This is a genomic window from Litorisediminicola beolgyonensis (assembly GCF_042679605.1).
GTDB lineage: Bacteria > Pseudomonadota > Alphaproteobacteria > Rhodobacterales > Rhodobacteraceae > Litorisediminicola > Litorisediminicola beolgyonensis.
The window spans coordinates 1-55,785 of sequence record NZ_JBHTMU010000005.1 but is presented as its reverse complement, the minus strand read 5'-3'; the positions used below and the strand labels follow the sequence as shown (position 1 = coordinate 55,785).

Sequence of the window (55,785 nt, the reverse complement as noted above, 5' to 3'; positions counted from 1 at the left end):
TGGCGACCGCCGTCAGCGTGGCCGAGGTCTCGCCTGCCGGAAGCTCGGAGGCGGCGAAGCTCACCGACCAGCTGCCCGAAGCGGACACGGTCGCGGCATGGCTGACGCCCGCCAGGGTGACCATCACCGTCGAGCCGGGCTCGACCGTTCCGGTGAGGATGAGGCCTTCCGCCGCTTCGGCGAAGTTCACCACGCCGTCGGCGCCGCCGGGCGTTCCGAGCATCTGGAAGTTGCGAACGATGGTGTCGACGTCAAAGGCGGTCTGGGCAGACGATGCGTTCCCCGCGCCGTCGACGGTCGAGACCGCCAGCGTCGCGCCGTATTCCCCGGCCTCGAAGACCGAGGAGGGCACCGTCACTGACCAGCTTCCACCCGCGCCGGTCACCACCTGCGTGGTGAAGGCGCCATAGCTGAACGAGATTACCGCGCCCGGCGTCGAGCTGCCGGTCACGAGGATCCCGGCCCCGGCTTCGGCGGCGTTGACGATATTGTCGCTCGTCACCGGGTCGATGGTCAGCGGATGCGGATCGGTGTCGACGACGATGGTGTCGCCGATCACGGTCGCATTGCCGAACGCGTCGGTCGATATGACGGATATTTCGCGGGTATACGTGCCCATCTCGAGGATCGAGGTGGTCGCCAGGAACTGCCAGCTGCCGGTCTCGGACACGGTCGCGGTGTAGCTTGCGCCGTCGATGGTGATGGTCACGGTCGCGCCGGGCTCGGTGGTGCCGGTCAGGATCTGGCCGCCCTCGTAGCCCGCGAGGTTCAGCAGCCCGCCGGTGCCACCGGTGCCGGAGAGGATCGTGAGCTCCGGTGCGATGGTGTCGATCTCGATGGTCGGGCCGTCGAGCTGCGAGGTGGTGCCATCATCCTCGTTGACGACGACGTCGACCTCGTAGGTGCCGTCCTCGGGGAAGTTCTCGCCGTCGAAAACCGCCTCCCAGGTGTCGTCATCCTTGGCGATCACGGTCACCTGCTCGTCGCCGATGGTGACGACCACTTCCGAGCCGCCCTCGGCAGTGCCGGTGATCGCGATGAACTCGTCATCCTCGCCGTTGAGCGAGATGCCGCCATCGGCATTGTTGACAGTCGGATCGACGCGCTCGTCCCCGCCGTTGCCGCTGGAATTGCTGCCGCCGCCATCGCCGTCGCCGCCGGCCGAGCCAAGAAGCGCCGCGCCGCCGACGGCCGCGCCGCCTGCGCCGAGCGTCGTGAGCAGGCCCGAGCCGCCCAGAAGGCCGGTCGCCAGCATGCTGACATCCTCTTCAGAGGCCGCGTCGCCGTCGAGATAGGTCGCCGCAACCACCTGCGGCTCGTCGAGGAAGATCAGGCTCTCCGACGGGGTCCACTTGCCCCAGGCTTCCGCCGGGGCGTAGCTCGCCAGGAGAACGCCGCCGCCCCCGTCGACCAGCATCACTTCGCTGAGCTGCCCGCTGGCGCTCAGGAACAGGCGCTGCTCGGCGCCCGGGGCGAAGTATCCGTCCAGGACGACGACCCGGCCATCGGCCAGCGTCATCTGCAGGTCGTTCCCGACGCGGTCATAGCCGCGCACGTCGGACGCATTCAAATGGACGGAAATCTCACTGCCCGGTTGGGCCGTGATCGCGAAAGTCTCACCGGTTTCGGAGATCTTGCCACGCTGGACCGCACCCATGGGGGTGCGAGTCACGAAATCGATCGTGCTCATACTTTTCACCGCTCTGCCTCAAACAGCGGTCTTTTTTGCGACCGCCCACTTATTGCCATCTGGGTTACAGAGTTTCGCCTCATTCGCCAAAAGAAAAATTTCCAGCGCCGTGAGAAAATCCCCCTGCCCCGCATGCGGTGTGTCTTTGAGACATCGAAATCAATGACATCGGTGCCGCGACGGGTGCCGGTCACGCCACCTTTTATGGAAAATTGCGCGACGCCGTCCTATCTGGCAGAGGGGCCGGGACCGAAGACGCGGACAGGACGCCCGCGACAGCAGGAGACGGAATGACCGCATCGAGCCAGAGTTTCGAGCCCGCGAGCTGCGACGATCGCCCTCTGCGCGCCGCGCTCGGACGGTTCGCGACGGGCGTGACGGTGGTGACCTGCCAGACCGAGGACGGCCCTCTCGGGATCACGGCGAACAGCTTCGCCAGCGTCTCCCTCGATCCGCCGCTGGTGCTCTGGTCCCCGGCAAAGGGATCGGCGCGCTTTCCCTTCTTCGCCGCTGCGGACCGCTACGCGATCCACGTGCTCGGGGCCGAGCAGGCCGAGCTGTGCCGCGCCTTCGCCCGGAACGGAGACTCCTTCGGACGCTTCGCATGGCGCGAAAGCGCGGGTGGCGTGCCGCTGCTGGAGAACTGCCTGGCGCGGTTCGAATGTGACAAGGTCGCCGAGCATGAGGGCGGCGATCATGTCATCGTCGTCGGGCGGGTCACCCGCGTCACGACACGGCCGGGCGCCCCGCTGCTGTTTTTCGGCGGCGCCTATGGGGCCTTCTCTGCCGAGGACTGACCGATCACGCCGCCTGACGCTCGACCCGCTCGGCCGTGCGCCCGAAGGCCGCTTCGAACCACGACCGTGAGACCGCAGGCGAGAGCCCCGCACTGGCCGCGACCCGCGCCCGCGCCTCGGCGCTGAACTCCCAGAGACCCACGGAGATGCGCGCGCGGCCCTCGCCGGTGCTGCCGAGCACATCCGGAGACGCCCCGATGCGGCTGTAGATCCGCACCATCCGCGCATCGAACACACCGACATAGTGTTTCACGCCAAACCCCTGCATGACCTCGCCGCCCGCCAGCATGAGTGCCGCCGCCGTGCCCGCGCAGGTCTCGCGCGCCAGGCAGAACCGCGTGCATTCCCAGATCAGCGGGCTCTCGATCAGGACGCCGCCGGTGAGATCCCCGAAATGATCGTTAACCATGGTCCGCCCCGTGGTCGGCAGAAGCCGCATCGAGCCGCCATGGCTGCCATCGGGCCGTTCCCAGATCACGTAGAGCGGGTTCAGCGCGTCATACTCGTCCCGCTCTTCGCCATTCCCGTCGACCGCGACCTCCCATCCGAGCCGGGTGTGGAACTGATCGGCCCGATCGCGGAACATGGTGTCCCGGAGGCGCGGAAACCGGTCGAGATCGGCGGCGTAGACGTAACGGATCATGGCGTGCTCCCTGCTGATGACGGGAACGATCCTGCACAGACCAGAATTAAGACCGGATTGACGCCGCGCTCTTACCGGTCACACGACGATAAGACCGCGCTGGAGAGCACGGGCGACCGCGTGGGTCGTGTTCATCGCGCCGAGCTTGTAGCGGGCGCTTTCGACATAGACCCGCAGCGTGTGCTCCGAGATCGAGAGCGTGTCCGCCACCTGGGCCCGGCTGTAGCCGACGGCAAGAAGCGTCATCGCCTCGATCTCGCGCGGGCTGAGCGGCTGCGCGGCCTCGGGCTGCCGCCCCGGTTCCATCTCCAGCGCCTTCTGGTTGAAGAAATGCGCAAGGAGAATGAGATCGCGGCGATTGGTCCCGGTGAAATCCTCCCACTCCGCGCCGGTGCAGTTGTGGCTCACGGTGAAGAGCGCGAATTGTCCGTTCGGGCCGCGGATCGGGATCGAGAAGCCCTGGTTGCCGACTCCGTGGGCGATCGCGTCCTTCTGGAACTGCCGCTGCGCCCTGCCCGTCCAGTCGAGACGCTTCCAGTCCACGGGATGAAACCGCTGGTAGCACCCTTGCACGACCGGATCGATCCGCAGGTAACCCTGCTCCAGGTAGCGCGACACCCACTTTGCGTCGTAGGTGCCGCAGCCGAATTGATCCCCGTTCGAATTGACCCAGTGATAGACGATATGATCGACGCGGTAGAGATCCCTCAGCGCCTCGATCGCGTCCTGCAGATCCTGTGGCCGGTCAGCGCATTCCAGCCGCCCCAGCGTGTCGTCGAGTAAAGGCGTTATCCCCAACGCGCCCATGTCCCGCTCCCCTCATGGCCGACGCAATCTCGGCATGCGCGACAAGCCGGGTCTCTTCCAGCTGCCGTGCAAGCACCTCGAGCTCATTCGCATGAGCGAAGGTTTTCAGGTCCGAAATGACGTCGATGATCCAGTCATGTCCCACGGGGAGTTTCTCCTCTAAATGGTTAACGATCCATTAACTCAACTATAACACGACAGATCGGGCACCTTCCATTCACGGATTTCAACTCCCCACAAACTGCGAGGGACGGCCCGGGTAGCACACTGATCTCTTTGGAGGCGCCCACACCGGACGGCAAAAACCCGCCGCGTCGTTGGACGCGGCGGGTCATCAGGCGCGATTCGGAAACGCTGTGTTTCTCAGCCGTTGGCGAGCACGTCCTCGAGCGTGCGCAGCCCGGTCTTCGGCGACTGCACGAGAACCGACATGTTGCCCGGCTTATGCTCGTTGCGCATCATCTTCATATGCGCCTCGGGGATCTCGGCCCAGGGGAAGACCTCGGACATGCAGGGATCGAGACGGCGCTCCAGCATCAGCTTGTTGGCCGCGGCGGCCTGCTTGAGATGCGCGAAATGCGAGCCCTGCAGGCGCTTCTGGTGCATCCACATGTAGCGCACGTCGAAGGTGGTGTTGAAGCCGGAGGTGCCTGCGCAGATCACGACCATGCCGCCCTTCTTCACCACCAGCGTGGAGACCGGGAAGGTCGCCTCGCCCGGGTGCTCGAAGACCATGTCCACGTTCACGCCCTTGCCGGTGATCTCCCAGATCGCTTTGCCGAACTTGCGCGCTTCCTTCAGCCACTCGTTATATTCGGGCGTGTTGACGGTCGGGAGCTGACCCCAGCAGTTGAAGTCGCGACGGTTGATCACGCCCTTCGCGCCCATCGACATGACGAAATCCCGCTTGCTCTCGTCTGAGATCACCGCGATGGCGTTGGCGCCGGTCGTGTTCGCCAGCTGGATCGCGTAAGAGCCGAGACCGCCCGACGCGCCCCAGACCAGGACGTTCTGACCCGGCTTCAGCTCATGCGGATGGTGGCCGAAGAGCATCCGGTAGGCGGTGGCCAGCGTGAGCGTGTAGCAGGCGGCCTCTTCCCAGGTCAGGTGCTTCGGACGCGGCATGAGCTGCTGGGCCTGCACATTGGTGAACTGCGCGAAAGAGCCGTCCGGCGTCTCGTAGCCCCAGATCCGCTGGCTCGGCGACAGCATCGGGTCGCCGCCGTTGCACTCTTCGTCGTCACCGTCGTCCTGGTTGCAGTGGATGACGACCTCGTCGCCCACCTTCCAGTTCTTCACCTTGTCACCGACCGCCCAGACGATGCCCGACGCGTCCGAGCCCGCGATGTGGAACTCGGCACCATGCACGTCGAAGGGAGAGATCGGAACGCCCTTGCCCGCCCAGACGCCATTGTAGTTCACACCGGCGGCCATCACGAGCACCAGCACTTCGTGGCTGTCGAGCTTCGGGACGTCGACCACTTCCTGCTGGAAGCTCTTGTCGGGATCGCCATGGCGCTCGCGACGGATCGCCCACGCATACATCTTCTTGGGCACGTAGCCCATCGGGGGCATCTCGCCGACCTCGTACAGGTCTTTCTCCGGTGCGTCGTAGTGCACGATGTCGGTCTGCGTATCGAGAGCCATGTCTGCCTCCTTCTTGAGTCTGACGATCTGGCCCGACCCGCGGAGCGCATCCTGCGCCGCGCCGCAGAATCGAGCGGTTCCGAGCCGGAATACAGTCCGGCGAGCAACAATTCAACAAGACTTAGGCCGTTTTTGTAATTTTATGACCCCGCAGGCGCAGAAACTTATGCTGCGCCCGCATCATCCCGCCAGAAATGCTGGATCGAGCGGGCATAATATTCAGCGATCTGGCGCTGCTCCGGGACCAGCGACACCTGCCCCTCCGCCTCGACCGCAAGGCCCCGGCGCAGCAGGATGCGCAGCCCGTGCTCAGCAATGAGTGCCCGCTGCCCGCGCGGGACATGCACGCGGTCGGAGGGAAGCAAGCGCAGGACCTCGGTGACACGTCGCTCCAGCGCGACCCGATCCTGCGGACCTTCGGTCAGAAGGAGGTGGCACATAAGGGGAACCGGCAGAACCGGGACCGCATCCGCGATCCGCGCCACGAGATGGTTGGCCAGGGCTTCGGGGTCCTCGGCGAGTTCGCGATGATCCCTGAGCGACATCGGCACGCCGTAGCCGACCGCGGCATGCCCGAAGCGATGGTAGCGCCCGGTGACGCGGAGCCACAGGAGCCGGATCGCCTTGAGCATGACCACCGAGATCGAGGCGTTGAAGCGCCGCTCGCCCGATTGTCCGGCGGCGACAAGAATGCGATCCTCGAGCACGCGGTCGTAATTCAGAGCGACGGGAACGAAGACGACGTCCCGCGCTTCGAGATCCAGATCCTCGATGATGTATTTCAGAAGCCCGAGCTTCGGCGTCGCGATCGCACCATCGAGGCTGAGCCCTCCTTCGGGAAAGATCGCCTGCGACACGCCCCCGACCGTCGCCAGCTGCACGTAGCGTTGCAGGACCTTGCGATAAAGCGCGTTGCGCGACTTGCGACGGATGAAATAGGCGCCCATCGCGCGGATCAGCGAGGACAGCGGCCAGACCCGCGCCCATTCGCCCACCGCGTAGCTCAGCGCCTGCCGCTCGGCCGCGAGATAGGTGACGAGAACGTAATCCATGTTCGAGCGGTGGTTCATCACGTAGATCACCGTCGCGTCGCGGGGGATCTCTGCCATGGCCGCGCTGTTGGGAGAGATCACCGCGATCCGGTAGAGCGCGTTGGACAAGAGCCGCGCCAACCGGATGGCGACGCCGAAATAGATCAGGGCGGAGAAGGCGGGAACGATCTCGCGGGCGTAGCGCTGCGCGATCTCGAAAGCCACGTCCTCGCGGGTCCCGGTCTCCTGGGCATGCTCGGCGACGGCGCGGGTCACCTCGGGATCGTAGACCAGCCGGAGGATCATGTCCGAGCGTCGCGCGAGTTTGAACGGCTCGATCGGGCGCTCCAGCCGGGTGTTGAGCCGGGCGACAAGACGTTCGGCCCGCCGGCGGAAGAACCAGCGCACCGACGGAAAGAGAAAATGCGACGCGAAGGTCACCGCTGCAAAAAGCACGATGAGGACAAAAAGCCAGATCGGGAGCGTCACGGTGCCGGTCATGGCCCGACAGTCGCAGCGGATCGCAGATCCGACAAGTCTGGAGACGCAGGGCGCAACGCTCGCCGTTTGCGGGGGCCGAAATCCGAACCGGATTTCGCGCGGTTTCCGGTTCGGAAACCGATCCCGGCGCAACCCTCTTCTCGCAACCGCAGCAACGCGCTATCCAGTGAGGGATGCCGCAGCGCGGCGAATTGACATCGCCATAATGTTTCGAATAAGCAAGCCCGAGCGAAATATTATTGCGACGCCATCTAACGACCCGGAGGTCCAAAATGTCCGACACCCAGACGCCCCAGCGCGACAAACCGTGGCTGATCCGGACCTATGCCGGACACTCGACCGCAGCGGCCTCGAACGCGCTCTATCGCGGCAATCTCGCCAAGGGGCAGACGGGTCTTTCGGTGGCCTTCGACCTGCCGACCCAGACCGGCTATGACAGCGACCATGTCCTTGCCCGCGGCGAGGTCGGCAAGGTCGGCGTCCCCGTCTGCCATCTTGGCGACATGCGCACCCTCTTCGACCAGATCCCGCTCGAGCAGATGAACACCTCGATGACGATCAACGCGACCGCGCCCTGGCTTCTGGCGCTCTACATCGCGGTGGCCGAGGAACAGGGCGCGGATATCTCGAAGCTTCAGGGAACGGTTCAGAACGACCTGATCAAGGAATACCTCAGCCGCGGCACCTATATCTGCCCGCCGAAACCCTCGCTCAAGATGATCGGCGACGTCGCGGAGTACTGCTACAAACACGTTCCCAAGTGGAACCCGATGAATGTCTGCTCCTACCACCTGCAAGAGGCCGGAGCGACGCCGGAACAGGAACTGGCCTTCGCGCTCGCAACGGCCATCGCGGTCCTCGACGAATTGAAACCCCGCGTTCCCGCCGAGGATTTCCCGACGCTCGCGGGCCGGATCTCCTTTTTCGTGAATGCCGGCATCCGTTTCGTGACCGAGATGTGCAAGATGCGCGCCTTCGTCGATCTCTGGGACGAGATCCTGCGCGACCGCTACGGCATCGAGTACGCGAAGTTCCGGCGCTTCCGCTACGGGGTGCAGGTGAACTCGCTCGGCCTGACCGAGCAGCAGCCCGAGAACAACGTCTACCGGATCCTGATCGAGATGCTGGCCGTCACATTGTCCAAGAAGGCCCGCGCCCGCGCGGTCCAGCTTCCGGCCTGGAACGAGGCGCTCGGCCTGCCGCGTCCCTGGGACCAGCAATGGTCAATGCGCATGCAGCAGATCATGGCCTACGAGACCGATCTCCTGGAATATGACGATCTCTTCGACGGCAACCCGGCGGTCGAGCGCAAGGTCGAAGAGCTGAAGGACGGCGCGCGGTCGGAACTGGCCAATCTCGGCGCCATGGGCGGCGCCATCGGCGCCATCGATTACATGAAGTCGCGCCTGGTCGAGAGCAACGCGGACCGCGTCAACCGCATCGAGCGCGAGGAAACCGTCGTCGTCGGCGTCAATCGCTGGACCCAGTCCGAGCCCTCCCCGCTTCTCGGAGAGGACGGCGGCATCATGGTCGTCGATCCCGCGGTCGAGCAGGACCAGGTCGCGCGGCTGAACGACTGGCGCGCGAGCCGCGACAGCGCGGCGGTCGAGGCCGCCCTTGCGGATCTCCGCTCCGCCGCCCGCGACGGGCGCAACGTGATGGAGGCGTCGATTGCCGCCGCGAAGGCCGGGGTCACGACCGGCGAATGGGCAGGCGAGATGCGCGCCGCCCATGGCGAATATCGCGGCCCGACCGGCGTGTCGAAATCAGTCTCGAACAAGACCGAAGGCCTGGATGACATTCGCGAGATGGTCGATGCGGTCTCCGACCGCCTCGGGCGGCGCCTGCGGTTCCTCGTCGGAAAGCCCGGCCTTGACGGCCATTCCAACGGTGCCGAGCAGATCGCCTTCCGCGCCCGCGATTGCGGCATGGAGATCGACTACGAAGGGATCCGCCTGACCCCGGAACAGATCGTCTCGGCTGCGCAGGAGAACGAGGTCCATGTCGTCGGCCTGTCGATCCTGTCAGGCAGCCACCTGCCCCTGGTCGAGGATCTCATGGAGCGCATGCGTGCCGCGGGCCTCAGCCATATCCCCGTGATCGTCGGCGGCATCATTCCCGACGAAGATGCAAAGCATCTTCGGGCGATGGGCGTGGCCAAGGTCTATACGCCGAAGGATTTTGTACTGAATACGATCATGAAAGATATCGTGACCCTCGCCGACCCCAAGGCGGTCGCCGCAGAATAACAACCGGAAGAATAGAAACACCCAATACGCACTCCCTTCGGATAGAAGAGAGTGCGTTTTTTATTATTTAATCGGGCTTCCAAGACTATTCCCTATTGCTTTTTAAAATGATCCGGCGCTGTATTCCTCCCGCACACACACGGGATAATAATAATGGCAATCGATCTTGAAAAAATGTCGAAGGACGAGCTGAAACAACTTCGCTCCGATGTCGATAAAGCGCTCAAAACTGTCGAAGCACGCCGTCGCGCTGAAGCAAAACGCGCTGCCGATGCGGTCGCAAAGGAATACGGCTTCTCTCTGGATGAGCTGATCACCGCCGACGGAAAAGGCGGCAAGGGCGTTCCGAAATACGCGAACCCCTCCGATCCGACGCAGACCTGGACCGGCCGCGGTCGCAAACCCAATTGGGTCAATGAATCGCTCGCTAATGGCGCCTCCCTGGACGATCTGAAGATCTGATCCGGTGACCATTCATATCGGCGCCGCCCCGGGCGAGATCGCGGAAACCGTTCTGATGCCCGGTGATCCGTACCGGGCGAAATGGGCGGCGGAGCGCTTTCTCGACAGTCCGAAACTGGTCAACGAGACGCGGGGCATGCTCGGCTATACCGGAACCTGGAAGGGACAGAAGGTCACCATCCAGGGCTCCGGCATGGGAATGCCATCGCTGTCGATTTACGCCAATGAACTGATCCACGATTACGGGGCGAAAACCCTGATCCGCATCGGGTCCTGCGGCGGGATGCAGCCCCAGATCGGGTTGCGCGACCTGATCCTCGCGATGACCGCCTCGACCCTGTCGACGCCTTCGCGCGGTATGTTCCGCGAGCTGAATTTCGCGCCTTGTGCTGATTGGGGCCTGTTGAAAGCCGCAGCGGACGCGGCTGCTGCGAGAGATCATAAAACCCATATCGGCGGCATTTATTCGTCGGACGTGTTCTATGACGAGCGCCCCGATCTCAACGAACAGATGACCCGGCACGGTATTCTCGGCGTCGAAATGGAGGCGGCCGAACTCTATATTCTCGCCGCGCGCCATGGCGTCCGGGCGCTTGCGGTTCTGACCGTCAGCGATCATCTCCAGACGCAGGAAGCCCTGCCCGCCTCGGAGCGGGAAACGAGTTTCGGCGACATGGTCGAAGTGGCCTTGGAAGCGGCGTTCGCCTGAGCGCGCCGCTTACACGCCGTGGCTCCGATCGTATCCGTTGGGCGCGGGCGGCATCCAACCTGACAGCGCATCGTCATCCGGCGTCAGGATATCGACCTCCAGCGGAAAACAGGGCGCCACGTCGCTCGTATGCTCGGCGCCGCAATCTCCTCCGGGACAGGCGCTGAGCGCGCCCAGAAGGTCGATCTCGGCAAAAAGCGTCAGATGATCGCCGGGCCGCACCGGGCTGGCCTTCATGATGTATTGCCCGGTATCGCGGCTGAAGCCGGTGCACATGAAGACGTTCAGCACATCGTGCACATGCGCCTCGGCAACATCAGGCGATAGTTCCCGCTCGGAGGCGAGCGCGCGGACGAGGTTCGAATGGCAGCAATTGTCATACTGCGTGCCCGAAAGCAGGTTCCCGGTATAGGGGTCGCAGCGCGTTCCGATCACGTCGTGCACGCGGCAGCCATAGGCGTCCTGCCCGTACCAGGACAGGCTGTCCTCGACGAGCGTGGCCATCGGCCGGAGTGTCGGGAAGCTTGACCAGAGCCGATCTCCGAGACCGACATGCGTGCCGTGGAGCGCGCGGGTCTTGCCGGAGTAGAACCGTTCGGACAGCTCCGCCGCCGACCAGAGGTTCAGATCACCGACCTGCGGCCCCTCGACGGACCGGATGCGGAAGAACGACCCGGCGGGCACGGTAAAACACCCGGCCTCCCGCGGCTCGACGCGGACCATGTCCGTCACCGTCGCGCCTGCCAGCGCAGAGGCATAGAGCGCCATGTCGGGCTGCGGCAGATCGTCGGTCGGATAGCAGATCACCGGCGCGATCTCGCGCCGGTCCGTGGCATCCCTTGGCTCTGATGTCATGGCGGGCCTCCTTTGCCCGCCATCTGATCCGAGAGCGGCGCCCGGGACAAGCTCAGCCCGCGCGCAACCCGGTCTCGACCAGCATCCCGCGCCGCTTGGCCTCGTAGTAATAGCCCCGGGCGTACCATTTCACCGCGGTGTCATAGTCGCCATCGGCCAAAAGCCAGGCCCCGCGCAGGTACTTGACCGCGTATTTCAGGTTGGTCTCCGCATCGAGGAGATCCGAGGCGTCCCCCCGGAAGCCCATCCCCCGCGCCGTCGCGGGCAGGATCTGCATCAGCCCGTAATAGGGACCGTTGCGCGCCCAGGGACGGTGCGTGCTCTCGCGGATGATGACCTTGTGCACCAGGGGCCGCGGCACGTCGTAGAGATCGGCATAGGTGTTGATGAGCTGGCGCAGCTCCGGCGTCTCGTTGGGATAGAGCGGCAGGGCCGGAGCGATGGCGACGAAGTTCGCCTGGTTGCCGCCCGTGGGCGCAGAGGTGCCGGCACAGGCGCCGAGAAACGGCAGGCCGAGCGCGATGAGAAGAACGGGAATGGAACGCATGACGCGGACTCACGATGTTTCGATGCCCGATGGCCTACACCCTTTCTCTCCCCGGCGCGCGCGTCAAAACCGGTCGCTCCCGCGCGCATAGGCAACTCCCCGCGCATCGCTCGGCGGTGCGCCGCGCTCTTGCAAAGCCCCGCTCCCGAGGACAACTTGGCCCCATGACCACCTCTCCCGGCACCCTCCTCTCCCTCGGCCACGGATATTCGGCGCGCGCCCTCGCCCGGCGGCTCCTGCCGCAAGGCTGGACGATCCTCGGCACAACCCGCTCTCCCGACAAGGCCGAGGCTCTGTCGGCGACGGGCATCACCCCGGTGCTCTGGGAGAGATCCGCGCTTCTCGAGGCGCTCGACCGCGCTGATTACCTACTCATGTCCGCCGCGCCCGGGGACGAGGGCGACCCGGCGCTGGCGGTTATCGGTGACGAGATCGCCGCACGGGCGTCGCGGATCCGCTGGATGGGCTATCTCTCGACCACCGGCGTCTATGGCGACCATGACGGCGGCTGGGTCGACGAGGACACGCCTGCCGATCCCGGCTCCGAGCGCGGACGCCTGCGCGTCGAGGCCGAGGCCGCCTGGCTCGCGATCCCGGACCTGCCCGTGCATGTCTTCCGGCTGGCCGGCATTTACGGCCCGGGCCGCGGCCCCTTCGCCAAGGTCCGCGCGGGCACCGCGCGGCGGATCATCAAGAAGAACCAGGTCTTCTCGCGCATCCATGTGGAAGACATCGCCCAGATCGTGGAGGCCTCGATCCGGCAGCCGGATCCCGGCCGGGTCTACAATCTCTGCGACGACGATCCCGCTCCCCCGCAGGACGTGCTCGCGCATGCCGCCGATCTTCTCGGCGTGCCCCGTCCGCCCGAGGTCCCGTTCGAAGAGGCCGAGATGTCGCCGATGGCGCGCAGCTTCTACGGCGACAGCAAGCGGGTGCGCAACGACCGCATCAAGGACGAGCTGGGCGTCACCCTGCTCTATCCCGATTACCGCAGCGGTCTCGCGTCCCTCCTCGACGAGGAAGAGCGGACCGCGCCGGCTTCATCTGTCGGATAAATATCCCGGAGAGCGCGAGAGGCAGCGCCTCTCGCCCGCCCGATGATCGGGACGATCAGCGGGCCAGACATGCCCGGGGCAGCTTGCTGCCCGGACCATCGGATCACGCCCGACGACTGACCTGCGCGACGCCCAGCGTGGCCAGCACCTTGGCCTCGATCTCCGCGCTGTTGAGGCCCGCGACCGCATACATGTCGCTCGGGCTCGCCTGGTCGATGAAGCTGTCCGGCAGAACCATGGAGCGGAATTTCAGACCGGTATCGAACACGCCCTCCTCCGCCAGGAGCTGCGCGACATGGCTTCCGAACCCGCCGATCGCCCCTTCTTCCAGCGTGATCAGCGCCTCGTGCTCGCGCGCGAGCCTGAGGATCAGGTCCCGGTCGAGCGGCTTTGCGAACCTCGCATCTGCCACCGTCGCCTCGATCCCCCGCGCCGCCAGCGCCTCTGCCGCGGTCAGCGCTTCCGCAAGCCGTGTTCCGAAGGACAGGAGCGCCACACGACCGCCCTCGCGCACCACCCGGCCGCGACCGATCTCCAGCGGCGTTCCGTGCTCGGGCATCTCGACGCCGACGCCCTCGCCGCGCGGGTAGCGGAACGCGATGGGGCCGTCGTCATGGGCGGCGGCGGTCGCCACCATGTGGCGCAGCTCGGCCTCGTCGGCGGCGGCCATCACCACCACGCCCGGCAGGCTCGCCATGTAGCCGATATCGAAACTCCCCGCATGGGTCGCGCCATCGGCGCCCACGAGACCGGCACGGTCGATGGCGAAGCGCACCGGCAGCCGCTGGATCGCCACGTCATGCACCACCTGGTCGTAACCGCGCTGCAAGAAGGTCGAATACATCGCGCAGAAGGGCCGCATCCCGCCGGCCGCGAGTCCCGCGGCGAAGGTCACGCCATGCTGCTCGGCGATGCCCACGTCGAAGACCCGCGACGGGAACCGCTCGGCCATCAGGTTCAGACCCGTCCCGTCCGGCATCGCCGCGGTCACCGCGCAGATGCGGCTGTCGGCCTCGGCCAGATCGACGAGGGTCTCGCCGAAGATCTTGGTGTAGGATGGCGCGTTCGACTTGGCCTTGACCTGCGTCCCCGAGACCACGTCGAACTTCGCGGTGGCATGGCCGCGGTCGGCGCGCTCTTCGGCGGGCCGGTATCCCTTGCCCTTCTTGGTCAGCACATGGATGAGGATCGGCCCCGTCGCCCGTGCCTTGACGGTGCGGAGGACCGGCAGAAGACTGTCGAGATCGTGCCCGTCGATGGGCCCGAGATATGAGAACCCCAGCGCCTCGAACAGCGTGCCGCCCACCGCCATGCCCTTGAGCAGGTCCTTGGCGCGCTTGGCGCCCTCGCGGAACGGCTCGGGCAGGAAGCTGACCGCGCCCTTGGCGGCGGCCTTGAGATCCTGGAACGGCGCCTCGGCATAAAGGCGCGAGAGGTAGGAGGACAGCGCGCCGACGGGTGGCGCGATCGACATCTCGTTGTCGTTCAGGATCACGATCAGCCGCTTCTTAAGGTGGCCCGCATTGTTCATCGCCTCGTAGGCCATGCCCGCCGACATCGCGCCGTCGCCGATCACCGCGATGGCATCGCCATGCCCGGTCTCGCAGGCGCCGCCCAGATCGCGCGCCACGGCAAAGCCCAGCGCCGCCGAGATCGAGGTCGAGCTATGCGCCGCGCCGAAGGGATCGTAGGGGCTTTCGGAACGCTTGGTGAAGCCAGAGAGTCCGTCCTTCTGCCGGAGCGTCCGGATGCGGTCGCGGCGGCCGGTGAGAATCTTGTGCGGATAGCACTGGTGGCTCACGTCCCAGATGATCTTGTCGCGCGGCGCGTCACAGACCGCGTGCAGCGCGACGGTCAGCTCCACCACGCCCAGGCCCGCGCCAAGATGCCCGCCCGTCTCGGAGACCGCCGAGATGGTCTCGGCGCGCAGCTCGTCGGCCACCTGATGCAGTTCGGCATCCGAAAAGCCCTTGAGATCGGCGGGCGTGCGAACGCGGTCGAGCAAGGGGGTGTCGGGTCGGTCGGACATGATGGCTCCTTTCGAGGGGCCGATTAACGCAAGATCAGCTCTGCCGCGAGACGACAAAACGCGCGGCGCCGCGCAAGGGCTCGGCCGCCGCTCCGAAGGGAGATAGGGCGTCGCAGGCGTCGTCCACAAGGGTTCGCGCGCGGCGCTTGGCCCCGTCGAGGCCCAGAAGCGAAACGAAGGTCGCTTTGCCACGGTCGGCATCCTTGCCCACCGCCTTGCCAACGGTCGCCGCATCGCCCTCGATATCGAGAATGTCGTCGGCGATCTGAAACGCGAGGCCGAGCGCGTCGGCGTAGCGGCAGAGCGGCTGGGTATCCTCTCCGGCCATCAGCGGCCCCGCTGCGCAGGACCAGACGATCAGCGCGCCGGTCTTGCAGGCCTGCAGCTCCTCGATGGCCGCCTGGTCCAGCGCCTGTCCCGCGCTCTCGGCGGCGATATCGAGCGCCTGCCCGCGCACCATGCCGCGCGCGCCCGCCCGCAGCGCCAGCGAGTGCGAGAGGTCGAGCTTGCGGGCCGCCGGAAGATCGCCTTGGGCGACGAGCTCGAAGGCCAGGCTCTGGAGCGCATCGCCCGTGAGGATCGCTGTCGCCTCGTCCCACTTCACGTGAACGGTCGGCTTGCCGCGCCGGGTGTCGTCATCATCCATCGCCGGCAGATCGTCATGGACGAGGCTGTAAGCATGCAGCGCCTCGATGGCTCCGGCGGCGGGCATCGCATGCGCCGACGGGATCCCGAAGATCGCGGCGCTTTCGATCACGAGGAAGCCGCGCAGGCGCTTGCCCCCGTCGAGCGAGTAGCGCATCGCCTCGGTGACCGGTCCCTCCGGCAGGTCGGCCAGCCGTTCCGAGAGAAAGCCCCCGATCTCGGCTGCGCGCGAGGCCAGCGCCGTTTCGAAATTCACAGGCCCTCGACCGGCGTCGTGCCCTTGGGCGCGCCGTTGGCATCGAGGGTGATCGCCGCGACCTTCTCCTCGGCGTCCTTGAGCTTCCTCTCGCAATGGGCCTTGAGCTTGGCGCCGCGTTCATAGAGCGCGATGGACTGCTCCAAGGGCACGTCGCCGCGTTCAAGCTGGCCCACGACCTGCTCGAGCGCCTTCATCGCCTCTTCGAAGCTCATCTCTTCGACCGGAGTTTCGTCGCTCATCCGGCTGCCTCCATCAATCCTTCCACATGCGCCCGCGCCGCGGCGCTGAGCGCTTCCAGATCATAGCCGCCCTCGAGTGTCGAGACCACGCGCCCGCCGCAGACCGTGCTGGCAATGGCGCAGAGCTCGCGGGTGATCCAGCGGAAATCGTCGACCGTCCATTCCAGCATGGCGAGCGGATCGTCCTGATGGGCGTCGAAGCCTGCCGAGATGATGATCAGCTTCGGCTCGAAGGTGCTCAGCCGCGGGAAGGCAAGCTCGGACCAGGCCTTCTTCATTTCCGCACCGCCCGACCGCGGCGGCAGCGGCAGGTTGATGACATTGTCATGCGCCCCGCGCTCCGAGGCCGCGCCGGTCCCGGGCCAGAGCGGCGACTGGTGGCTGGTGATCGTCAGCGCGCGCGGCTCGTTCCAAAGGAGATCCTGCGTGCCGTTGCCGTGATGCACGTCGAAATCGCAGACGGCGACGCGCTCGAGCCCGTGATGATCGAGCGCGTGCTTCGCGGCGATGGCGGCGGTGCCGAAGAGGCAGAAGCCCATCGCGGTCTGCGTCTCGGCATGGTGCCCCGGCGGGCGGGTGGCGCAGAACGCGTTCGCCGCCTCCCCCGCGACCACCATGTCGACCGCCCGCAGCGCCGCCCCGACCGCGCGCAAGGCCGCGTCCCATGATCCCGGCGACAGCCAGGTGTCGCCGTCGACCTGCGCGAAACCGCGGGCCGGAACCCCGTCGCGGATCGCGTCGATATGGTCCTGAGGGTGACAGCGCAGCAGGTCCTCCTCGGTCGCGAGGGGCGCGGTGACGCGGGCCAGGTCGAGGCCCTCGAGCGCGTGCAGGAGATGCTCCAGCCGCGCGACTCGTTCGGGATGCCCGTCCGGAGTGACATGGTGCAGGCAATCGGCATGGGTGATGAGGGCGGTCATGGTCTCTCCGGGGCAGCTCGTTGCGCCCCAATGGACGCCCCCGCGACAAAACCGCAAGCCCGCAGGACCCGCAACCCTTTGTCGCGCGCCTTATTCCCGAGCCTGGCCGATCCTCCGAACGCCGGAGCCGCAAAAGAAAAAGCCCGGGCGGTCGAGCCGCCCGGGCAGTGCATCCATGGCTGATTGGAAGGAGAGATCAGCCCTTGGAAAATTCGGGATAGGCCTCCATCCCCAGCTCGGCCATGTCGAGACCGTTGATCTCGTCTTCCTCGCTGACGCGGATGCCCATGGTGGCTTTGAGGATGAACCAGATCACCGAGGAGACCACGAAGACGAAGGCGCCGATCGCGACCACACCGATGATCTGGGTCACAAAGCTGGTTCCCTCGGTGTAGAACGGAACCGCGATGGTGCCCCAGATGCCTGCAAGCAGGTGGACCGGGATCGCGCCGACGACGTCGTCGATCTTCATCTTGTCGAGCATCGGGACGGTGAAGACCACGATCACGCCGCCGATGGCACCGATCCAGAGCGCGCCGAAGAGCGACGGATCGAGCGGGCCCGCGGTGATCGAGACGAGACCCGCGAGGGCGCCGTTCAGGATCATCGTGAGGTCGGGCTTCTTGTACATCACCTGGGTCAGGATCAGCGCCGCCACGGCACCCGAGGCTGCCGCCATGTTGGTGTTGGCGAAGATGCGCGACACGTCGGTGACGTCACCCACGGTGCCCATCGCAAGCTGCGAGCCGCCGTTGAAGCCGAACCAGCCGAGCCACAGGATGAACGTGCCGAGGGTTGCGAGCGCAAGGTTCGAGCCGGGCATCGGAATGGTGCGGCCGTCCTTGTACTTGCCGATCCGCGGTCCGAGGATCAGGGCGCCTGCAAGCGCCGCGAAGCCGCCCGCTGCGTGCACGAGGGTCGAGCCCGCGAAGTCCGAGAAGCCCATTTCCGACAGCCAGCCGCCGCCCCACTGCCAGGACGCTTCGATCGGGTAGATGAAGCCGGTCAGGACGATCACGAAGATCAGGAAGGGCCAGAGCTTGATGCGCTCGGCGAGGGTGCCGGAGACGATCGACGCGGTGGTCGCGCAGAACATCAGCTGGAAGAAGAAGTCCGACCCGACCGACGCGTAGTCGAGCGCGGCATCGGCGGCATCAAGACCGACGGGCTCTAGCGAGGTCGGCGCGAAGAGCGTGCCGACATAGCCCGCGATGGTCCAGCCATCGCCCGGGTACATCAGGTTGAAGCCCACGAGCCAGTACATGATCGCCGCGAGCGAGAAGAGCGCGATGTTCTTGGTCAGCTGCATCGTCACGTTCTTCGAGCGCACCAGGCCGGCCTCGAGCATCGCAAAGCCCGCCGCCATCCAGAACACGAGGAAGCCGCCGATCAGGAACAGCAGCGTCGTGAAGATATAGGGGTTGATGTCAGGCGCGGCCGCCGCTTCGGCCTCTTGCGCCAGGCCCATGACCGGAAGCGCGGAGAGCGCGACGGCCGGGGCGATGGTCTTGAGAAGTTTCATCATCCGTTTCCCTTGAAGTCGTTTGCCAGTTGCCCTTGGGGTCAGAGCGCGTCCGCGTCCGTCTCGCCGGTGCGCACCCGCACCGCGGATTCCACGTCGAGCACGAAGATCTTGCCGTCGCCGATCTTTCCGGTCTGCGCGGTCTTGGTGATCGTCTCGACGACCTGATCGGCCATCGCCGCCGCGGTCACGATCTCAAGCTTGATCTTGGGCACGAAATTCACCGCGTATTCAGCGCCGCGATAGATTTCGGTATGTCCGGACTGCGAGCCGAAGCCCTTGATTTCCGTCACCATCATGCCGCGCACGCCGATGGAGGTCAGAGCTTCGCGGACCTCCTCCAGCTTGAACGGCTTGATCGTCGCAATGATCAGTTTCACCTTGATCCCTTTCAGTTCGAGCCAGCCAGTGCCAGCATGTGACACCCGCAGAAACAGGAAGAGGCAGCCGTTTTGGAAGGCGACGGGGCCGAAACGATACTTTCGGACCAGGGTGTTTGCATAGTTTTTAGGCGACTATTCGATATCGCCCAAAAAGAGTGCAAAATAAAAACCCGTGCATTTCACACCAGACCGGTCCACATCCCGGCGCGCAGGCATTATCTTGACCGCAAACATCCCTCGGGCAGGTCCACATGAGTGAAAAAGGCAGCGGCAAGGGCCGTCTTGTTGCCGATCGGCGAACGTCAGGTCGCAAACCCGCCGCAGCGCGCAAGAGCGCGACCAAGAAGACACCCCGCAAGAGATCCTCGAAGACCGCGCGAAACCCGCTGGCCCGGGTGATCCTGTGGGTGTGGAGCAGCTTCTGGCGGCTGATCTGGGTCGTCACCTCGCGCCTCGCCCTCGTGGCCGCGCTCGTGCTCGCCGTGCTGGTGGGGGGCGTCTACGTCACGCTTCCGGATTACGCCAAGCTGACCGACGGCCGCGCGCAGGGCTCGGTGACGCTCTATGACCGCGACGGACGCGTCTTCGCCTGGCGCGGCGACCAGTTCGGTGGCGCGGTCACTGCGGACAGCGTCAGCCCCTACCTCAAGAACGCGGTGCTCGCGACCGAGGACAAGCGCTTCTATTCCCATTTCGGCCTGAGCCCCCGAGGCATCGCCTCGGCCGTCCGGATCAACCTGCGCGAAGGGCGCGGTCCGCTCTCGGGTCACGGCGGCTCCACAATCACCCAGCAGACCGCCAAGCTTCTCTGCCTCGGCGTCGAGTATGACCCCGAGGTCTGGGACACAGAAGCCGCGTATATCTCGGACTGCCGCCGCTCGAGCCTGTCGCGCAAGGCCAAGGAAGCGATCTACGCGCTCGCGATGGAGCTCAAATACTCCAAGGACGAGATCCTCTCGATCTATCTCAACCGGGCCTACATGGGCGCCGGCGCCTTCGGGGCCGAGGCGGCCGCCCAGCGCTATTTCGCCAAACCGGCCTCGGCCCTGAACCCATCCGAGGCGGCGATCATCGCGGGCCTTCTGACCGCGCCCTCGTCCCTTGCACCGACCAACGATCTCGACCGCAGCCATGCGCGCGCCGCCACCGTCCTGCGCCTGATGGAGGAACAGGGCTTTCTGACCGACACGCAGGCGGCAACGGCGCGGGCCCAGCCCGCCACCCTCTCCGAGGCCGCCGAACGGCGTACCGGCGGATATTTCGCCGATTGGGTGATGGATACGCTACCGCCCTTCGCCGATATCGGCTCGCGCCAGGACGTGTCGATCCGCACGACGCTCGATCCGCGCCTGCAACGTGCCGCCGAAGGCGCCATGCAGGAGATCTTCAACACCAAGGTCAAGGCGGGCTCCAAAGCGCAGGCCGCGATCGTGATCATGTCCGCCGATGGCGCGGTCCGGGCGATGGTCGGGGGCCGCAAGACCGGCGTCTCGGGCGTCTTCAACCGCGCCACCCAGGCGCGCCGCCAGACCGGCTCGGCCTTCAAGCCCTTCATCTACGCGACCGCGCTGGAGCTCGGCTATTCGCCCTATGACACCGTCGTCGACGAGCCGTTCTGCATGAACATCCCCGGCTCCGGCGAGTGGTGCCCCAAGAACTACACCCGCAATTTCTCGGGCCGGGTCACGCTGATCGACGCGCTGAAGCGATCGCTCAACATCCCCGCGATCAAGATCTCCGAGCAGGTGGGCCGCGACCTCGTGGCGCGCGTCGCCACGGATTTCGGCATCGACTCGACGCTGGTGGACACGCCCTCGCTGGCCCTCGGCGTCTCCGAGGCCTCGCTTCTCGAGATGACCGGCGCATTTGCGGGCATCCTGAACGGCGGCAGCTCGGTCGCGCCCTACGGCGTCGACAACCTGACCATCAAGGGCGATGACGAGCCGCTGATCGGCCGTCGCGGCGGTGTCGGCGAGCGGGTGATCCGCGAAGACGCCGCCCGCGAGCTGGTCTTCATGCTAGAAAAGGTCGTCTCGGAAGGCACCGGCACCCGCGCCCGCCTGCCGGACCGCGAGGCCGCGGGCAAGACCGGCACCTCGAACGAGCAGCGCGATGCCTGGTTCGTTGGCTTCACCGCCGATTACGTCGCCGGGGTCTGGATGGGCTATGACGACAACACGCCCTTGAGCGGCGTCACCGGCGGCGGTCTTCCAGCCGAGATCTGGCACGAAGCGATGGTCCGCGCCCACCAGGGCCTGCCGCCGAGACCCCTGCCGATGATCGTGCCGGACCGGCCGGTGGCCGAACCTGCGCCGCAACCCGTCCAGCGCCAGCAGCAACAGCCGCAACGGCGCCAGCAGCAGCGCGATCCGGTCGCGGGCTTCGTCGATCAGCTTCTGCGGGACATTTTCGGCAACTGACGCTCACACCAGCGCGCGGAAGAAATGCACGCGCGCGGGCAGCCGCAGCCCACGTGGTCCGAGATGCGGGGCGAAGGCCTGGATGGTCTCCTCGATCAGCGCATCGAGATCCTCGGGCGTGCCGCCCTGCTCGCGGACCACCGACTTGATCGGCCCGATGACCGGCAACAGCCGCCTGAGCCCCGGCGCGCCCTCGGAGAGTACGAGCTCGAGATCGACGGTCTCGCAGGCAGCCTCTCTGAACCCCGCCGCCTCCAGCAGACCCACGACACGCCCCGGATCGCGGAAGGCCATCGGCCCGGGCCCGTCGGGATCGCCCGGGGCGGGCTCGCCCAGACGCGCAACCGCCACCTGGCGCGGCGTCGCGAACCACGGGTTGTGGCGCGCCTCGTCCCAGGCCGCGAACACCAGACGCCCGTCCGCTGCCAGCGCGCGGCGCAGATTGGCAAAGGCCGCGACCGGATCGGCGAAGAACATGACACCGAAGCGTGAGGCGACGAGATCGGCAGCGCCGGGCTCGAAATCGGCATCCTGAGCGTCGGCGTGACGGAAGCTCAGGTGATCGTGGCCGCTTTGCCGCGCCAGTTTCTCGGCCCTCTCCAGAAGCGGGCCGGAAATGTCGATCCCCTCGACCCGCCCGTGCGGGCCGACGCGACCCGCAAACGCGAGGCTCGAGGTGCCCGCGCCGCAACCCACGTCGATGACCCTCTCTCCGCGCCGCGCGTCCGCGCGGGCGAGGAGTTCCGCGAGGACCGGCGCGTGGATCTCGTCGAGCTCGGGCTGGAGCCGCACCCAGGCCTGGCCCGGATCGCCTTCCCAGAAGGCGGCCTGCGCGGCATTCTCCTCGGTCATGTCATCTCCTTGACGCAGCGTTGACGCCCGCTCCGTGATCTTCCCGCCGCAGGCCCTTTCGCGCTTACGGTCCTCTCCGCAGCGCGCTATGGTCAAGCCGTTATTAGGCACCTTATTGATATTGACGATCGCATAGACCGCCGCGGCTGACAGGATGGGACCGGCCGCCGCACCGCCCCCGGGGAAGACCAATGGCAAACGACAGAGCACTCGAAGCGGGATACGCAGAACTTCGAAAGGCGCGCAGAGAAAGCCGCCCCTATTTCTGGTTCGTGGGAATCTTCAGCTTCTTCGTGAACATGCTGATGCTGACCGGCCCGCTCTACATGCTGCAGGTCTACGACCGCGTGCTCGGCTCGCGTTCCATCGCGACGCTGATCGCGCTGTCGGTGCTGGTGGTGTTCCTCTACGGGATGATGGGCATTCTCGATTACGTCCGGGGCCGGGTGATGAACCGGGTCGCGGCGCGGTTTCAGGCCCGGCTGGACCTGAGGGTCTTCGACGCCGTCGTGCGCCGCTCCGCGATCCAGCCCGACGAGATCGCGGCGACCGGGCTGCGGGATCTCGAATCGGTCCAGCGGCTGATGGCCTCTCCGGTCTTGATGGCGTTTTTCGACATGCCGTGGACGCCTGTGTTTCTCTTCGGGATCTTCCTCTTCCACCCGTGGCTCGGCATTCTCGCGATCTCGGGCGGCGTGGTCCTGATCGCGATCACGATCATCAACCAGGCCGTGACCCGCAATCCCTCGCTCGCCTCGAACCGCGCGACCTTCGAGGCCGAGAAGGTCTCCGATCAGATCCGCTCGGAGAGCGAGATGGTCCAGGCGATGGGCATGCGCGGCGACGCGTTCCGCCGCTGGCAGGTCTCGCGGGCGAAATCGCTCAAGGGCCAGATCGGGTCCTCGGACCTTGTCGGCAGCTTCTCGACGCTGACGAAGACGCTGCGCCTGATCCTCCAATCGGCGATGCTGGGCCTCGGCGCATATCTCGTGCTCCAGAACGAGCTGACCGCGGGCGCGATGATCGCGGGCTCCATCCTGATGGGCCGCGCGCTTGCGCCGATCGAGCTGGCCATCGGCCAGTGGCCGCTGGTCGAGCGCGCCCGCAAGGGCTGGCACAACCTTGCGCAGCTCCTGGGAGAGATGCCGCCCGAGCAGCCGCGCACCGACCTGCCGCGCCCCGAGGCCCGTCTCGACATCCAGCAGCTGACCGTGGTCCCGCCCGGCGAACAGCAGGCCGCGCTGCGCCTTGTCACATTCCAGGTGCGTCCCGGCCAGGCGATCGGCGTGATCGGTCCCTCAGGCGCGGGCAAGTCGACGCTCGCGCGCGCCCTGACCGGCGTCTGGCGGCCCGCGGGCGGCAAGGTCCGGCTCGACGGCGCCTCGCTCGAGCAATACGGCACCGACGTGCTCGGCAAGCATATCGGCTACCTGCCGCAGCGGGTGACGCTCTTCGACGGCACCATCGCCGAGAACATCGCACGCCTCTCCGCCGCACCCGACGACGCCAAGGTGGTCGAGGCCGCCAAGAAGGCCGCCGCGCACGAGATGATCCTGAAACTGCCCGAAGGCTACGACACCCGGGTCTCCTCGACCGGGGGGCGTCTCTCGGGCGGCCAGATGCAGCGGATCGGCCTTGCCCGCGCGATGTATGGCGACCCTGTGATCCTGGTGCTCGACGAGCCGAACTCGAACCTCGACAACGAGGGTTCCGAGGCGGTGAACGCCGCGATCCGGCAGATGAAGGACCAGGGCAAGGCGGTCCTCGTCATGGCCCACCGACCGGCCGCGATCAAGGAATGCGACATGCTCTTGATGCTCGAGAACGGATCGCGCTCCGCCTTCGGCACCAAGCAGGAAGTCCTGGAGTCGATGGTGCAGAACCATCGTGAAATCACGTCAGCCGTTACCCCGGGAGGTGTGCGATGAGCGATCCGATCACCAAGAACTTTCCGATCCGCACGCCGATGATCGTCGGCATCCTCGCGGTCGGGCTGCTGGTCGGCGGCTTCGGCACCTGGGCTTGGCGGACCAATATCGCGGGCGCCATCGTCGCGCAGGGCAATATCGAGGTCGACCAGAACCGCCAGATCGTCCAGCACCCCGATGGCGGCGTCGTGAACGAGATCCTCGTCGATGAGGGGGACGTGGTCGAGGCAGGGCAGGTGCTGATCCGGCTCGACCCGACGCTTCTGCGCTCGGAACTCGCGATCACAGAAGGCCAGTATTTCGAGCTCATGGCCCGTCGCGCCCGCCTTCAGGCCGAGCGCGACGATCAGGACAAGATCGTATTTCCCGAAGAGCTTCTCGCGCGGGCCGAGACCGATGAGGAGGTCGGCGAACTGGTCGAAGGCCAGCGCAACCTCTTCCAGGCGCGGCGGGATTCCGTCGATCGCGAAATCGAACAGCTCGCCAAGCGTGCCGAGCAGATCACCGATCAGATCTCGGGGATCGAGTCGCAGCAGACTGCGCTGTCCGAGCAGTTGGAGCTCATCGAAAGCGAGCTGGCCGACCAGCAATCGCTGCTGGATCGGGGGCTTGCGCAGGCCAGCCGCGTGACCGCGCTGAAGCGCGAACGCGCCAATCTCTCGGGCGACAGCGGCGAGCTTGTCGCGCAAAAGGCGCAGGCCGAAGGACGGGTGACCGAGATCGATATCGAGATCCTGAAGCTCGAGACCCGCCGCCGCGAAGAAGCGATCACCACGCTGCGCGATCTCCAGTATCGGGAACGCGAACTGGGCGAGCAGCGCCGGGCGCTCAAGGAGCAGCTCTCGCGGCTCGACATCACCGCTCCGGTTTCGGGCGTGGTCTACGGGCTCGCCGTCTTTACGCCGCGCTCGGTGATCCGGGCCGCCGATCCGGTCATGTATATCGTGCCGCAGGATCGCCCACTGATCATCGCCGCACAGGTGCTGCCGATCCATATCGACCAGCTCTTCGTCGGGCAGGAAGTCACCCTGCGCTTCTCGGCCTTCAACCAGCGCGAAACGCCGGAATTGTTCGGAACCGTCACGCAGATCTCGGCGGACGCGTTCGAGGATGAAGGCACGCAGGTGCGCTATTACCGCGCCGAGATCGTGCTGACCGAAGGCGAGATCGACCGTTTGCCGGAACGGCTGACGCTGATCCCCGGCATGCCGGTCGAGGCGTTCCTCCGGACCGAGGACCGCACGCCGCTCGCCTATCTGACGAAGCCTCTGACAGACTATTTCGCCAAGGCCTTCCGCGAAAGCTGACCTCGGGCACCGTGCATCCGAAATCCGAACCGGATTTCGCGCGCATTCCGGTTCGGAATGCGTCTCCCGGCCCTTCCCTGTCTGCCCGAGACCGCCTAGCCTGCGCCAAGCTGCACCCCACTCAAGGTCCCTGCCCCATGTCCATCGAAGATCGCCTCTCCGCCCTCGGCCTGAGCCTGCCCGACGCCCCCGCCCCGGCCGCGAATTACGTGCCCTTCGTCCGCTCAGGCGATCTGCTGCATGTCTCCGGCCAGATCAGCCAGGACGAGAACGGGCTGATCAAAGGCAAGCTCGGCGACACCGTCTCCGTCGAAGACGGCGCCGCCGCCGCGCGCCGCTGCGCGCTGTCGCTCCTCGCCCAGGTGCGCGCCGCCTGCGAAGGCGACCTGTCCCGGCTCATCCGCGTGGTGAAGCTCACCGGTTTCGTCAACTCGACCCCGGACTTCACCGATCAGCCCAAGGTCATCAACGGCGCCTCCGATCTGCTCGTCGAGGTTCTGGGCGATGCCGGCCGCCATGCCCGCTCGGCGGTCTCCGCCGGATCGCTGCCCTTGGGCGTCGCGGTCGAGATCGACGGGGTCTTCGAGATCCGCTGATGATCCCCCTGCCTTCGGTCTTTCTCGACCGCCCGATTGCGCACCGCGCCTATCACGACCTCTCCGACAGCCGCCCCGAGAACTCGCGTGCGGCCATCGCCGCGGCCATCGCTGCAGGCTACGGGATCGAGATCGACCTGCAGATGTCCTCGGATGGCGAGGCGATGGTCTTTCACGACTACGACCTGCGGCGCCTGTCGCTGGAGAGCGGCCCGATCCGCCAGCGCAGCGCGCGGGAACTGGCGGCGATCCCGCTCATGGGCAGCACCGAGACCATCCCGACGCTGTCGGAAATCCTCGACCTCGTCGCCGGGCGCGCGCCGCTTCTGATCGAGGTCAAGGACCAGGACGGCGCGATGGGGCCCGAGACCGGCGCACTCGAAGAGGCCACGGGCCGCGCGCTTGCAGGCTACGAGGGCCCGGTCGCGCTCATGTCCTTCAATCCCAACAGCATCCTGCACCTCTCGCGGCGCGCACCGGACGTGCCGCGGGGCCTCACCACCTCGGCCTACCGGCCCGAGGACTGGCCGACCCTTCCCGCCGCGACCCGCGACCGCCTGCGCGAGATCCACGATGCCGATCACGTCGGCGCCTCTTTCATCAGCCACGAGGCCACCGATCTCGACCGCCCGCGTGTCGCCGCGCTCAAGACGGACGGTCTGGCTGTGCTGTGCTGGACGATCACCTCGCCCGAAGCCGAGGCCGAGGCCCGAAAGATCGCCCAGAACGTCACCTTCGAGGGCTACGCCGCTTGAACCGCCCCTCCTCCGCCCCAAGATCCGGAGGACTAGAGGGCAGAGATGACAGGCGCCACCCAAGACGCGACCATTGCAGTATCGGTGCTGAGCGGGCTCGACCAGATCGAGGCCTCCGCCTGGGATGCCTGTGCCTGCCCCGAGGCGAAAGACGGCGGGCGCGCGATCGATCCCTTCACCACCTACCGCTTCCTGTCGGCGCTTGAACGCTCGGGCTCCGTGGGGCCGGGCACCGGCTGGGAACCGCGCCACCTCGTGGCCGAGAAGGACGGCGAGACCATCGCCGTCGCGCCGCTCTACGCCAAGGGCCACAGCCAGGGCGAATACATCTTCGATCACAACTGGGCGCATGCCTACGAGCGCGCGGGCGGGCGCTATTACCCCAAGCTGCAGGTCGCGGTTCCCTTCACCCCGGCCACCGGGCGGCGCTTCCTGACCAAGCCCGGGCATGAGGTCGAAGGTCTCTCCGCGCTGATCCAGGGCGCGGTGCAGTTTGCCAGCCAGACCGGCTGCTCCTCGCTCCATGCCACCTTCTGCACCGAGGCCGAGGCGATCGCCGGAGCCGAGATCGGCCTCCTGCGCCGCACCACGCAGCAGTTCCACTGGCTGAACGACGGCTACGCCGATTTCGACGCCTTCCTAGCCTCGCTCTCCTCGCGCAAGCGCAAGACCATCCGCAAGGAACGCCGCACGGCACAGGATTTCGGCGGAGAGATCCGCATCCTGACCGGCGACGAGATCGCGCCGCATCACTGGGACGCGTTCTGGGAGTTCTACCAGGATACCGGTGCGCGGAAATGGGGCTCGCCCTACCTGACGCGCGCCTTCTTCGAGATCGCGCACGAGACCCTGCGCGACGACATCGCGCTGGTGATGTGTGCCCGCGACGGCGAAGAGGTCGCCGGGGCGCTCAACTTCATCGGGCGCGACACGCTCTTCGGGCGCTACTGGGGCGCGACCGAACATCATCCCTGCCTGCATTTCGAAGCGTGCTATTATCAGGCCATCGACTTCGCCATCGCGCACGGTCTGGAACGGGTCGAGGCCGGGGCGCAGGGCGAGCACAAGCTGGCACGCGGATACCTGCCGACCGAGACGCATTCGCTGCACTGGATCGCGGACAAAGGGTTTTCCGAAGCGATTGCGCACTACCTCGAGGCCGAGCGGCGGGCCGTCGAAGAAGAGATCGAGATCCTCACCGAATTCGGCCCGTTCCGAAAAACCGACATTCAGGAGCAGCAATGACCGAGAAACTCAGCGACACCGCCCGAAAAACCATCCTGGAGCCGCTGCTGACCAATGGTTGGAGCCTCGCGCCGGATCGCGACGCGATCACCAAGACCTTCGAGTTCGACAGTTTCGTCGACGCATTCGGCTGGATGACACGCGCGGCCTTCTGGGCCGAGAAGTGGAACCACCATCCCGAATGGTCGAACGTCTACAACAGCGTGACCGTCACCCTGACCACCCATGACGTGGACGGCCTGTCCTCGCTCGACGTCAAGCTGGCGCGAAAGATGGACTCGCTCTGAGCCACCCATATCCTAACGGAAAGCACCGGACCGGAGCGCAGTCGGCTCCGGTCCGGCCGAAAGATCAGATCGCCTCGAGCAGGGCCTCGCCGCCCGAGACGTCGCAGACGCCGGGGTTGGTCTCGGTCATCAGCACCTTCACGACACCGTCCTCGACCAGCATCGCGTAACGCTTCGAGCGATCCACCATGCCCACCTGCGGCGCGGTGAAATCCATACCGATCGCCTTGGTAAAGCTCGCCTCGGCGTCCGAGAGCATGGTGATATCCGCCTTGTCCGCGCCGGTGATCTCGGCCCAGGCCCGCATCACGAACGGGTCGTTCACCGCGAGGCAGATCACCTCGTCCACGCCCTTGTCCGAGAATTTGTCGCGCGTGCGGATGAAGCTCGGCAGATGTGCGGTGCTGCAGGTGCCGGTAAACGCGCCCGGCAGGCCAAAGATGACGACCTTGCGGCCCTGCAGATGCCCGGCGAGCTCGACCTGAACCGGACCGTCCTCGCCCATTGTGACCAGATGTGCTCCGGGCAGCCGATCGCCTTCACTGATAGCCATGAAACGGCTCCTCGATTTGTCATTCCGTTCAGCCGGATATACGTCTGCAACGCGTCAAGCCAAGCGGAGGGGAGCAGAAATGACCCACGTCATCGTCATCGGAGCAGGCCAGGCCGGGGCCGCCTGCGTTGCGCGCCTCCGCTCCAAGGGGTTTGACGGCCAGATCACCCTGATCGGCGCCGAGCCGCACCTGCCCTACCAGCGACCGCCTCTGTCGAAGGCCTATCTCCTGGGCGACATGCCGCTCGAACGGCTCTACCTGCGCCCCGAGAAGTTCTATTCAGACAACGACATCACCCTGCGGCTGGGCGCGCGCGTCTCCGAAATCGACCGCGAGGCGCAGACCGTGACCGTCGATGGCGAGACGCTGAGCTACGATCACCTCGTCTTCACCACCGGCTCGAAACCGCGCCGCCTGCCCGCCTCCATCGGCGGCGATCTCGACGGTGTCTTCGTCGTGCGCGGATTGTCGGACGTGGACGCGATGGCGCCCCGCTTCGAGGAAGGCCGCAAGGTCCTGATCGTCGGAGGCGGCTATATCGGTCTCGAGGCCGCCGCCGTCGCCGCGAAGCGCAAGCTCGAGGTGACGCTTGTCGAAACCGCCGAGCGTATCCTGGGCCGTGTCGCCGCCCGCGAGACGGCAGACCATTTCCGCCAGCTCCATAGCGAAAACGGCGTGACGCTCATGGAAGGGACGGCCCTGTCGCGACTGATCGGCGAGGACGGACGTGTCACCCAGGCCGAGCTTTCCGACGGCACGCGGATCGACGTGGATTTCGTCATCGTGGGCGTGGGCATCACCCCCGAGACCGACCTGGCCGAGGCCGCCGGGCTCGGGATCGACAACGGCATCGCCACCGACAGCTTCGGGCGCAGCTCCGATCCGCATATCTGGGCCGCGGGCGATTGCGCCTCGTTCCCGCACAAGGGCGGTCGGCTTCGCCTTGAAAGCGTCGGCAATGCCATCGACCAGGCCGAAGCGGTCGCCGACAATATCCTCGGCGCGGAAACCCCCTACGAGGCCAAGCCCTGGTTCTGGTCCGACCAATACGACGCCAAGCTCCAGATCGCGGGCCTGGGCTCCGGCCATGACCGCGTGGTGACGCGCTCCGGCCCCGGCACCGGGCGCTCCTTCTGGTATTACCGGGGCGAGCGGCTGATCGCCGTCGACGCGATCGACGATCCCCGCGCCTACATGGTCGGCAAGCGCCTGATCGAGGCCGGGAAATCGCCCGAGCCGTCGCTGATCTCCGATCCGGCGCAGGACCTCAAGCTTCTCCTCAAGGCCTGAGATGCGGATCGTCGCGGGACGGTATCGGGGCCGCCCCCTGACCGCGGTCGGCAAGGGCGACCCGAAGAACCACCTTCGCCCCACGACCGACCGGGTGCGCGAGGCGCTCTTCAACGCTCTCGCAGGCGGCCGCTACGGCGACCCGCTCGAGGCCGCGCATGTCCTCGATCTCTTCGCAGGCACGGGCGCTCTGGGATTCGAGGCGCTCTCGCGCGGCGCTGGCGCGGTGACCTTCGTCGAGCAGGGCCGGACGGGCCGCCGCCTGATCGCCGAGAACATCCGCCTTCTGGACTGCGCGGACGAAGCGCGCCTTCTGCCGGTCGATGCGACACGCCTCCCCGCAGCGACCGATCCCGCGCAGCTGGTCTTTCTCGACCCGCCCTACGGACAGGCGCTTGGCGCGGCCGCGCTGGCCTCGGCCAGACGCGGCGGCTGGATCGCAAAGGACGCCCTGATCGTCTGGGAGGAAAACGCGCCGCAGGACGCGCCCGCGGGCTTCGCCGCACTCGATCACCGCCGCTACGGCGACACCCATGTGACGGTCCTGCGCGCCGAGTGAGCCTCAACCAAATCGCTGGCATCCCACATCGGCCCGTGCCAGAGTTACATTCAACGAAAAGAATGTATCTGGGAGGACCCTCGATGACCCCGACCCGCCGCCAGCTTCTGACGATCGCCGCCGCGATGCCCGCCCTGAGCCTGCCCGCGACCCGCGTCAGCGCCGATCTGGCCGCGCCCGAGGCGGCCAATCCCGGCCATGTCCGCTTCACGCTCGGCGAGGCCCGGATCACCATTCTGACCGACGGTCACCTCGAACTGCCCGCGGACGGGCTCGGCATCAACGCCGACCCCGAGGAGGTCCGCGCTTTCCTGACCAGCTATTTCCTGTCGCCCGAAACCAATTACGCGCACACGAACCACGTCGTGATCGAACTGGGCGAGACCCGGCTCCTGGTCGATGCGGGCTCCGGCAGCCGCTTCCTGCCGACCGCCGGTCGCCTGATGCGCAGCCTCGACGAGGCGGGGATCGACCCGAACAGCCTCACGCATCTCTTCATCACCCACGCGCATCCCGATCATATCTGGGGCATTCGCGACGATTTCGACGAGGCCATCTTGCCCGGTGCCGCCAAGATCGTCGGCGCGGCGGAGCACGCCTTCTGGACCGAGGACGGGCTTGCGGCCTCCATGCCGACCGAGATGCAGCAGATGGTCGTCGGCGCGCAGAACTCGCTCACCGTCGAAGGTGCCGACTGGCAGCTGGTCTCCGACGGGGCGGAGCTCGCTCCGGGGATCCGCGCCATCGACACGCCCGGTCACACGCCCGGCCACATGAGCCTCGTCGTCGAGAGCGGCGACCAGCAGCTTCTGGTGACCGGAGACGCGCTGAACCATGCCTACATGAATTTCGCCCATCCCGGCTGGGTCAATGGCTTCGACATGGATGCCGACCAGACCGTCGCGACGCGGCAATCGCTGCTCGACATGGCGGCGAGCGACCGGATGGCGGTTCTGGGCTACCACTTCCCCTTCCCCGGGATCGGCCATGTCATGCGCATGGGCGAGGCCTACGCGTTCGTCCCGGCGACCTGGCGCTGGCAGTGATCCAAACAGTTTAGAACCGTTCCAATCCTTGACCCTCTTCGGTGGCATGGGCATATAGAGGGCTCATCCGCCAAGGGGGACTGTCCCATGTTCATCCAGACCGAATCGACGCCGAACCCGGCCACGCTCAAGTTCCTGCCCGGCCAGACCGTGCTGGAGATGGGCACCGCCGACTTCCCCTCGCCCGAGGGCGCGTCCGCGTCGCCGCTTGCCACCCGGCTCTTCGCCGTCGACGGCGTGACCGGCGTGTTCTTCGGCAACGACTTCGTCACAGTGACCAAGTCCGAGGCGACCGAGTGGGATCACGTCAAACCGGCGATCCTCGGCGCGATCATGGAGCATTTCCAGTCGGGCCAGCCGATCATGGCCGACGGCGCTGAACAGGCGGGTTCGGGCCATGCCGACCATAGCGGCGAGGATGCCGAGGTCGTGGGCCAGATCAAGGAGCTTCTCGACACCCGCGTGCGTCCGGCCGTGGCGCAGGACGGGGGCGACATCACCTTCCACGGTTTCGAGCGCGGCGTCGTCTACCTGCACATGCAGGGCGCCTGCGCGGGCTGCCCGTCCTCGACCCTGACGCTCAAGATGGGCATCGAGAACCTGCTTCGCCACTACATCCCCGAAGTGACCGAGGTGCGTCCGGTTGGCGTCCTCTGACCCCATCCTTCTGAGCTTCGACACATCGGCCGCGCATTGCGCGGCCGCTTTGCTGTGCGGAGGCCGCCTTCTGGCGTCGCGCTTCGAAGAGATGGGGCGCGGTCAGGCCGAACGCCTGATGCCGATGATCGAAGAGATGATGACCGGGGAGGGTCTGGGCTTCGGCGAGCTCGCCGCGATCGCGGTCGGGATCGGCCCGGGCAACTTCACCGGCATCCGCATCTCGGTCTCGGCGGCACGCGGGCTTGGCCTGGCGCTCGGCTGCCCGGTCTTCGGGATCAGCGGGTTCGAGGCGCTGCGCGGGATGGAATTGCGGACCGACCCGGCGCCGCAACTGGTCAGCCTTCCCGGCCCGCGGGCGCGCGCCTACGTTCAGCTTTTCGAAAACGCAGTGCCCTCCGGCGCGCCCCTGCTGATCGACCCGTCCGATCCGCCGCGCGATCTGTCCCTGCCCGAGGGCAGCGCGGTCCTCGGCTACGAGGCGCAGCAGATCGCGCGCGCGCTCGACACCGCTGCACGGGACGCCGTCCTCACCGACCCGAGCGAGACTCTCGCGCGCTTGGCCGAGGTCCGGCTTCTGGCAGGCGAGCGCCCCGAGCGGCCTGCCCCGCTCTATATCCGCCCCGCCGACGCGGCCCCCGCTTCCGACCCGCCGCCGGTCATCCTCGATGACGCCTGACGCGCTTGCGGCGCTCTTGGCGCGGGCCTACCGCCACCAGACCCCGTGGACGGCCAGCCAGTTGGCCGAGACGCTGTCGCTCCCGACCTCGCGCCTTTACGCCAGCGACTGCGCCGCGCTCCTCGTTCAGATCGTCGCGGACGAGGCCGAGATCCTGGCGCTCGCCACCGACCCGGCCTCTGCGCGCCGCGGCGAGGCCTCGGCGCTGCTGACCGCCTTCCACGAAGAGGCGACCTCAGACGGGGTCGCGCGCGTGTTTCTCGACGTGGCCCACGACAACGCGCCGGCGCGCGGGCTCTACGTCGCGCATGGCTACGCGCCCATCGCCACGCGCAAGGGCTATTACCGCCGCGCGGATGGCAGCCATGTCGACGCGGTCGTGCTGCAGCGACGGTTGGACGGGCAGTCGGCCTGACGTTGCGCCAAAGCGCGCCCGCGAGCGGGAAAAACCGGTTGACCCTGTCGCCGGGCTCGGTCCTAAATTCACGCGATCCTCTGCGATCCAATCCGCGCGGGCCTGTCCTTGAACCGCCCGCGCCTGCCAACACCTGGGAGCCTATTTATGACCCTGACCAAAGCATTCTGCGGCACCGTCGCCGCGCTGGCCCTGTCTGCGGGCGCCGCGCTGGCCGATCCGGCGCTGATCTACGATCTTGGCGGCAAGTTCGACAAATCCTTCAACGAAGCCGCGTATAACGGCGCCCAGCGCTGGGCCGACGAGACCGGCGGCAGCTTCAAGGACATCGAGCTTCAGTCCGAAGCCCAGCGCGAGCAGGCGCTGCGCCGCTTTGCCGAGGCGGGCTTCAACCCCGTGATCACCACCGGCTTCTCGATGTCGACGCCGATCGCAAACGTCGCCGCCGACTACCCCGACACCAAGTTCGTGACCATCGACGGCTATGTCGATCCGGCCGAGCATCCGAACGTGAAGTCGATCCTCTTCGCCGAGCACCAGGGCTCCTACCTCGTGGGCATGCTGGCGGCGATGGCCTCTGAATCCGGCACGATCTCCTTCGTCGGCGGCATGGACATCCCGCTCATCCGCAAGTTCGCCTGCGGCTATGCGCAGGGCGCCAAGGCGGTGAACCCTGACATCACCATCATCGCCAACATGACCGGCACCACCCCGGCCGCGTGGAACGACCCGGTGAAGGGCTCGGAGCTGACCAAGGCGCAGATCAGCCAGGGCTCGGACGTCGTCTTCGCCGCGGCGGGCGGCACCGGTCTCGGCGTGCTGCAGACCGCGGCGGACGAGGACATCCTCTCCATCGGCGTCGACAGCAACCAGAACTACCTGCACCCCGGCAAGGTCCTGACCTCGATGCTCAAGCGCGTCGATGTCGCGGTCGAGGAGTCGATGGCGGCAGGTGCCGACCTCGAGACCGGCGTCTTCGCGCTCGACCTCTCGGGCAACGGCGTGGGCTATGCGCTCGACGACAACAATGCCGACCTCGTCTCGGACGAGATGGAGACCGCGGTCGAAGAGGCCAAAGCCTCGATCATCGCGGGCGATATCGACGTGCATGACTACACCTCCGACGACAGCTGCCCGGCGCTGACGTTCTGATCCGATCCCGGCCGGGGCTTCTGTGGCCCCGGCCTTTTTCTCGCCTTCGGGAGCCTTCATGACCGACACCGCCCCGGCCATCGAACTGAAGGGCATCTCCAAGGCCTTCGGCCCGGTGCAGGCCAACAAGGACATCTCCATTCGCGTGATGCCCGGCACCATCCACGGCATCATCGGCGAGAACGGCGCGGGCAAGTCGACGCTGATGTCGATCCTCTACGGCTTCTACAGGGCCGATGCCGGCGAGATCTTCGTGGGCGGTCGCAAGACCGAGATCCCCGATAGCCAGGCCGCCATCGCCGCGGGCATCGGCATGGTCTTCCAGCACTTCAAGCTGGTGCAGAATTTCACCGTCCTCGAGAATGTCATCCTCGGCGCCGAGGACGGTCGGCTGTTGCGCCCCTCGCTCGCCAAGGCGCGCGCGGCGCTGAAGAGCCTTGCCGAGGAATACGAGCTTGCCGTCGATCCCGACGCACTGGTCGAGACCCTCTCGGTCGGCCACCAGCAGCGGGTCGAGATCCTCAAGGCGCTCTACCGGCAGGCCGATATCCTGATCCTCGACGAACCCACCGGCGTCCTGACGCCCGCCGAGGCCGATCACCTGTTCCGGATTCTCGACAACCTGCGTGCCGAGGGGAAGACGATCATCCTGATCACCCACAAGCTGCGCGAGATCATGGAGATCACCGACACCGTCAGCGTGATGCGGCGCGGCGAGATGACCGCCACGGTCAAGACCGCCGAGACCTCGCCGCAGGAGCTGGCCGAGCTGATGGTCGGGCGCAAGGTGCTCCTGCGCGTCGACAAGGCCCCGGCGCAGGTCGGCGAGACGCTCCTGAAGATCGAAAACCTGCGCCACGTGGACGAGAAGGGCGTCGAGCGGCTGCGCGGCATCTCGCTCGATCTGCGCGCGGGCGAAGTTCTGGGCATCGCGGGTGTCGCCGGAAACGGGCAGTCCGAGCTTCTTCAGGTTCTGGGTGGCTGTGCCGAGGCCGAGGGCACCGTGACGCTCAGGGGCGCGACCTTGCCGCTGAGCGGTGCGGGCTCGGACGGGCGCGCCCGGCGTGCGGCGGGCATCGGCCACGTCCCCGAAGACCGCCAGCATGAAGGCCTGATCATGCCCTGCACGGCCTGGGAAAACAGCGTCTTCGGCTATCACCGCGACCCGGCCTGGCAGAAGGGCCTGATCATGGACCAGGCCGCGATCCGGGCAGACGCGGCGGGCAAGATCGAGCGCTTCGACGTGCGCCCGCCGAACCCCAATCTCGCCGCCAAGAACTTCTCGGGCGGCAACCAGCAGAAGATCGTCCTCGCCCGCGAGATCGAGCGGAACCCCGACGTCCTCCTGATCGGCCAGCCGACACGCGGCGTCGATATCGGCGCGATCGAGTTCATCCACCAAGAGATCATCCGCCTGCGCGACCAGGGCAAGGCGATCCTCCTAGTCTCGGTCGAGCTCGACGAGATCTTCGCGCTCTCGGACCGGATCGCGGTGATGTTCGACGGTCGGATCATGGGCATCCGCGACCCCGACGCGACGGACCAGCGCGAGCTTGGCCTGATGATGGCCGGGATCACCGACGATCCCAAAGTTGCGCTAGCAATTTGAAGGAATATCTCGGCTCCTTTGGCCTAATTGATGCAGAGGTAGGTATCGTGAAAATCACAATGACTCCAAGACATCGAAACACTGGAAACACTCACAAACTGACTGATGAGAGGATCCAACCGCGAAACGTGAAGCTTGAGGCAGACGGTCAAGTCACTGTGAATATTAAGATTGGTGAAATTCGAACCTCTGGCGAATTCAATGGAACTGTGACCCTTTCGCTCAGCGAGCTTTATTATCTCACTGGAATTCTGGAGGAAAAAAAACTTGAGCTCCTGCTTAATTCGCTTTCCGAGTAGTCCGGAAATATTATGAATGGATAAGATGCCTGCCTGGGCCGACGCGATCCTCGTGCCGCTGATCTCGCTCTTGCTCGCCGCGATCCTGTCGGCGGGCGTGATCCTTGCCATCGGCGAAAACCCGATCGAGGCCTTCCGCCTGATGGTCGACGGCGCGCTCATGCGCTCGACCGGCTGGGGCTACACGCTCTATTACGCGACGAATTTCATCTTCACCGGCCTCGCGGTCGCCGTCGCCTTCCACGCCCGCCTCTTCAATATCGGCGGCGAGGGACAGGCCACGGTGGGTGGCCTCGGCGTGGCACTGGTCTGTCTCTACCTGCCCTGGCCGCATTGGAGCCTGGCGCTTGTCGCGGCCTGCATCGGCGCGGCCGCCTTCGGCGCGCTCTGGGCGCTGATCCCGGCCTATCTGCAGGCCAAGCGCGGCAGCCACATCGTGATCACCACGATCATGTTCAACTTCATCGCCGCGGCGCTTCTGAACTACGTGCTCGTCAACCTCCTGAGACCCGCGGGCCAGATGGACCCCGCGACCGAGGTGTTCCCGCCCGCGACCCATCTGCCGACCTTCCAGGACATGTTCGCCACCGCCGACAACCCGCTCTTCCGGGGCGCGCCCGCCAACGTGACCTTCTTCCTGGCGCTCATCGCCTGCGTCGCGGTCTGGGTGCTGATCTGGCGCACCCGGCTCGGCTACGAGATCCGCGCGCAGGGCCATTCCGAAAGCGCCGCGCGCTACGCGGGCATTTCGCCGACCCGCATCATCGTCGTCGCCATGCTGATCTCGGGCGGGCTCGCGGGGCTGATGTCGGTCAACACCACGATGGGCGAGGCCGAGCGCTTGGTGCTCAACGCCACCGAGGGCGCGGGCTTCATCGGCATCGCCGTGGCGCTCATGGGCCGCAACCATCCCTTCGGCGTGTTTCTCGCCGCGATCCTCTTCGGGTTTCTCTACCAGGGCGGCGCCGAGCTGGCGCTCTGGACCAATATCCCGCGCGAGCTGATCGTGGTGATCCAAGCGCTGGTGATCCTCTTCACCGGCGCGCTCGACAACATGGTCCGGATGCCGCTCGAGCGGCTCTTCTCGCGACGGAGGGCCGCGTGATGGATTTCCTCACCCTCCTCCAGGTGCTCGACTCGACCATCCGCCTCGCGACGCCGCTGCTCCTGGCCTGTCTCGCGGGTCTCTTCTCGGAACGCGCGGGCATCTTCGACATCGGTCTCGAGGGCAAGATGCTGGCCGCGGCCTTCTTCTCCGCCGCGATCGCCGCGGTGACCGGATCGGTCTGGCTCGGCCTCCTCGCGGGTATCGCGGCCTCGCTGGCGCTCTCGGCGATCCACGGGCTCGCCTCGATCACCTTTCGCGGCAACCAGCTCATCTCCGGGGTCGCGATCAACTTCCTGGCCTCGGGTCTGACCGTGCTCGTCGCACAGGACTGGTTCGGCCAAGGCGGCCGGACGCCGTCCTTGATCGGCGCCGGACGCTGGCCCGACATCACCCTGCCCTTCGCCGAGACGCTGCGACCGGTGCCGATCCTCGGCCCCATCTATGCCGAGCTGATCTCCGGCCACTCGATCCTCGTCTACACCGCGCTTCTGATGGTTCCGGTCACGTGGTGGGTGCTCTTCCGCACCCGGTTCGGCCTGCGGCTGCGCGCCGTTGGCGAAGCCCCCGAGGCGGTCGACACCGCCGGTGTCTCGGTCATCGGCCTCCGCTTTGCCGCCGTGGCGATCTGCGGGCTGCTCTGCGGTCTGGCGGGAAGTTACCTCGCCACCGGCCTCCAGGCGGGGTTCGTGCGCGAGATGACCGCCGGACGCGGCTACATCGCGCTCGCCGCTCTGATCTTCGCGAAATGGCGACCCTGGCACGCGCTCGGCGCCTGCACGCTCTTCGGCCTCCTGCAAGCGGTGGCGTTGCGTTATCAGAACATCGATCTCGGAGGGATCACGATCCCGGTGCAGGTGATGGACGCCCTGCCCTACATCCTGACGGTCGTGATCCTCGCGGGCTTCGTCGGCAAGGCGATCCCGCCGCGCGCCGGGGGCGAGCCCTACGTCAAGGAACGCTGACGCCTGATGCCGTCGCCCGGATATCCCGGGCGGCGGGCGGGCCAGTCCTTATTCAGAGCCTACTGGATCGACAGGTCCATCCGGAACGCGCTGGTCTTGCCCGCATCCTTGTCGTTGCCCATCTGGTAGACGCGGATCGTGTAGACCCCATCCTCGGGCAAGGGCTGCGTGAACGACGTTCCGTCCATCGAGCCGTTATAGATCGCGACCCCGTCGCTGCCCGGCGGCAGGATGTTGAAATAGACCGTCCCGCTCCCGGTGCTGTCGGTCACGTCCAACTCGACGAAAAGCTCCTGGCCGCCCCGAGCCCCCAGAAGGTAATCGTGATAGGCGTCGCCCTCGATGCTGCCCTCGATCATGGTGCCGAAATTGCCCTTGGCGAACTGAACCTCGGTGCGCTCCTGCGCCCAGGCGGCGCTGGTCAGCGCAAGTGCCGCCACCGCGGCGAGTGCTCGTTTCATGAAAATCTCCTGCGTGAAAAAGCGCGCCAGACCAGACCTGAGACGGGCCTGACTGCACGGCAGAAGGCTACTCTTCCCGCGCGAGCCTGTGAAGTTTCTCGCGCAGCGCGTCCGAGATCGGCAAGGGCCGCGCGCCCATATCGGTCAGCACGTTGATGAAGAACCCCAGAGCCGCCGCCTGTTCCTCGCCCTCGCGGAACAACGCCACCTCGATGCGGTAGGAGCTGGTCCCGATCTTCGGAATCCGCAGACCCGCCTCCAGGCGATCCGGGAACCCGACCTCGCGGAAATAGGTGCAGCCGTTTTCGACCACGACGAAGCGCACCGGCTCCGGGCCCCGGATCTCTATGCCGTTTTCGAGCTGCCAGAGCGAGATCGCCGTGTCGAAGAGCGCGAAATACGCGGCATTGTTCATGTGCCCGTATTCGTCATTGTCCGGCCAGCGGGTCTGGATGGGGACGAAATCGGCGAACGCGTCGCGCGTGGGTGCGGGCTGTCTTGCCATCAGGACCTCAGAAGCCGGAAGGCGGTCGACGCGCCGTAGCCCGCCGCCAGCGCGAGGGCGAGTGCCATCAGGCCGTAGATTAGCGAGTTATCGCGCGAGAGATTGTAGAGCCAGCGCTCGAGACCGACCTTGCGCACGTCGATCCCGGTTTCGATCTGGCCGACGACCGCCCCGCCGCGCACGAGGAAAATCCGCGCCGTGTATTCGCCCTCGGTCAGGTTCGCGGGCAGCCGGACGCGGCTGGAAAAGAGCGTCTCTTCCCGCACGTCCACCACGCCTTCGTTCACCTGGTAAAGCCCGTCGCGCTCGCGGATCCGGATGACCGCGTCGGTGAACGCCTGCGCGTTCTCGACCTGCATGGGCGCGCCGACCGACCGGATCGCGCGCGGGATCGAGATGCGATGCCGCAGATCCTCGACCGCGCTCAGGACCTCGTCGAGCGGTCCCGAGGACAGCACCGCGTAGAAAGACGGCGCGAGATCGACCTCGACCGCGTCGGCATTCACCCAGATGCCGAACCGGCGCTCCTTGCGGTAGACGGTCAGCGGCACGAACGGCCCGGCGATGGTCGCGACCACTTCGAGCGGCGCGCCCTCGGGGATCGCGGTCTCGCGCTTGACCGCCCCGTAGATCAGGATCTCGGAGCCGTCGAAATCGGTGGAGATCGAGACCTCGTCCTGGCTCAGCCCCAGGACCACCGTCTCCTGCGCGCGCGCCGGGAGCGACAGGACCGTCAGCATCAGGACGATGAGCAGGCGCACCATGTCACGGGCTCCCCGCGCTGGTGATCACGAAAAGCTCGTCCGGCGGCAGCACCAGATCGAAGGCCAGCTTCAGGCAGACGCCCAGAACCAGAAGCGCCAGCAGGATGCGCAACTGCTCGGCCTTGAGCTTGGACCCGATCATCGCGCCGAACTGCGCGCCGATTACCCCGCCGAGGATCAGCGCCAGCGCCAGCACCACGTCGACCGTCATGCTCGTCGTCGCGTGGAGAAGCGTGGTGAAGCCGGTCACGAAGATGATCTGGAAGAGCGAGGTGCCGACGACGACCTTGGTCGGCATGCCGAGAAGGTAGATCATCGCCGGAACCATGATGAAACCGCCTCCGACCCCCATCACCGCGGCCAGAACGCCGACCGCCGCGCCGACCATGAGCGGCGGGATCGCCGAGATATAGAGCCCCGAGGCGCGGAACCGCATCTTGAACGGTAGCCCGTGCACCCAGACATGGCTGCGGCGCTTGGGCGGGCCGCCCTTGCGGGACCGGAAGATCGCGCGGAGGCTCTCGACCAGCATCAGCCCGCCGATGATCCCGAGGAAGACGACGTAGCAGAGGTTCACGAGCAGATCGACCTGCCCCAGCCCCTTCAGCCAATTGAAAAGCCAGACCCCGAAGCCTGACCCGATCAGGCCCCCGACAAGCAGCACCGTGCCCATTTTCAGGTCCACGGTCTTTCGCCTGAGATGCGCGAGCACGGCCGAGACCGAGGAGGCCACGATCTGGTTGGCGCCGGTCGCCACCGCGACAGCGGGCGGGATGCCCATGAAGAACAGAAGCGGGGTGATCAGGAACCCGCCGCCGACGCCGAACATGCCCGAGAGCACGCCGACGAGCGTGCCCAATCCGAGGAGCAGAAACAGGTTCACCGAGACCTCGGCGATGGGCAGGTAGAGCTGCATGGCTTATTTGCGCAAAGCGCGCGGAGTTTTGCAATCCGCACGCGGGCTTGGAGGGTCCGAAGCCTCAGGCGATCTCGGGCGCTGCCGTCGAAGGCGGCGCTGCCGGAGCGGGCCGGAACGGTCGGCCAGGCGATGTGCCGACCCGCGACAGACCGCAGCTCCGAGCGTCACGCCGCGCCGATCGACCCGGTGCGCGCGCAAAGAGCGCACCGGGCTCCGGGCCGCAATCAGACGAAGCGGTTGACGATGTTTTCCAGCCGCTCCTGGCGACCGGACCGAGGCTTCGGATCAAGCCCCTCGTCCCCGACCCGCGCCGCCGCGGCTTCAAGAGAGCCGTCCAGCATCTTCTGCGCTGCGGGCGCGTCCCAGCCTGCGTAGCGCTCCGAGCGCATGGCTTCGAGCGTGCCGTCCTCCAGCATCGCCGCCGCGGCCTTGAGGCCCCGAGCACAGACATCCATCCCGCCGACATGGGCGAGGATCAGGTCCTCGGGATCGAGCGACTGGCGCCGGAGTTTCGCGTCGAAATTCGTGCCGCCGGTGGTGAAGCCTCCGGCCTTGAGCACCTCGTAATAGGCGAGCGCGACCTCGGGCACGGTGTTCGGGAATTGGTCGGTGTCCCAGCCGGACTGGTAGTCGTTGCGGTTCATGTCGATCGAACCGAAGATCCCCAGCTCGCGCGCCATCGCCAGCTCGTGCTCGAAGCTGTGGCCCGCGAGGATCGCGTGGCCCTGCTCGATATTCATCTTCACCTCGCCCTCGAGGCCGAACTCCTTGAGGAAGCCGTAGACCGTGGCGACATCGTAATCATACTGGTGCTTAGTCGGCTCCTGCGGCTTGGGCTCGATCAGGATCGCGCCCTGGAAACCGATCTTGTGCTTGTAGTCGACGACCATCTGCAGGAAGCGCCCGGCATGCGCGCGCTCGCGGCCGAGATCGGTGTTGAGCAGCGTCTCGTAGCCCTCGCGACCGCCCCAGAGCACGTAGTTCTCACCGCTCAGGCGATGGGTGACATCCATGCAGGCCTTCACGCTGGCGGCCGCATAGGCAAAGACTTCCGGGTCGGGGTTCGTGGCGGCACCCGACATCCAGCGGCGGCTGGAGAACATGTTGGCCGTCCCCCAGAGCAGCCGTGTTCCGGTCGCCTGCATCTTCTCGCCGAGGTAATCGCCGATCTCGTCCAGCCGCGCCGCGCTTTCCGCGAAATTGTCGCCCTCGGGTCGGACATCGTAATCGTGGAAGCAGTAGAAGGGCTGGCCCAGGATGCGGAACATCTCGAAGGCGACATCGGCCTTGAGCTTGGCGGCCTCCATCGTGTCGCCGAACCAGGGCCGCTCGAAGGTCTGGCCGCCGAAGGGGTCGCCGCCGGGCCAGGCGAAGCTGTGCCAATAGGCCACCGAGAACCTCAGGTGATCCTCGAGCCGCTTGCCCATGACCATCTCTGACGGATCGTAATGGCGGAACGCGAACTCGCCCTCGGCATCGGGGCCGGCATAGGTGATCTCGGGAATATCGCGGAAGAAGTCGGTCATGGATGCTCCAGGAATTTGGCCGCGGTCTCGCGGTAACGGGCGTGACCTTCTGCAAAGGCCGCGCCAAGATTCGGGTCGGGATCGATGCTGCGCGCGACGGGCGGCGGGGCGGCGAGGCTCGCATCGCCGGTCGCGGCAATGGCCCCGAGCCGCGCGGCTCCGAGCGCCGCTCCGAAATCGCCGGCCACCGGCAGGTCGAGCGGCACGCCCATCGCCGTCGCGATGAGGCTCAGCCAGTAATCGGAGCGTGTGCCGCCGCCGACGGCAGTGGCGCGGGTGATCTCGGTGCCGGTCGCCGCAAGCGCCGCCTGGCAGTCGCAAAGCGCAAAGGCCACACCTTCGAGCACCGCGCGGGTGGCGGCCTCGGTATCGGTGGCGTGCTCTAGCCCGGCGAAGACACCGCGCAGGGACGCCGAGTTATGCGGAGTCCGCTCGCCGCCGAGATAGGGCAGGAAGACCGTCTTGCCCGGGGCCTTCAGGTCCCCCAGAGCACCGGTCAGCGCCGCGGCATCCGAGCCCACGAGCCGCGCGAACCAGTTCAGCGCGTCCGTGGCGGCAAGGATCACGCCCATCTGGTGCCAGGTGTCGGGCAGCGCGTGGCAGAAGCTGTGGACCGCCGTCTCCGGCGCGGGGCGATAGCCGTCGGAGGCGGCGAAGAGCACGCCGGACGTCCCGAGCGACACGAAGGCCTGACCCGCCTTGATCACGCCCATGCCGATCGCCGAGGCCGCGTTGTCTCCGCCGCCTCCCGCGACCGGAACACCCTCGGGCAATCCCCAGCGCTGCGCGAGCGCCGGCCGCAGAATGCCGGAGACATCGGAGCCCTCGACGAGACGCGGCATCGCGGCGCGCGACAGGCCGGTCTTGGCCAGAAGCGCGTCGGACCAGTCCCGCGCGCCGGTGTCGAGCCATCCTGTCCCGGCGGCATCCGACATCTCGGCCACGCGGTCGCCGGTCAGCCAGAGCCTCAGGTAATCCTTGGGCAGAAGCACGCAATCGACCCGCTCGAAGAGCTGCGGTTCGTGCCGCGCCACCCAGGCGAGCTTGGGCGCGGTGAAGCCCGGAAAGACGATATTGCCAGAGACCGCGCGCCACTCGGGGTCCGCGTCCATCTCGGCCGCTTCGAGATGCGAGCGGGTGTCGTTCCAGAGAATGCAGGGCCGCAGAACCTCGTCCGCGGCATCGAGAAGCGTGGCACCATGCATATGGCCCGAGAGGCCGATGCCGCGCACATCGTCGAGGGATCGCGTCGCGGCGAGCGCGCTCATCACGCTTTCCGCCGCCGCGATCCAGTCCGAAGGAGCTTGCTCGGACATGTTCTCACCGGGACGTTGCACGGTGAGCGGAGCCGAGGCTTCGGCGAGAACCTCCTGGTCCTCGCCGATCAAGAGCCCTTTCAGCCCCGATGTTCCGAGATCGAGGCCGAGCCAGCTCATGCTGCCAGATGCTCCGGCTTCTTGCCCGCGATGATCATCGCGAGGATGTCGTCGGTCGAGACCGCGTCGACATCGACCACACCGACCAGCTCGCCGTTCTTCATGACCGCTGCGCGGTCGCAAAGACGTTTCACCTGGTGCACGTCGTGGTCGATCAGGAAGATCCCGAGGCCCTGCTTCTTCAGCTCGGCGATCAGCTGGGCGACCATTTCGGTCTCCTGCGGCCCGAGCGCGGCGGTCGGTTCGTCCATGATCAGGATCTTGGCGTTGAAATAGACCGCCCGCGCAATCGCAACCGATTGCCGCTGACCGCCCGAAAGCGCCGAGACCGGAGCCGAGAACTTGCGGAAGTTGGGGTTCAGACGTCCCATCACCTTGCGCGTCTCGGCCTCCATCCGCGCCTGGTCGACCGTGCCGAGCGCGGTCGTCAGCTCGCGGCCGAGGAACAGGTTCGACGCGGCATCGAGATTGTCCGCCAGCGCAAGCGTCTGGTAGATCGTCTCGATATTGTAGTCGCGCGCGTCGCGCGGGTTGTTGATGGTGGCCTTCTCGCCATTTACGAAGACCTCGCCCGAGTCCTGCTGGTAGGCGCCCGAGAGGCACTTGATCAGCGTCGACTTGCCGGCGCCGTTGTGGCCCAGAAGGCCCACGACTTCACCGGGGAAGAGATCGACCGACACCTTGTCCACGGCCTGGATGCCGCCGAACGAGATCGAGATGTCGCGCATTTCGACGAGGGGGGTTCCGGTTCTGTCAATCATCTCAGAACTCCTTATTTCGAACGGTTGCGATAGAGGATGTCGAGCCAGACGGCGAGCACGAGGACCGAGCCCACGACGATCCGCTGCATGGCGGCGTCGAAGCCGATCAGGACCATGCCGGTCTGCAGCGACTGCATGACGAGCGCGCCCAGGATAGCGCCGAAGATCGTGCCCACGCCGCCCGAAAGCGAGGTGCCGCCGATCACCGCCGCGGCGATGACGTAAAGCTCGTCAAGCTCGCCCAGCGCGTTGGTGGCCGAGTTGAGACGCGCCGAGGCGACGACCGCGGACAGGCCCGTCAGAAAGCCCATGAGGCCGAAGATCTTGACCGTCATCCACTTGGTGTTGATGCCCGCGAGCGACGCGGCCTCGGGGTTGCCGCCAATGGCGTAAACCGCGCGACCGAACCGGGTCTTGTTCATCACGAAGGTCATGATGAGACCGACGGCGAGCAGGATCAGGACCGGGATGGCGAAGCCGTGGCTGATGAAGAGCCCGCCCTCGGGAACGGTGATGCCGTTCTCCTCGGCGTAGCGACGGACGATGCCGCGCGGCCAGGCATAGGCGTTGACCAGAAGGACCGCACCGATCACCGCGACACAGCCGACGACCGCGATGAACGTGTCCGCCCACATGGGCTTCAGCGGGAACTCGAAGCGGACGCGCTGGCGGCGCGAATTGACCACGAGGCCGATCACGACCGCGCATCCGATCAGGCCGAGAATCCAGCTCCCCGTCGCGCCGATCGCGCCGAACGGTCCGCCGCCCAGGAGCGAGAAGGTCTCGTCGAGCGGCGAGATGGTCTCGCCGCGGGTGACGAGGAAGCCGACGCCGCGCCAGACCAGAAGGCCGCCGAGCGTCACGATGAAGGCCGGGATGCCGAGATAGGCGATGAGAAAGCCGTGGAAGACACCGACGGCGGTGCCGAGCGCCATGCCGGAGACGGCCGCGATGATCCAGATCATCGGATGGCCGAGACCGAAGATCTGCGGCAGGACCTGGACCTGGACCACGCCCATCATGATGGCGCAGAAGCCCAGGAGCGAGCCGACCGAGAGGTCGATATGGCGGGTGATGATCACCAGCACCATGCCGCAGGCCATGATCCCCACCGACGCGGTCTGAACCGACAGGTTCCAGAGGTTCCGCGGTGTGAGGAAGGCGCCGAAGCCGTTGACCAGCGCGCCGTAGACATGGAAGCCGATCCAGATCAGCGCCAGCGCGCCGACCATGCCGATCAGCCGTGTGTCGATTTCGGTAGCCTGCAGGAAGCGGGCCGCCGGGTTGGTTGCTTTTTTCTGACCGCTGGCGGTCGTCGTTGCAGTATCCGTCATGACTCCGTTCCCGAGCTGACTCGTGCCAAAGGCGCTATCGTGCAGCGGCGCCATTCGAAGCTCCGTGCAGAGGGCCGTCCATCCGGACAGATCGCGTCTGGCGTTTTGGTCTGAGTTCGGTCCCTCCCCTCCTCGGGACCGTTGGCTGGCGCGGGCCGGAAACCGGCCCGCGCCGTCAGGCTCTAGGCCTTACTGGCAGGCAGCGACGCTGTCCTGCGCGCCTTCACAGGCTTGCTCTTTCGAGATGTGACCGGCATCGATCACCAGGTTCAGGTTGTCCTGGGTGATCGGGGTCGGGTCGAGGAAGATGGCGTTCATCTCGACGCCATTCTCGCCGCCGGACCACTTCTCCGCACCGCTGACATCCGCACCCGCGGTGCCGTCGGCCATCTCGAGCGCGATTTCCGCGGCGCGCTTGCCGAGGTCACGCGAGTTCTTCCACACCGACACGGTCTGGTTGCCGCGTGCGACGCGGTTCAGAGCGGCGAGGTCGCCGTCCTGGCCGCCGACCGGAACGTCGAGACCCTGCGCGGAGAGCGCGGCGATCGCGCCACCGGCCATGCCGTCGTTCTCGGCCAGGACCGCGTCCACCTCGTTGTTCGCGGCGGTCAGGATCTGCTCCATGTTCCGCTGCGCGTTCTCGGGCTTCCAGCCATCGGTGAAGGCCTCGCCGACGATGGTCACTTCGCCCGCGTCGATCTTCGGCTGAAGCACTTCCATCATGCCTTCCAGAAGGAAGAGCGCGTTGGGATCGCCCGGGTCGCCCTTGATGATGGCGTAGTTGCCCTCGGGCTGAGCCGCGTTGACGGTCTCGGCGATGATGCGGCCGACACCCTTGTTGTCGAAGGTCAGGTAGAACGCGCGCTCGTCTTCGATCAGGCGGTCATAACCCACGACGGGGATATCCTCGGCGGCGGCGGCATCCACGGCCGGGCCGATGGCGTCCTTGTCGACGGCGAGAATGATCAGGGCGTCAGCACCCTGTGCGATCAGCGCTTCGATATCGGTGAGCTGCTTTGCAGCCGACAGCTGTGCGTCGGCGGAGATGTAGCTGGCGCCAGCGGCTTCGAGAGCCTCCTTGATGGCGGCTTCGTCAGTTTTCCAGCGCTCTTCCTGGAAGTTCGACCAGCTCACGCCGACGGTCGGGCCGTCCTGTGCAAGAACGGGCATGGCAGTCAGGCTCGTGGCCGCAAACGCGGCTGCGAGAAGCGAACGTCTCTTCATGGTATCCTCCCTTTGGCGCAGCCCGAAGGCCACGTCGGCACTATGCCGGTGACGGAAAGCATGAAGATATTATTTTCGGTTGTCAAAAAAAATTTTCAGGTGAATAGTCGGGGAGGTTACCTGAGGAGCGGTCTCATCCTTGATTTGCAGCATGTTGCCGCAACGCAGAAACGAAAACTGCCGTCGAGTAACCGTGGGGAGGATCTATTATTTCGACGCTCGAAAGAAAGAATCGGCGTGAAGCGCGTATCTCCGCAGAGGTTGCGGCCCGCCGTCGTGGCGTTGGCCCGCTCATTGCACCGATGACGGACGCCGCCCGCCCGCTGCGCCAGCAGATCTTCGAACGCGTCCGCGCTGCAGGTCGCCTGTCGCGCACAGAGACGGCGAGAGCCTTGGGAATCAGCCCCGCCACCGTCACCACCCTGTCCTCCGATCTGATAGCCGAGGGGCTCCTGGAAGAGGTCGCCACCCCCCGCCCCGACAGCGCCCGCGGACGGCCCCGGGTGGCGCTCGGCGTGCGCGGGCCGTCTCTCTATACTGCGGGCGTCAAGCTTGCGGATCGCGATTGTTCGGCCGTCATCACCGATTTCGCCGGTACCGTCATCGCCTCGGGCAGCGAACCCGCGCGCCCCGGCGCCGTGCCGCTCGCAGCGCTTCTCGACCGCTGCCGCTCCGTCCTCGAAGCCGTCGCGGCCGATGCGGGCCTGCGAATCTCGGATTTCGCCGCGGTGGGCATCGGTGTGCCGGGCTTCGTCGAGCATGAGACCGGCCAGGTCCATTGGAGCCCGATTCTCCAGGACAGCCCCGTCGACCTCGCCTCCGCCGCACGCACGGCTCTGGGCGTTCCGGTCGTCATCGACAACGACGCCAACCTCGTGACCCTCGCGGAGCTCTGGTTCGGCAAGGGGCGCGGGCGCGCCGATTTCGCGGTGATCACCATCGAGCACGGCGTCGGCATGGGGCTCGTGCTGAACCATCGCCTGTTCCGCGGCGCGCGCGGGCTCGGCACCGAGCTCGGCCATACCAAGGTGCAGCTCGACGGCGCGCTCTGCCGCTGTGGTCAGCGCGGCTGTCTCGAGGCCTATGTCGCCGACTACGCCCTCGCCCGCGAAGCCGCCACCGCGCTCAAATGGGACGAGACCAACCGCCTCTCGATGGCGCTGATGCTCGAGAGCCTCTTCGACCACGCCAAGGCCGGAAATATCGCGGCACGCTCGATCTTTCACCGTGCCGGACGCTACCTCGCGCTCGGATTGGCCAATGTGATCAACGTCTTCGACCCTTCGCTCGTGATCCTGTCGGGCGAGCGGATGCGCTACGATTACCTCTATTCGGACAAGACCCTCTCGGAACTCGACGGTCTGGTTCTCAGGACCGAACGTCCCGTTCCGCCGGTCGAGGTGCATGCCTGGGGCGATCTTCTCTGGGCGCACGGCGCGGCGGCGCTGGCGCTCTCCTATGCCTCCGAGCGCAGGCTCGAGCTCTGCGGGAGCGAGGCGGCGGAATGATCCGGCTGGCCCTGAGCGCCGCGATTCTCGCCGCTCCCGCGGCGGCCGACCCGGTCTTCACCGACCGCGCCGACGGCCTGCCCGCTCCGCATGTCTATGATGGCGGATGGGAGCATTTCGTCGGCGGCGGTGTCGCGATCTTCGACTGCAACGGCGACACGCTCCCCGACCTCTTCGCGGCGGGCGGAGAGACCCCCGCGGCGCTTTTCGTCAATCGAACCGAGGCCCCCGGCGCCCCGATCCGCTTCGGTCGTGGAGAGGCCGACGCGCTGACCGGCGTCACCGGCGCCTACCCTCTCGACATAGACGGCGACGGCGCGCTCGACCTGGCGATCCTGCGCGTGGGGCCGAACCGGCTCTGGCGCGGGCTGGGCGATTGCAGCTTCGAGGATGCGACCGAACGCTGGGGGCTGGTCTCGGAGGACCTCTGGACCACCGCCTTCACCGCGACCTGGGAGCCGGAGCAGGACGCGCCGACGCTGGTCTTCGGCAATTATGTCGACCGTGCCGATCCCGAAGGCCCGTTCGGTGCCTGCGACACCCACCGGCTTTATCGCCCCGACATGGCCCGCTACGCCGCGCCCGAGATCATCGCGCCCGGGTATTGCAGCCTGTCCATGCTCATCACCGACTGGCGGCGCTCCGGCGCACCCGAGCTTCGGATCTCGAACGACCGTCACTACTATGTCTCCGGCGGCTACGAGGAGATGTGGCGGCTCGACCCGCTCGAACCGGTCCCCGACTGGGAGCACGTGTCGCTCTGGGGCATGGGCATCGCCAGCGCCGATCTGACCGGCGACGGGCTGCCCGAGGTGATGCTGACCTCGATGGGCGACCAACTCCTCCAGATCAACCGCGGCGACCGGTTCGAGAACGCGCCCTACAGCATCGGGACCTACGCCCAGCGCCCGCATATCGGGGACGATGGCCGCCCCGCCACCGGCTGGCACGCGGAGTTCGGCGATATCGACAACGACGCCCGGCTCGATCTCTTCATCGCCAAGGGCAATGTCGACCAGATGCCCTCGAACGCGATGGCCGATCCGAACAACCTCTTGATGCAGAACGAAGACGGCACCTTCCGCGAGACCTCCATCACGGCGGGCGTGGCCTCGACCGCGCGGGCGCGCGGTGCGGGGCTGGCTGATCTCGATGGTGACGGGCGGCTCGATCTGGTCGTGGTCAACCGGCGCGCGCCGATGGAAATCTGGCAGAACGAGACGCCCGGCACCGGTCATTGGCTGGGGCTCAAGCTGCGGATGCCGGGGTCGAACACCCATGCCGTCGGCGCGTGGGTCGAGGTTGCGACCGAGAGCGGCACGCAGACCCGCGAGGTCACCGTCGGCGGCGGCCATGCCGGAGGTCAGTCCCTGCCCCTCCATATAGGCCTCGGCGCGGCCACGCAGGCGACGATCACCGTGCGCTGGCCCGATGGCGGGGAGAGCACGCATGACATCGACAGAGTCGACCGCATCGTTCGCCTGACCCCGCCTCGGTGACCTGACCGCCCGGGTGTCGCCTCAGCGATCCACCGGCAGACCCGAGGGCACGCTCTCGGGGATCCTGAGCCGCCCCTCCAGCGCGACCTCGTCGCTCAGCGTGTCGAGAAAGGCCATGAGCGCACCGAGCTCGGCCTCGCTGAGCGCCCGCCCCGGCTCGGCAGCCGCGGCGATGGCGTCGCGGTCCTCGGCGCTCTCCCAGATCGCGAAATCCGGCTTCGACGGCGCAAACTCCGGCAAGCGCGGACGCGGCGCGTCGCTCACCCGCGCGGCATGCGCCGCGAGATAGGCGCGCAGATCATCGACCGCCCCCGCATGTCCCCAGGGACCGGTGCGGGTGACGTTGCGCAGCATCGGCGTGCGGAAGCGATACATGTCCGCATCTCGCCCCGTAACGCGCCCCCGCCCCAGATCGCGCTGGTGATTCTCGAATCGCTCGGCCTTGCCCGGACCGATCTGTGCCTCGCCCGTCGCGTGAAACTGCATGTCGCTCAGAAGCGCGCCGGAATGGCACGCGGCGCAGCCCGCCTCGCCGAAAAAGAGATCGCGCCCGACAGCGGCCAGCGCGGGCAGCTCCGCCTCGCCGCGCAGGCTCCGGTCAAAGAGACTGTCCTCCGAGCGCCATTCCCAGGCGACGAAACCGGCGATGGCGTTGGAAATATCGGTGAAGCCGATAGGCCGCCCGGCGGCGATCTCGGGGTACACCGCCGCGAAGCGCTCGGCATAGGCGGGCAGGTCGGCGACCCGGCGCGAGATCAGGTCCCAGGCGCCGTCCTCGCCGGTGATCCGCCCCATGCGCACCGCCCGCGCGACCTCGTTCTCGCCGTAATGCCCGGCCATCTCGTCGCCCGAGAGCACCGGAAACATCGTCTGCGCCGAGAGAAGCGAGGTGAAGCCCGCGACCATCTCCTCTTCCATCGGCGTGCGCAGACCGGAAGGCCGCGAGGGATCGACCTCGATCCGTCCGTCGTGGAACAGGACGGTGACGCCGCGATGGCCCATGTTGAAAAGCGCCGGACTGTTCCGCGGAATGCGCTGCTCGGGCATGTTTTCGGCCAGCCCGACCCGGTCCGGACCGAGCCCCGTGCCGCCCTCGCCGAGACCGAGCGACACGCCGTCGGAGGTCGCGAAGCGCGGATGGTGGCAGGTGGCGCAGGAGATGTTGCGATTGCCCGACAGGACGGCATCGTAGAACAGAAGCTGGCCCAGCTCGGCCTCCGCCGGAGCGACAGCCATGAAATCTTCCGGATCGAGCGGCACAGGCCCGCCGCCCGCAAGCGCCAGCCCTGCCGCGATCATCGCCAGTCCACGTCGGATCATCGGTCTCCTCCTTGAAGAAATCACTCATCCGATCCGACCCGGCAGGTCAAGCCGCCGCATTCACGATTGATCGAAAAGGCCGAGAGGTTCAGCCTGTGGGGCATGGACTCACCCAAAACCGCTTTCGAGAGCGCCGAATTCCAGGCCCGCGTCGCGCGCGCCCAGACGCGGATGCGCGCGCAGGGGCTCGATGCGCTCTTCCTGACCACCGAGCCGCAGATCCGCTATCTCACCGGGTTCCTGACGCGCTTCTGGGAAAGCCCCACGCGGCCCTGGTTTCTGATCGTCCCGGCAAGCGGCGACCCGGTTGCGGTGATCCCCTCGATCGGCGCGCCGCTCATGGCGCAGAGCTGGATCACCGATATCCGCACCTGGAGCGCGCCGGACTACCGCGACGATGGCGTGTCGCTTCTGGCCGACGCGCTTGTCGAGACGGGTCCGCGCATCGGCGTGCCGATGGCGATGGAGACGCATCTGCGGATGCCGCTCCGGGACTGGCGGGCGCTACAGGACCGGCTGCCCGGTACCGCGTTCGTCGATGACGAGGGGCTCCTCCGCGATCTGCGCATGGTCAAATCCGCAGCCGAGATCGCGCGCATCCGCGCCTCCTGCGGCATCGCCGACCGCGCCTTCGCCCGCCTGCCCGAGATCCTCGCCCCCGGCGTGACACTGGCGCAGGCCTTCCGCCGCTTCCAGATACTCTGCCTCGAGGAAGGCGCCGACTGGGTGCCGTACTTGGCGGGCGGCGCCGGGCGCGACGGCTATTCCGACGTCATTTCGCCCGCGAGTGACACGCCGCTCGAAACCGGCGACGTGGTGATGCTCGACACCGGGCTGATGCGCGACGGCTATTTCTGCGATTTCGACCGCAATGTCTGCCTCGGCACTCCCGATCCCCGGGTCGCCCGTGCCCATGGACGCCTGATCGCGGCCACCTATGCAGGCTTCGACGCCGCCCGCCCCGGCGCCACCGCCGCCGATCTCTTCCACGCGATGGCGCGCGCGCTCGACGACAAGGACGGCGCCGAGGCCGCGGGCCGCTTCGGACATGGGCTCGGGATGCAGCTGACCGAACCGCCTTCCCTCGTCCCCGACGATCACACCGTGCTCGAACCCGGCATGGTGCTGACGCTGGAGCCCTCGCTTTTCACCGGACCGGAGCGCCTTCTGGTCCATGAAGAGAACATCGTCATTCGCGAGCATGGCGCCGAGTGGCTCTCCACCCCCGCCCCGCCCCAAATCCGAGTGCTGCCATGAGCGACACCGCCCTGCCCTTCACCCTGACCGAGGACCGCCCGGCCCAACTCGGCCTCGTCGTCCTGCAGACCGACGAGACCATCGAGATGGAGTTCCGCCGCCTCCTGCCGCCAGAGGCCGAGCTTCTGGTCACCCGCATCCCCTCGGGCGAAGAGGTCACGCCCGACAGCCTTGGCGCGATGAAGCACCACCTCGCCGACGCCGCGCGGCTCCTGCCCCAGGCGGCGCGGCTTTCCGCTCTGGGCTATGGCTGCACCTCCGGCGCCGCCGAGATCGGCCCGAGCGAGGTCGCGCGCCAGCTGCATGGCGTGACCGGCGCCGCTGCCGTGACCGATCCGTTCACCGCGCTGGTCGCCGCCTGCCGCAGCCTGGGCGTGACGCGGCTGGGGCTCCTGTCACCCTATATCGCCGAGGTCTCCCAGCGCCTGCGCGACCGGCTCGCCGCCGAGGGCATCGCCACGCCGGTCTTCGGCAGCTTCGAGACCGCCGACGAAGCCCGCGTCGTCCGCATCTCCGAGGCCTCCATCGCCGAGGCCGCCCTCGCGCTCGCGGAGCGCGGCGGAATCGACGCGCTGTTTCTCTCCTGCACCAATCTCCGAACGCTGAACCTGATCGGCGGCCTCGAGGCCACGCTCGGCCTGCCGGTCCTGGCCTCGAACCCGGTCCTCGCCTGGCACATGATCCGCCTTTCGGGCCTCACGCCGCCGCCCGGCGCCCCGGGACAGATCTTCCGCGCCTGACGGGCCCGCAGCCGCGCGCATCCCGGCCAAGGGTTGACTCACCGCATCTCCCGGCGTACCAGCCACGCACGTTTCCGGAAGTGATACCGCTTCCGGTCCCATGGGCCATGCCCGGGATCGCCCTCCGTCAGCGCGTTGCGCCCACGGGGGCGCTCGTCGTTTGGTCCATCGGGGTTCACCAAAGACCCGCCCGCGCCTACCTTTCGGCGCAGAGACCCGAGACTACGCGACAGGAGGCCAGGGGCCATGTTTGAAAATCTCTCAGAACGCCTGGGCGGCGTCTTCGACCGGCTGACCAAGCAGGGCGCGCTGTCCGAAGAGGACGTCAAGACCGCGCTCCGCGAAGTGCGCGTGGCGCTGCTCGAAGCCGACGTCTCGCTGCCGGTGGCGCGCGATTTCGTCAAGGCGGTCGAGAAGAAGGCGACCGGCGCGGCGGTGACCAAATCGGTGACCCCGGGCCAGCAGGTCGTCAAGATCGTGCATGACGAGCTGATCCAGGTGCTGGCCGGCGAAGGCGATCCGGGCGCGCTCCGGATCGACAACGCGCCCGCGCCGATCCTGATGGTCGGCCTGCAGGGCGGCGGCAAGACCACCACCACCGCCAAGCTCGCCAAGCGGCTGAAGGAACGGCAGAACAAGAAGGTCCTGATGGCCTCGCTCGACGTGAACCGTCCCGCGGCCATGGAGCAGCTGCAGATCCTCGGCACCCAGATCGGTGTCGACACCCTGCCCATCGTCAAGGGCGAGGACCCCGTCACCATCGCCAGGCGCGCCAAGACCCAGGCGAGCCTCGGCGGCTACGATGTCTACATGCTCGACACCGCCGGACGGCTCTCGATCGACGAAGAGCTGATGGCCCAGGTCGAGGCTGTGCGCGATGTCGCCAACCCGCGCGAGACGCTTCTGGTCGTTGACGGCCTGACCGGCCAGGACGCGGTCAACACCGCGCAGAATTTCGACGACCGGATCGGCATCACCGGCGTGGTGCTGACACGGATGGACGGCGACGGCCGCGGCGGCGCGGCGCTTTCGATGCGCGCGGTGACCGGCAAGCCGATCAAGTTCGTCGGCCTGGGCGAGAAGATGGACGCGCTCGAGACCTTCGAGCCTGACCGCGTCGCGGGCCGCATCCTCGGCATGGGCGACATCGTCGCGCTCGTGGAAAAGGCCCAGGCCACGCTCGAGGCCGAGCAGGCCGAGCGCATGATGAAGCGCTTCCAGAAGGGTCAGTTCAACATGAACGACCTGCGCATGCAGCTCGAGCAGATGCTCAAGATGGGCGGCATGGAAGGCATGATGTCGATGATGCCCGGCGCCCAGAAGATGGCCAAGCAGATGGAAGGCTCGGGCATCGACGACCGGCTCCTGCGCCAGCAGATCGCGCTGATCAACTCGATGACCAAGAAAGAGCGCGCCAACCCGCAAATCCTCCAGGCCAGCCGCAAGAAGCGCATCGCCGCCGGTGCGGGCATGGAGGTCTCCGAGCTGAACAAGCTTCTCAAGATGCAGCGCCAGATGGGCGACATGATGAAGAAGCTCGGCAAGATGGGCAAAGGCGGCATGCTGAAACAGGCCATGAAGGGCATGTTCGGCAAGGGCGGCCCGAACCCCGAAGACCTGCAGAACATGGATCCGAAGCAGATCGAGGCGGCCGCCAAGGCCATGGGCAACCGCCTGCCCGGCGGCATGGGCGGCATGCCCGGCCTCGGTGGCGGCGGCGCCCTGCCCCCGGGCCTGTCGGGCTTCGGCAAGAAGAAGTGACATGACGGCCGCGCGCGCATATCCCGCGATTCTCCCCGGCGCGTCCCGCGCCGCGGAGCG

52 protein-coding genes (1 of these 52 only partly in view) are annotated in these 55,785 nt (G+C 66.7%); 27 read left to right on the top strand and 25 right to left on the bottom strand.

Going from position 1 to position 55,785, the window contains the following annotated elements:
- Positions 1-1,690 carry the 5' portion of an Ig-like domain-containing protein gene (locus ACFQ4E_RS04265; protein WP_386801697.1) on the bottom strand. Its footprint begins 629 nt before the window's first position, so only the first 1,690 of its 2,319 coding nucleotides appear in the window; it begins with the start codon at positions 1,688-1,690; its stop codon lies beyond the left edge, outside the window.
- Positions 1,691-1,980: 290 nt separating this feature from the next.
- Here ACFQ4E_RS04265 and ACFQ4E_RS04260 point away from each other — a divergent pair, with 290 nt between their 5' ends.
- Complete coding sequence (locus ACFQ4E_RS04260; RefSeq protein WP_386801696.1) at positions 1,981-2,487, top strand: flavin reductase family protein; 507 nt, start codon at positions 1,981-1,983, stop codon at positions 2,485-2,487.
- Between the two features lie 4 nt (positions 2,488-2,491).
- Here the strand turns inward: ACFQ4E_RS04260 and ACFQ4E_RS04255 are convergent, their stop codons facing one another.
- The 4 genes from ACFQ4E_RS04255 to ACFQ4E_RS04240 all read right to left on the bottom strand — a co-directional run bounded on the left by ACFQ4E_RS04255 (position 2,492) and on the right by ACFQ4E_RS04240 (position 7,116).
- Positions 2,492-3,130 carry an acyl-homoserine-lactone synthase gene (locus tag ACFQ4E_RS04255; RefSeq protein ID WP_386801695.1) on the bottom strand — a complete coding sequence of 213 codons (639 nt, stop codon included), beginning with the start codon at positions 3,128-3,130 and terminating at the stop codon, positions 2,492-2,494.
- Positions 3,131-3,208: 78 nt separating this feature from the next.
- Entirely contained in the window at positions 3,209-3,937 is a 729-nt protein-coding gene (locus ACFQ4E_RS04250) for a helix-turn-helix transcriptional regulator (RefSeq protein WP_386801694.1), read from the bottom strand.
- Positions 3,938-4,300: 363 nt separating this feature from the next.
- Positions 4,301-5,584 (bottom strand): crotonyl-CoA carboxylase/reductase, encoded by a 1,284-nt coding sequence (gene ccrA, locus ACFQ4E_RS04245; protein WP_386801693.1) that lies wholly within the window; start codon positions 5,582-5,584, stop codon positions 4,301-4,303.
- 164 nt (positions 5,585-5,748) lie between these two features.
- Complete coding sequence (locus ACFQ4E_RS04240) at positions 5,749-7,116, bottom strand: 1-acyl-sn-glycerol-3-phosphate acyltransferase (RefSeq protein WP_386801692.1); 1,368 nt, start codon at positions 7,114-7,116, stop codon at positions 5,749-5,751.
- 272 nt (positions 7,117-7,388) lie between these two features.
- On the opposite strand from ACFQ4E_RS04240, the gene ACFQ4E_RS04235 reads away from it, so the two are divergent.
- From ACFQ4E_RS04235 to deoD, 3 genes are all read left to right on the top strand, one after another.
- Positions 7,389-9,365, top strand: a complete 1,977-nt coding sequence (locus ACFQ4E_RS04235) for a methylmalonyl-CoA mutase family protein (protein WP_386801691.1) — start codon at positions 7,389-7,391, stop codon at positions 9,363-9,365.
- A 153-nt stretch (positions 9,366-9,518) separates the two neighbouring features.
- On the top strand, positions 9,519-9,827 hold the full coding sequence (locus ACFQ4E_RS04230) for an H-NS histone family protein (protein WP_386801690.1): 309 nt from the start codon (positions 9,519-9,521) through the stop codon (positions 9,825-9,827).
- A 4-nt stretch (positions 9,828-9,831) separates the two neighbouring features.
- On the top strand, positions 9,832-10,536 hold the full coding sequence (deoD, locus tag ACFQ4E_RS04225) for a purine-nucleoside phosphorylase (RefSeq protein WP_386801689.1): 705 nt from the start codon (positions 9,832-9,834) through the stop codon (positions 10,534-10,536).
- 9 nt (positions 10,537-10,545) lie between these two features.
- On the opposite strand, the gene ACFQ4E_RS04220 is transcribed toward deoD, so the two are convergent.
- Positions 10,546-11,391, bottom strand: coding sequence for an urea carboxylase-associated family protein (locus ACFQ4E_RS04220; protein ID WP_386801688.1), 846 nt, complete (start codon positions 11,389-11,391; stop codon positions 10,546-10,548).
- A 52-nt stretch (positions 11,392-11,443) separates the two neighbouring features.
- Positions 11,444-11,938, bottom strand: coding sequence for a transglycosylase SLT domain-containing protein (locus tag ACFQ4E_RS04215; protein WP_386801687.1), 495 nt, complete (start codon positions 11,936-11,938; stop codon positions 11,444-11,446).
- 164 nt (positions 11,939-12,102) lie between these two features.
- On the opposite strand from ACFQ4E_RS04215, the gene ACFQ4E_RS04210 reads away from it, so the two are divergent.
- Positions 12,103-12,993 (top strand): SDR family oxidoreductase, encoded by an 891-nt coding sequence (locus tag ACFQ4E_RS04210; protein ID WP_386801686.1) that lies wholly within the window; start codon positions 12,103-12,105, stop codon positions 12,991-12,993.
- A gap of 103 nt (positions 12,994-13,096) precedes the next feature.
- On the opposite strand, the gene dxs is transcribed toward ACFQ4E_RS04210, so the two are convergent.
- From dxs to ACFQ4E_RS04180, 6 genes are all read right to left on the bottom strand, one after another.
- The gene (gene dxs / locus ACFQ4E_RS04205; protein ID WP_386801685.1) at positions 13,097-15,022 is read right to left on the bottom strand and encodes a 1-deoxy-D-xylulose-5-phosphate synthase; all 1,926 of its coding nucleotides are present in this window, start codon (positions 15,020-15,022) and stop codon (positions 13,097-13,099) included.
- A gap of 34 nt (positions 15,023-15,056) precedes the next feature.
- Positions 15,057-15,923, bottom strand: coding sequence for a polyprenyl synthetase family protein (locus ACFQ4E_RS04200; protein ID WP_386801684.1), 867 nt, complete (start codon positions 15,921-15,923; stop codon positions 15,057-15,059).
- Positions 15,920-16,165, bottom strand: coding sequence for an exodeoxyribonuclease VII small subunit (locus tag ACFQ4E_RS04195; protein ID WP_386801683.1), 246 nt, complete (start codon positions 16,163-16,165; stop codon positions 15,920-15,922). The genes ACFQ4E_RS04200 and ACFQ4E_RS04195 overlap by 4 nt, the downstream gene beginning before the upstream one ends.
- Complete coding sequence (locus ACFQ4E_RS04190) at positions 16,162-17,085, bottom strand: histone deacetylase family protein (protein WP_386801682.1); 924 nt, start codon at positions 17,083-17,085, stop codon at positions 16,162-16,164. The genes ACFQ4E_RS04195 and ACFQ4E_RS04190 overlap by 4 nt, the downstream gene beginning before the upstream one ends.
- Before the next feature lie 196 nt (positions 17,086-17,281).
- A complete protein-coding gene (locus ACFQ4E_RS04185) occupies positions 17,282-18,610 on the bottom strand; it encodes an ammonium transporter (RefSeq protein WP_386801681.1) in 1,329 nt (442 codons plus the stop codon).
- 38 nt (positions 18,611-18,648) lie between these two features.
- Positions 18,649-18,987: a P-II family nitrogen regulator gene (locus ACFQ4E_RS04180; protein ID WP_386801680.1), complete on the bottom strand. Its 339-nt coding sequence runs from the start codon at positions 18,985-18,987 to the stop codon at positions 18,649-18,651.
- A 254-nt stretch (positions 18,988-19,241) separates the two neighbouring features.
- Here ACFQ4E_RS04180 and ACFQ4E_RS04175 point away from each other — a divergent pair, with 254 nt between their 5' ends.
- Positions 19,242-21,410 (top strand): transglycosylase domain-containing protein, encoded by a 2,169-nt coding sequence (locus tag ACFQ4E_RS04175; RefSeq protein WP_386801679.1) that lies wholly within the window; start codon positions 19,242-19,244, stop codon positions 21,408-21,410.
- A 3-nt stretch (positions 21,411-21,413) separates the two neighbouring features.
- On the opposite strand, the gene ACFQ4E_RS04170 is transcribed toward ACFQ4E_RS04175, so the two are convergent.
- Positions 21,414-22,262, bottom strand: coding sequence for a class I SAM-dependent methyltransferase (locus ACFQ4E_RS04170; RefSeq protein WP_386801678.1), 849 nt, complete (start codon positions 22,260-22,262; stop codon positions 21,414-21,416).
- 191 nt (positions 22,263-22,453) lie between these two features.
- On the opposite strand from ACFQ4E_RS04170, the gene ACFQ4E_RS04165 reads away from it, so the two are divergent.
- The 6 genes from ACFQ4E_RS04165 (at position 22,454) to ACFQ4E_RS04140 (ending at position 28,380) form a co-directional block, all read left to right on the top strand.
- Positions 22,454-24,190: a type I secretion system permease/ATPase gene (locus ACFQ4E_RS04165; RefSeq protein ID WP_386801677.1), complete on the top strand. Its 1,737-nt coding sequence runs from the start codon at positions 22,454-22,456 to the stop codon at positions 24,188-24,190.
- Positions 24,187-25,497 carry an HlyD family type I secretion periplasmic adaptor subunit gene (locus ACFQ4E_RS04160; RefSeq protein ID WP_386801676.1) on the top strand — a complete coding sequence of 437 codons (1,311 nt, stop codon included), beginning with the start codon at positions 24,187-24,189 and terminating at the stop codon, positions 25,495-25,497. The genes ACFQ4E_RS04165 and ACFQ4E_RS04160 overlap by 4 nt, the downstream gene beginning before the upstream one ends.
- 137 nt (positions 25,498-25,634) lie before the next feature.
- On the top strand, positions 25,635-26,093 hold the full coding sequence (locus tag ACFQ4E_RS04155) for a RidA family protein (RefSeq protein ID WP_386801675.1): 459 nt from the start codon (positions 25,635-25,637) through the stop codon (positions 26,091-26,093).
- Positions 26,090-26,848, top strand: coding sequence for a glycerophosphodiester phosphodiesterase family protein (locus ACFQ4E_RS04150; protein ID WP_386801788.1), 759 nt, complete (start codon positions 26,090-26,092; stop codon positions 26,846-26,848). The genes ACFQ4E_RS04155 and ACFQ4E_RS04150 overlap by 4 nt, the downstream gene beginning before the upstream one ends.
- Positions 26,849-26,893: 45 nt before the next feature.
- A complete protein-coding gene (locus tag ACFQ4E_RS04145; RefSeq protein WP_386801674.1) occupies positions 26,894-28,093 on the top strand; it encodes a GNAT family N-acetyltransferase in 1,200 nt (399 codons plus the stop codon).
- On the top strand, positions 28,090-28,380 hold the full coding sequence (locus ACFQ4E_RS04140) for a 4a-hydroxytetrahydrobiopterin dehydratase (RefSeq protein ID WP_386801673.1): 291 nt from the start codon (positions 28,090-28,092) through the stop codon (positions 28,378-28,380). Before ACFQ4E_RS04145 ends, ACFQ4E_RS04140 begins: the two co-directional genes overlap by 4 nt.
- Positions 28,381-28,444: 64 nt before the next feature.
- Here ACFQ4E_RS04140 and ACFQ4E_RS04135 read toward each other — a convergent pair whose 3' ends face one another.
- On the bottom strand, positions 28,445-28,933 hold the full coding sequence (locus ACFQ4E_RS04135; RefSeq protein WP_386801672.1) for a peroxiredoxin: 489 nt from the start codon (positions 28,931-28,933) through the stop codon (positions 28,445-28,447).
- Between the two features lie 79 nt (positions 28,934-29,012).
- Here ACFQ4E_RS04135 and ACFQ4E_RS04130 point away from each other — a divergent pair, with 79 nt between their 5' ends.
- The 10 genes from ACFQ4E_RS04130 (at position 29,013) to ACFQ4E_RS04085 (ending at position 38,710) form a co-directional block, all read left to right on the top strand.
- Positions 29,013-30,224 carry an NAD(P)/FAD-dependent oxidoreductase gene (locus tag ACFQ4E_RS04130; RefSeq protein WP_386801671.1) on the top strand — a complete coding sequence of 404 codons (1,212 nt, stop codon included), beginning with the start codon at positions 29,013-29,015 and terminating at the stop codon, positions 30,222-30,224.
- A 1-nt stretch (position 30,225) separates the two neighbouring features.
- Entirely contained in the window at positions 30,226-30,783 is a 558-nt protein-coding gene (rsmD, locus tag ACFQ4E_RS04125; protein WP_386801670.1) for a 16S rRNA (guanine(966)-N(2))-methyltransferase RsmD, read from the top strand.
- An 83-nt stretch (positions 30,784-30,866) separates the two neighbouring features.
- Positions 30,867-31,829 carry an MBL fold metallo-hydrolase gene (locus ACFQ4E_RS04120; protein WP_386801669.1) on the top strand — a complete coding sequence of 321 codons (963 nt, stop codon included), beginning with the start codon at positions 30,867-30,869 and terminating at the stop codon, positions 31,827-31,829.
- 87 nt (positions 31,830-31,916) lie between these two features.
- A complete protein-coding gene (locus ACFQ4E_RS04115) occupies positions 31,917-32,486 on the top strand; it encodes a NifU family protein (RefSeq protein ID WP_386801668.1) in 570 nt (189 codons plus the stop codon).
- Positions 32,473-33,165, top strand: a complete 693-nt coding sequence (gene tsaB / locus ACFQ4E_RS04110) for a tRNA (adenosine(37)-N6)-threonylcarbamoyltransferase complex dimerization subunit type 1 TsaB (RefSeq protein ID WP_386801667.1) — start codon at positions 32,473-32,475, stop codon at positions 33,163-33,165. Before ACFQ4E_RS04115 ends, tsaB begins: the two co-directional genes overlap by 14 nt.
- Complete coding sequence (locus ACFQ4E_RS04105; protein ID WP_386801666.1) at positions 33,155-33,580, top strand: GNAT family N-acetyltransferase; 426 nt, start codon at positions 33,155-33,157, stop codon at positions 33,578-33,580. The genes tsaB and ACFQ4E_RS04105 overlap by 11 nt, the downstream gene beginning before the upstream one ends.
- A 147-nt stretch (positions 33,581-33,727) precedes the next feature.
- A complete protein-coding gene (locus ACFQ4E_RS04100; RefSeq protein ID WP_386801665.1) occupies positions 33,728-34,732 on the top strand; it encodes a BMP family lipoprotein in 1,005 nt (334 codons plus the stop codon).
- A 58-nt stretch (positions 34,733-34,790) separates the two neighbouring features.
- Positions 34,791-36,341, top strand: a complete 1,551-nt coding sequence (locus tag ACFQ4E_RS04095) for an ABC transporter ATP-binding protein (protein WP_386801664.1) — start codon at positions 34,791-34,793, stop codon at positions 36,339-36,341.
- Between the two features lie 315 nt (positions 36,342-36,656).
- Positions 36,657-37,745 carry an ABC transporter permease gene (locus tag ACFQ4E_RS04090; protein ID WP_386801663.1) on the top strand — a complete coding sequence of 363 codons (1,089 nt, stop codon included), beginning with the start codon at positions 36,657-36,659 and terminating at the stop codon, positions 37,743-37,745.
- A complete protein-coding gene (locus ACFQ4E_RS04085) occupies positions 37,745-38,710 on the top strand; it encodes an ABC transporter permease (protein WP_386801662.1) in 966 nt (321 codons plus the stop codon). The genes ACFQ4E_RS04090 and ACFQ4E_RS04085 overlap by 1 nt, the downstream gene beginning before the upstream one ends.
- 59 nt (positions 38,711-38,769) lie before the next feature.
- Here the strand turns inward: ACFQ4E_RS04085 and ACFQ4E_RS04080 are convergent, their stop codons facing one another.
- The 9 genes from ACFQ4E_RS04080 to ACFQ4E_RS04040 form a co-directional block, all read right to left on the bottom strand.
- Positions 38,770-39,171, bottom strand: coding sequence for a hypothetical protein (locus ACFQ4E_RS04080; RefSeq protein ID WP_386801661.1), 402 nt, complete (start codon positions 39,169-39,171; stop codon positions 38,770-38,772).
- A 67-nt stretch (positions 39,172-39,238) separates the two neighbouring features.
- On the bottom strand, positions 39,239-39,676 hold the full coding sequence (locus ACFQ4E_RS04075; protein WP_386801660.1) for an acyl-CoA thioesterase: 438 nt from the start codon (positions 39,674-39,676) through the stop codon (positions 39,239-39,241).
- Complete coding sequence (locus ACFQ4E_RS04070) at positions 39,676-40,440, bottom strand: TIGR02186 family protein (protein WP_386801658.1); 765 nt, start codon at positions 40,438-40,440, stop codon at positions 39,676-39,678. The genes ACFQ4E_RS04075 and ACFQ4E_RS04070 overlap by 1 nt, the downstream gene beginning before the upstream one ends.
- Position 40,441: 1 nt before the next feature.
- Positions 40,442-41,356: a sulfite exporter TauE/SafE family protein gene (locus tag ACFQ4E_RS04065; protein ID WP_386801656.1), complete on the bottom strand. Its 915-nt coding sequence runs from the start codon at positions 41,354-41,356 to the stop codon at positions 40,442-40,444.
- A 227-nt stretch (positions 41,357-41,583) separates the two neighbouring features.
- Positions 41,584-42,885 (bottom strand): xylose isomerase, encoded by a 1,302-nt coding sequence (xylA, locus tag ACFQ4E_RS04060; RefSeq protein ID WP_386801654.1) that lies wholly within the window; start codon positions 42,883-42,885, stop codon positions 41,584-41,586.
- A complete protein-coding gene (gene xylB / locus ACFQ4E_RS04055; protein ID WP_386801653.1) occupies positions 42,882-44,321 on the bottom strand; it encodes a xylulokinase in 1,440 nt (479 codons plus the stop codon). The genes xylA and xylB overlap by 4 nt, the downstream gene beginning before the upstream one ends.
- Positions 44,318-45,082 (bottom strand): ATP-binding cassette domain-containing protein, encoded by a 765-nt coding sequence (locus ACFQ4E_RS04050; RefSeq protein ID WP_386801651.1) that lies wholly within the window; start codon positions 45,080-45,082, stop codon positions 44,318-44,320. Before ACFQ4E_RS04050 ends, xylB begins: the two co-directional genes overlap by 4 nt.
- Before the next feature lie 11 nt (positions 45,083-45,093).
- Positions 45,094-46,416: a sugar ABC transporter permease gene (locus ACFQ4E_RS04045; protein WP_386801649.1), complete on the bottom strand. Its 1,323-nt coding sequence runs from the start codon at positions 46,414-46,416 to the stop codon at positions 45,094-45,096.
- Between the two features lie 189 nt (positions 46,417-46,605).
- Positions 46,606-47,640, bottom strand: a complete 1,035-nt coding sequence (locus ACFQ4E_RS04040; protein ID WP_386801647.1) for a substrate-binding domain-containing protein — start codon at positions 47,638-47,640, stop codon at positions 46,606-46,608.
- Between the two features lie 302 nt (positions 47,641-47,942).
- Between ACFQ4E_RS04040 and ACFQ4E_RS04035 the strand changes: the two genes are divergently transcribed.
- Together ACFQ4E_RS04035 and ACFQ4E_RS04030 are read left to right on the top strand one after the other, a co-directional pair.
- Positions 47,943-49,148, top strand: a complete 1,206-nt coding sequence (locus ACFQ4E_RS04035; RefSeq protein WP_386801646.1) for an ROK family transcriptional regulator — start codon at positions 47,943-47,945, stop codon at positions 49,146-49,148.
- Positions 49,145-50,647: a CRTAC1 family protein gene (locus ACFQ4E_RS04030; protein WP_386801644.1), complete on the top strand. Its 1,503-nt coding sequence runs from the start codon at positions 49,145-49,147 to the stop codon at positions 50,645-50,647. Before ACFQ4E_RS04035 ends, ACFQ4E_RS04030 begins: the two co-directional genes overlap by 4 nt.
- A gap of 21 nt (positions 50,648-50,668) precedes the next feature.
- Here the strand turns inward: ACFQ4E_RS04030 and ACFQ4E_RS04025 are convergent, their stop codons facing one another.
- Positions 50,669-51,967, bottom strand: a complete 1,299-nt coding sequence (locus ACFQ4E_RS04025) for a cytochrome-c peroxidase (protein ID WP_386801643.1) — start codon at positions 51,965-51,967, stop codon at positions 50,669-50,671.
- Between the two features lie 102 nt (positions 51,968-52,069).
- Between ACFQ4E_RS04025 and ACFQ4E_RS04020 the strand changes: the two genes are divergently transcribed.
- The 3 genes from ACFQ4E_RS04020 (at position 52,070) to ffh (ending at position 55,725) form a co-directional block, all read left to right on the top strand.
- Positions 52,070-53,224: a M24 family metallopeptidase gene (locus tag ACFQ4E_RS04020; protein ID WP_386801642.1), complete on the top strand. Its 1,155-nt coding sequence runs from the start codon at positions 52,070-52,072 to the stop codon at positions 53,222-53,224.
- Complete coding sequence (locus tag ACFQ4E_RS04015) at positions 53,221-53,964, top strand: maleate cis-trans isomerase family protein (protein ID WP_386801641.1); 744 nt, start codon at positions 53,221-53,223, stop codon at positions 53,962-53,964. Before ACFQ4E_RS04020 ends, ACFQ4E_RS04015 begins: the two co-directional genes overlap by 4 nt.
- A gap of 246 nt (positions 53,965-54,210) precedes the next feature.
- A complete protein-coding gene (ffh, locus tag ACFQ4E_RS04010) occupies positions 54,211-55,725 on the top strand; it encodes a signal recognition particle protein (RefSeq protein ID WP_386801640.1) in 1,515 nt (504 codons plus the stop codon).
- The last annotated feature ends 60 nt before the right edge of the window (positions 55,726-55,785 follow it).

What these genes read in the sequence shown, in the direction of transcription:
- ACFQ4E_RS04095 (WP_386801664.1), top strand. Translation starts at nt 34,791, where the DNA reads ATGACCGACACCGCCCCGGCCATCGAACTGAAGGGCATCTCCAAGGCC.
- ACFQ4E_RS04260 (WP_386801696.1), top strand. Translation starts at nt 1,981, where the DNA reads ATGACCGCATCGAGCCAGAGTTTCGAGCCCGCGAGCTGCGACGATCGC.
- ACFQ4E_RS04085 (WP_386801662.1), top strand. Translation starts at nt 37,745, where the DNA reads ATGGATTTCCTCACCCTCCTCCAGGTGCTCGACTCGACCATCCGCCTC.
- ACFQ4E_RS04120 (WP_386801669.1), top strand. Translation starts at nt 30,867, where the DNA reads ATGACCCCGACCCGCCGCCAGCTTCTGACGATCGCCGCCGCGATGCCC.
- ACFQ4E_RS04255 (WP_386801695.1), bottom strand. Translation starts at nt 3,130, where the DNA reads ATGATCCGTTACGTCTACGCCGCCGATCTCGACCGGTTTCCGCGCCTC.
- ACFQ4E_RS04035 (WP_386801646.1), top strand. Translation starts at nt 47,943, where the DNA reads ATGACGGACGCCGCCCGCCCGCTGCGCCAGCAGATCTTCGAACGCGTC.
- ACFQ4E_RS04100 (WP_386801665.1), top strand. Translation starts at nt 33,728, where the DNA reads ATGACCCTGACCAAAGCATTCTGCGGCACCGTCGCCGCGCTGGCCCTG.
- ACFQ4E_RS04130 (WP_386801671.1), top strand. Translation starts at nt 29,013, where the DNA reads ATGACCCACGTCATCGTCATCGGAGCAGGCCAGGCCGGGGCCGCCTGC.
- rsmD (WP_386801670.1), top strand. Translation starts at nt 30,226, where the DNA reads ATGCGGATCGTCGCGGGACGGTATCGGGGCCGCCCCCTGACCGCGGTC.
- ACFQ4E_RS04170 (WP_386801678.1), bottom strand. Translation starts at nt 22,262, where the DNA reads ATGACCGAGGAGAATGCCGCGCAGGCCGCCTTCTGGGAAGGCGATCCG.
- ACFQ4E_RS04190 (WP_386801682.1), bottom strand. Translation starts at nt 17,085, where the DNA reads ATGACCGCCCTCATCACCCATGCCGATTGCCTGCACCATGTCACTCCG.
- ACFQ4E_RS04040 (WP_386801647.1), bottom strand. Translation starts at nt 47,640, where the DNA reads ATGAAGAGACGTTCGCTTCTCGCAGCCGCGTTTGCGGCCACGAGCCTG.
- ACFQ4E_RS04230 (WP_386801690.1), top strand. Translation starts at nt 9,519, where the DNA reads ATGGCAATCGATCTTGAAAAAATGTCGAAGGACGAGCTGAAACAACTT.
- ACFQ4E_RS04185 (WP_386801681.1), bottom strand. Translation starts at nt 18,610, where the DNA reads ATGATGAAACTTCTCAAGACCATCGCCCCGGCCGTCGCGCTCTCCGCG.
- ACFQ4E_RS04115 (WP_386801668.1), top strand. Translation starts at nt 31,917, where the DNA reads ATGTTCATCCAGACCGAATCGACGCCGAACCCGGCCACGCTCAAGTTC.
- ACFQ4E_RS04070 (WP_386801658.1), bottom strand. Translation starts at nt 40,440, where the DNA reads ATGGTGCGCCTGCTCATCGTCCTGATGCTGACGGTCCTGTCGCTCCCG.
- dxs (WP_386801685.1), bottom strand. Translation starts at nt 15,022, where the DNA reads ATGTCCGACCGACCCGACACCCCCTTGCTCGACCGCGTTCGCACGCCC.
- ACFQ4E_RS04135 (WP_386801672.1), bottom strand. Translation starts at nt 28,933, where the DNA reads ATGGCTATCAGTGAAGGCGATCGGCTGCCCGGAGCACATCTGGTCACA.
- ACFQ4E_RS04080 (WP_386801661.1), bottom strand. Translation starts at nt 39,171, where the DNA reads ATGAAACGAGCACTCGCCGCGGTGGCGGCACTTGCGCTGACCAGCGCC.
- ACFQ4E_RS04090 (WP_386801663.1), top strand. Translation starts at nt 36,657, where the DNA reads ATGGATAAGATGCCTGCCTGGGCCGACGCGATCCTCGTGCCGCTGATC.
- ACFQ4E_RS04030 (WP_386801644.1), top strand. Translation starts at nt 49,145, where the DNA reads ATGATCCGGCTGGCCCTGAGCGCCGCGATTCTCGCCGCTCCCGCGGCG.
- ACFQ4E_RS04020 (WP_386801642.1), top strand. Translation starts at nt 52,070, where the DNA reads ATGGACTCACCCAAAACCGCTTTCGAGAGCGCCGAATTCCAGGCCCGC.
- ACFQ4E_RS04240 (WP_386801692.1), bottom strand. Translation starts at nt 7,116, where the DNA reads ATGACCGGCACCGTGACGCTCCCGATCTGGCTTTTTGTCCTCATCGTG.
- ACFQ4E_RS04220 (WP_386801688.1), bottom strand. Translation starts at nt 11,391, where the DNA reads ATGACATCAGAGCCAAGGGATGCCACGGACCGGCGCGAGATCGCGCCG.
- ACFQ4E_RS04165 (WP_386801677.1), top strand. Translation starts at nt 22,454, where the DNA reads ATGGCAAACGACAGAGCACTCGAAGCGGGATACGCAGAACTTCGAAAG.
- ACFQ4E_RS04075 (WP_386801660.1), bottom strand. Translation starts at nt 39,676, where the DNA reads ATGGCAAGACAGCCCGCACCCACGCGCGACGCGTTCGCCGATTTCGTC.
- ACFQ4E_RS04105 (WP_386801666.1), top strand. Translation starts at nt 33,155, where the DNA reads ATGACGCCTGACGCGCTTGCGGCGCTCTTGGCGCGGGCCTACCGCCAC.
- ACFQ4E_RS04025 (WP_386801643.1), bottom strand. Translation starts at nt 51,967, where the DNA reads ATGATCCGACGTGGACTGGCGATGATCGCGGCAGGGCTGGCGCTTGCG.
- ACFQ4E_RS04065 (WP_386801656.1), bottom strand. Translation starts at nt 41,356, where the DNA reads ATGCAGCTCTACCTGCCCATCGCCGAGGTCTCGGTGAACCTGTTTCTG.
- ffh (WP_386801640.1), top strand. Translation starts at nt 54,211, where the DNA reads ATGTTTGAAAATCTCTCAGAACGCCTGGGCGGCGTCTTCGACCGGCTG.
- ACFQ4E_RS04050 (WP_386801651.1), bottom strand. Translation starts at nt 45,082, where the DNA reads ATGATTGACAGAACCGGAACCCCCCTCGTCGAAATGCGCGACATCTCG.
- ACFQ4E_RS04155 (WP_386801675.1), top strand. Translation starts at nt 25,635, where the DNA reads ATGTCCATCGAAGATCGCCTCTCCGCCCTCGGCCTGAGCCTGCCCGAC.
- ACFQ4E_RS04175 (WP_386801679.1), top strand. Translation starts at nt 19,242, where the DNA reads ATGAGTGAAAAAGGCAGCGGCAAGGGCCGTCTTGTTGCCGATCGGCGA.
- xylA (WP_386801654.1), bottom strand. Translation starts at nt 42,885, where the DNA reads ATGACCGACTTCTTCCGCGATATTCCCGAGATCACCTATGCCGGCCCC.
- ACFQ4E_RS04140 (WP_386801673.1), top strand. Translation starts at nt 28,090, where the DNA reads ATGACCGAGAAACTCAGCGACACCGCCCGAAAAACCATCCTGGAGCCG.
- ACFQ4E_RS04235 (WP_386801691.1), top strand. Translation starts at nt 7,389, where the DNA reads ATGTCCGACACCCAGACGCCCCAGCGCGACAAACCGTGGCTGATCCGG.
- ACFQ4E_RS04160 (WP_386801676.1), top strand. Translation starts at nt 24,187, where the DNA reads ATGAGCGATCCGATCACCAAGAACTTTCCGATCCGCACGCCGATGATC.
- ACFQ4E_RS04045 (WP_386801649.1), bottom strand. Translation starts at nt 46,416, where the DNA reads ATGACGGATACTGCAACGACGACCGCCAGCGGTCAGAAAAAAGCAACC.
- xylB (WP_386801653.1), bottom strand. Translation starts at nt 44,321, where the DNA reads ATGAGCTGGCTCGGCCTCGATCTCGGAACATCGGGGCTGAAAGGGCTC.
- ACFQ4E_RS04015 (WP_386801641.1), top strand. Translation starts at nt 53,221, where the DNA reads ATGAGCGACACCGCCCTGCCCTTCACCCTGACCGAGGACCGCCCGGCC.
- ACFQ4E_RS04210 (WP_386801686.1), top strand. Translation starts at nt 12,103, where the DNA reads ATGACCACCTCTCCCGGCACCCTCCTCTCCCTCGGCCACGGATATTCG.
- ACFQ4E_RS04145 (WP_386801674.1), top strand. Translation starts at nt 26,894, where the DNA reads ATGACAGGCGCCACCCAAGACGCGACCATTGCAGTATCGGTGCTGAGC.
- ACFQ4E_RS04250 (WP_386801694.1), bottom strand. Translation starts at nt 3,937, where the DNA reads ATGGGCGCGTTGGGGATAACGCCTTTACTCGACGACACGCTGGGGCGG.
- ccrA (WP_386801693.1), bottom strand. Translation starts at nt 5,584, where the DNA reads ATGGCTCTCGATACGCAGACCGACATCGTGCACTACGACGCACCGGAG.
- ACFQ4E_RS04215 (WP_386801687.1), bottom strand. Translation starts at nt 11,938, where the DNA reads ATGCGTTCCATTCCCGTTCTTCTCATCGCGCTCGGCCTGCCGTTTCTC.
- ACFQ4E_RS04195 (WP_386801683.1), bottom strand. Translation starts at nt 16,165, where the DNA reads ATGAGCGACGAAACTCCGGTCGAAGAGATGAGCTTCGAAGAGGCGATG.